Here is a 57,361-nt window from a genome sequence, read left to right on the forward strand (position 1 = left end):
GGCCCAGCGCAGGTTCTGGTCGCCGGCTACCGGGGCGAGCAGGTCGCTGGCGAGACCGGTGAGGAACGGGCCGAGCCCGAGGCCGATCATGTTGAGCACGAAGAACAGCACCGCGGAAGTCAGCGCGCGCATGCGCGGGGGCACGAGGGCGTGGGAGATCGCGATGCTCGGGCCGAGGTAGAGCGAGTTCACCACCGAGACCACGGCGAGGACGGACAACACCGCCTTCGTGTTCTCGCCGAGCACCACGTAGAAATAGGGGAAGAACGCCAGCGTGCCGCCGAGGATCGGGACCCACACGTACCAGCGGCGGTCGCCGACGGCGAGGCGGTCGCCGAGGTAGCCGCCGAGAAAGGTACCGATCGCGCCCGACAGGCCCGCCACCAGTGACAGCACGAGGCCGACGTCGCCCACGCTCATGCCGTGGTTGCGGATCAGCAGCGAGGGCAGGAAATTGCCGTTGCCATAGGCCACGTAGGAGGTGAGCGCGCAGCCCATTGCCACGTACCAGAAGGAGGGCCGCGCACGGAGCAGGCGCAGCGTTTCGCCGATGCCGGGCCGGTGGTCGTTGCTGCCGGCGGCGTCCCAGCGGCCCCGGGGCGGTTCCCTGACGGTCAGGACGAGGACCAGGGCGAAGAGAATCCCCGGGACGCCCACGACCATGAAAGCTGCCCGCCAGCCGAAGGTCTCGGCGAGCATGCCGCCGAAGGCATAGCCGAGCAGAATCCCCACGTAGATGCCCGAGGAGTAGAAGGAGAGCGCCGTGCCGCGGTGCTCCGGCGGGTAGTAGTCGCTGATCATCGAGTGCGCCGGCGGGCTGCCGCCGGCCTCGCCGAGGCCGACCCCGACCCGGGCCAGCAGCAGCTGGCCGTAGTTCTGCACGAGGCCGGAGAGGGCGGTCATGGCGCTCCAGACCGTGAGCGCTGCCGCAACGATATTGCGGCGGTTGCCGCGGTCCGCGAGGTAGGCGATGGGAATGCCGGCGGTTACGTAGATGACGGCGAAGGTGAAGCCCGAGAGCAGCCCGAGTTGCGCGTCCGAGAGGCCCATGTCGGCCTTGATCGGCTCCTGCAGGATCACCAGGATCTGCCGGTCGATGAAATTGAAGGCGTAGACGACGGTCAGCATCACCAGCACGAAGCGCTTGTAACCGGGGCTGAAGCTGTCGTCGCGGACGTTCTTGTTCTCGGTCGTCACAGCGGCACCGCTGAAGCAAGGTGGCGCAGACTGTGCCACAGCCGCCGGGCTATTGGTATTTCTGGCTTCACGCACGCCCTTTGGCTAGACTGCCCGGCCAATGCGCGCAGGGCCGGGGCAATGGCGGAACTGACACACCTGGACAAGAACGGCGAGGCCCACATGGTGGATGTGGGCGACAAGCCCGTCACCCGCCGGGAGGCAATCGCCGGGAGCGAGGTGGTCATGGCGCCGGCGACGCTCGAACTCCTGCGCGCCGGCAACGCCGCCAAGGGCGACGTGTTCGCGGTGGCGCGGATTGCCGGCATCCAGGCAGCCAAGCGCACCGCGGAACTGATTCCGCTGTGCCATCCGCTGCCCCTGGATCGCATCGACGTCGAGCTCACGGCCTGCGATGAGCTGCCGGGGGTGCGCATTGTCGCCCGCTGCGCGGTGGCGGGGCGCACCGGGGTGGAGATGGAGGCCCTCACGGCGGCTTCCGTGGCGGCGCTCACCGTGTACGACATGCTCAAGGCCGTCGACCGGGACATGACCATCGCCGCGACGCGGCTGCTGGCGAAGCGCGGCGGCCGCTCCGGCGACTACACGCGCGACGGGTCGCCGGCGTGAGAGTGCTGTTCTTTGCCAGCGTGCGCGAACGTCTCGGCACGGCGGAATGCGAGTTCGACGGCGAGGCGCTGCCGGCGGATCTCGACGCGCTCCGCGAGGCGCTGGCGGCGCGCGGCGACGCCTTCCGGGAAGTGCTCGCGCAGCCCAACCTCGTCTGTGCCGTGAACCAGGCCGTGGTGCACGGCAACGCGGCGCTCGGTCCCGGCGACGAGGTCGCCTTCTTCCCCCCGGTGACCGGCGGCTGACCGCATGCACCGCTTCTGTCGTGTACAGCAGGCCGATTTCGACCCGGCGGCGCTGCAGGCAGCGCTCCTGGCCGGGAGCGGGGGCGGGGAGGCAGCGGGCGCGGTGGCGACCTTCACCGGCCTGGTGCGGCGCCCGCCGGGAGACGAGGCTTTCACGGGCCTCACCATCGAGCACTACCCGGGCATGACGGAGCGCGCCGTCGAGGCGATTCTCGACGACGCGGCGCAGCGCTGGTCGCTCCTCGCCATCGGGGTGGTCCACCGCATTGGCGAACTCGCCCCGGGTGCTAGAATCGTGTGGGTCGGCGCCGCCGCCGCTCACCGCGGCGATGCCTTCGCCGCCTGTGAATTCACCATGGACTACCTGAAAACCCGCGCGCCCTTCTGGAAAAAGGAACACTGGGCGGGCGAAGCGCGCTGGGTGGAGGCACGGCGCGGCGACCTCGATCGCGCGGCGCGCTGGGCCGGCGCGGCGGACACGACCACGGCAAGCAGGCAAGAGTAGCGAGTATGGCACTGGATCCCCGGGAACTGCGCAACACCCTTGGCAATTTCACCACAGGGGTGTGCCTGGTCACCGCGTTCGACGGTGAACGACAGCCGCAGGCGCTCACCGTAAACTCCTTTTCCTCCGTGTCCCTCGACCCGCCCCTGGTCCTGTGGAGCCTGCAGAACAACTCGGAAGTCTTCGACGTTTTCGCCACGCCGCAGCACTACGCCATCAACGTGCTCTCGGCAGAGCAGGAAGCGCTCTCGGTGCGCTACGCACAGCCCGGCGGCCACCTGCTCGACGCTGCGCACTTCACGGCCGGCGATAACGGCGCCCCGGTCATCAGCGGGGCCCTGGCCCACTTCGAGTGCGAGCTCGCGGCAACGCACGAAGGCGGCGACCACACGATCATCGTCGGGCGCGTGACCCGCTTTGCCGCGGACATCACGCGCGATCCCCTGGTGTTCTACCGCGGCGGTTACCGCGCCCTCGTGGTGTCCTGAGCCCATGAAGTTCTGCAGTGACTGCGGCGCGGCCGTCGACTTCCGCATTCCGCCGGGTGACGACCGGGAGCGCTTTGTCTGCACCGCCTGCGAGACGATTCACTACATCAACCCCCGGGTCATCGTCGGCTGCCTGCCGACCTGGGGCGAGCAGGTGCTGCTCTGCCGCCGCGCCATCGAGCCGCGCCGGGACTACTGGACCCTGCCGGCGGGGTTCATGGAGAACGGTGAAACGACGGAGGAGGGCGCCGCCAGGGAGACCTGGGAGGAGGCCCGGGCGCAGGTCAGGGATCTCGCGCTTTACCGCGTCTACGACGTGCCCTACATCAACCAGGTCTACCTGTTCTACCGCTGTACGCTGGTGGACGGCAGCCACGCGGCAGGCCCGGAGAGCACGGATACGCGATTGTTCCACCGCGACGAGGTGCCCTGGGACGAGCTCGCGTTCCCGAGCATCTACCGGGCGCTGCGCGCCTTCTTCGCGGACCGGGAAGCCGGCCGCGATTACCCCCTGGCCGTGGAAACCATCTACCGCCGCCGCGACGCCGGCGGGTGAGCCCCGGCGCAGGCGAGCAACGATGTCAGTTAACGAGGAGTCCACCATGGCATTTCCCAAGATCGGCAATCTGGCCCCGGCTTTCGCGCTGCCCGACCAGGACGGCAACAAGGTCAGCCTGAAGCAGTTTCGCGACGACAAGAACGTGGTTCTCTATTTCTACCCCAAGGCCATGACGCCCGGCTGCACGGTGCAGGCCTGCGGCCTGCGCGACAGCAGCAAGGCGCTCGCGAAGAAAGACACGGTTGTGCTCGGCGTGAGCCCGGACCCGGTGGCGCGCCTGGGCAAGTTCATCGACAAGGAGCAGCTGAACTTCACGCTGCTCTCCGACGAGGACCACGCCATCGCCGAGAAGTATGGCGCCTGGGGGTTGAAGAAGTTCATGGGCCGGGAGTTCATGGGCATCCTGCGCACCACGTTCATCATCGGCAAGGACGGCCGGCTGAAGCACGTGATGGACAAGGTCAAGACCAAGTCGCACCACGACGACGTGCTGGCCCTCATCGATGAACTCGGCCTGTAGCGGGCGATGGTCTCCATCGTCACGCTGAATGCGAACGGCATTCGTGCAGCGGCCCGCAAGGGCTTCTTCGAATGGCTCCAGCGCGAGCAGCCGGATATCGTCTGCATCCAGGAGACCAAGGCGCAGGAGCACCAGCTGGATGAGAGCCCGTTCTACCCGGCGGGCTATCACTGCTACTACAACGACGCCCGGCGCAAGGGCTACAGCGGCACCGCGCTCTACTCGCGGGTCCGGCCGCGCAGGGTCATCGACCGCCTGGGCTGGGACCCGGCGGACGACGAGGGGCGCTACCTGCAGGCCGACTACGAGGGGCTCTCCGTGGTGTCCCTCTACCTGCCCTCGGGGTCGAGCAGCGAAGCGGCCCTCGAGAAGAAGTACGCCTTCATGGACCGCTTCTACGACCACCTGCGCAGCCTGCGCCGGAAGCGCCGGGAGTTCGTCATCTGCGCCGACTGGAACATCTGTCACAAGGAAATCGACCTGCGCAACTGGAAGGCCAACCAGAAAAACTCGGGCTTCCTGCCGGAGGAACGGGCATGGCTGGACCGCGTCTACGCCGAGCTCGGCTACCTGGACAGCTTCCGCCTGGTCGAGCCGGGACCGGATCAGTACACCTGGTGGTCGAACCGGGGCCAGGCCTGGGCGAAGAACGTCGGCTGGCGCCTGGACTACCAGGTGATCACGCCCGGCCTCGCGGACCGCGTCAGCGCGGCATCCATCTACAAGGAGGAGCGCTTCTCGGACCATGCGCCGCAGACCATGGTCTTCGACCTCGAGCTGAACGCCTAGGGTTTTGGCCGGCGCCGTCGTTTGCCCGGGACGCCCAAACCCGTTACATTGCCGCGTCGGCATGCCACCCCCTTTTCCGAGCAACCAACGCAACCAGTGCAAGAAGGACCGTCATGATCCCGTTTATCGCAGCCGCCCACGCCCAGGGCGCCGAGCCGCCGCCCGGTGGCGGCCTGTTCCAGATCGTTTTTCTCGTCGGCCTGTTCGCGATCTTCTACTTCATTGCCATCCGGCCGCAGCGCAAGCGCCAGAAAGAGCACCAGGACCTGGTGGGCAGCCTGGCCAAGGGTGACGAAGTGGTCACCAGCGCCGGCATCCTCGGCCGCATCACCGCCCTCGACGACAACTACATGGTGCTCAACGTGGGCGAGAACACGACGCTGAAGTTCCAGCGCATCCACGTGCATGCCAAGCTGCCGAAAGGCACGCTGAAAGCCATCGGCGACTGAAAACCCCCGACCCGGCTGAACCCGACATGAGCCCGCCGTGCGCGACCTGATCATCACCGTCAATGGCTGGGCCTGGGGGCCGGTCATGCTCGTGCTGCTGCTGGGCACGGGCGTCTTCCTGACCCTCGGCCTGCGCTTCGCCACCCTGCGCCGCCTGCCCCGGGCCATCGGCCTGCTGCTGCGCGGCCGCACCGGCAGCGGCGATGGCGACATCTCGCCGTTCAGCGCGCTCATGACCTCCCTGTCGGCGACCATCGGCACCGGCAATATCGCCGGCGTGGCCACGGCGCTCGCCCTCGGCGGGCCGGGAGCGCTGTTCTGGATGTGGCTCACGGCGCTCTTCGGCATGGCCACGAAGTACGCCGAGGCGGTGTGCGCCGTGCGTTTCCGCGAGCAGGATGCGGACGGTAACTACAGCGGCGGGCCCATGTACTATATCCGCAACGGCCTCGGCCGCCGCTGGCATTTCCTCGCCTACGCCTTTGCCATCTTCGGCAGCCTGGCCGGCTTCGGCATTGCCAACACGGTGCAGTCCAATTCCATTGCCCAGGTCCTCAACGACAGCTACGCGGTACCGCCGCTGTTCACCGGCATCGTGCTAATGATCCTGGTGGGCGCCGTGGTCCTCGGGGGTATCCAGCGCATCGCCCAGGTGGCGAGCTACCTGGTGCCGCTCATGGCCTCGAGCTACCTGCTCATGAGCCTGCTGGTCATCCTGTTTCACGCCGATGCCGTGCCCGGCGCCGTGGCGGAGATCGTGCGCTCGGCCTTCACCGGCTCGGCGGCCACCGGCGGCTTCGCCGGCGCGACGGTCTGGGCGGCGCTGCGCTTCGGCGTGGCCCGGGGCATCTTCTCGAACGAGGCGGGCCTCGGCAGCGCGCCGATCGCCCACGCCGCGGCGCGCACCGATTCGCCGGTGGAACAGGGCATGATCGCCATGCTCGGCACGTTCATCGACACGCTGGTGGTCTGCACCATGACCGGCCTGGTGATCGTGATCATGGACGTGCTGCCCACCGGGGTCAGCGGCGCCAGCCTGACTTCCCTGGCCTTCGGCGGTGCCTTCCCCGGTGGCGAGATCATCGTCACCCTGGGCCTGTGCCTGTTCGGCTTTACCACCACCATCGGCTGGTCCTTCTACGGCGAGCGCTGCGTGGTCTTTCTCGTCGGCACCCGCGGCATCCTGCCCTTTCGCCTGCTCTGGGTGCTGGCCCTGCCGGTGGGCACCGTGGTGCAGCTCGACCTCATCTGGCTGCTCGCCGACACGCTGAACGCCTTCATGGCGATCCCCAACCTCATCGCGCTCCTGCTCCTCGGGCCGCTGGTCTTCCGCATCTCCCGCGAATACTTCGCCCGCGCGCACTGAGCGCGATCGACGGCGGTTTTGATCTCGCGCAACGCCGCCCGCCGCGCCCTGTGCAATCGTTGGCGAAGATAAGAACAGGGGAAACCGCCATGACCGAGCTGCAAACCTCTCCCGACGCCTGCGTGGACGCCGCGATCGCGGCCGTGGGCAAGGACATCCGCCTGGGTGCGCCGCTCGGCCTCGGCAAGCCCGTTCAGCTGCTCAATGCCTTCTACCGGCGCGCCGAAGCGGACCGCAGTCTCAAGCTGCACATCTACACCGCGTTGTCGCTGGAGGTCCCGGTGCCCAGGGACCCGGTGGAAAAGGAGCTGGCGGGGCCGATCATCGAGCGCCTCTTCGGCGACTACGAGGGGCTGGCGTACCTCGAGGCGCTGCGGGCGGGCAGGCTCCCGGACAACATCACGGTCAGCGAGCTCTACTTCAAGGCCGGTTCCATGAAAGGGCTGGCCAGTGCGCAGCAGCACTACATCTCCAGCAACTATACGCACATCGCCCGGGACCTCTGCGCCGCCGGCGTCAACGTGCTGGTCCAGCTCGTCGCCTCCCGGGGCTCGGGCGGCGCTCGTCGCCTCAGCCTTTCCTGCAACCCGGATACGGCCCTCGACCTGCTCGACTGCCTGCACCGCGAGCGGCCCGGCAGCTACCTGAGTATCGCCCAGGTGCACCCGGACCTGCCTTTCATGACCAATGATGCGGAAGTGCCCCCGGAGACCTTCGACCTGCTGCTGGAAGATCCCGCGCTCAACCGGCAGCTCTTCGCAGTGCCCAACCCGGCCATTCCGCTGGCCGACTACGCGACCGCGCTGCACGCGAGCAGCCTGGTGGTCGACGGCGGTACGCTGCAGATCGGCATCGGCGCGCTCGGCGACGCGCTGGCCCACGCCCTTCTGCTCCGGCACCGCCGCACCGCCGATTACCGCGCAGTGCTTCGCGCCCTCGGCGGCAACGCCGCCGGGGGACGCTTCGAGGACGGGCTGTACGTCTCCACGGAGATGTTCGTGAACGGGATGCTGCAGCTGATGGAGGCGGGTATCGTCAACCGTCGCGTCTACGACAACCTGGCGCTGCAGCAGGGCCTGAACGACGGGACGATCACCGACACGGTCGACGACTCGCTGTTCCGCTACGCGCGACAGCACGGCGTGCTGCCGAAAACGCTCGACGCGGCCTCGCTCGCCGAGGGCCAATACTGGGGCCTGCTGCCGGAGGGGCTGGGGCTGGCCGGCGCGACCCTCACCCTGGAGGGCGGGGAATTCGCCAATGATCTCGACGCCGGCACAACCCGCGAGCGGCTGCTGGAGGCGGTCGGCGGCGCCCGGCTGCGCCACGGTCACGTGATACACGGTGGCTTTTTCCTCGGGCCCCGGGACTTCTATGCAAAACTTTGCAACCTGGATGACGAGACGCGGGATGCCATCTGCATGACCAGCGTGCTGCGCACGAACCAGCTGCTGCAGAACTACCCGCTCTACTGCGCCCAGCGCCGGGATGCCCGCTTCATCAATACCGGGATGATGGTGAGCCTGAGCGGCGCGGTGACCTCCGATGCCCTCGAGGACGGCACCGTCATCAGCGGGGTCGGGGGCCAGTACAACTTCGTGGCCATGGCGCACGACCTGCCCGGTGCCCGCTCCATCCTCTGTATCCGGGCGACCCGGGGCAGCGGCAAGGGGCTCTCCTCGAACATCGTTCCGCACTACGGGCACACGACGATTCCCCGGCACCTGCGCGACATCATCGTCACCGAGTACGGCGTGGCCGACCTGCGCGGCCAGGAGGACGCGGAGGTGATCCGGCGGCTCATCGCCGTCGCCGACAGCCGCTTCCAGGACGAGCTGGCGCAGGCGGCCAAGGCCGCCGGCAAGCTGCCGGAGGACTATCGCGTTCCCGCGGCGCAGCGTCACAATCTCCCGGGGCGCCTGCAGGAGGCCCTCGCCGGCTACCGCCAGGGTGGGCTGCTGCCGGACTACCCCTTCGGCACGGAGATGACCGACGAGGAACTGGCCCTGGCAGCCAGCCTGCGCCGCATCAAGGTGCTCAGCGAAGAGCCGGCGCATTTCCTGGCTCGCACGGTGCGTGCACTGCTGCACCACCCGCAGCACGAGGAGGCGAAGCACTACCTCGAGCGCATCCACCTCGACCACCCGGAGACGAGCCGGGAGTTCATTCTGCAGCAGCTGCTGCTGCTGGACCTGGAAGAACGGGGACTGCTGCGGGCGGGCTGATACGGCCCCGCTGCCGCGGCAGGGTCGGGCGCTTCCCCGGGGCGGCGGCCGCGCGCTATGCTTGCGCCATGCCCGTTACCCTCGACAACAAGCTGGTCATTGCCATCTCCTCCCGCGCGCTCTTCGACCTCGGTGAGAGCCACCGGGTCTTCGAGGAGCAGGGCCTGGCTGCCTACTCCGAGTACCAGGTCGCCCGCGAGGAGGAGCCCCTGGCCCCCGGCGAGGCCTTTCCCCTGGTCGAGAAGCTCCTGCGCATCAACCAGCGCCTCGAGGGCGATGCCCGGGTCGAGGTGGTCCTGCTCTCGCGCAACAGCGCCGACACGGGGCTGCGGGTGTTCAACTCCATCCAGCACTACGAGCTCGCCATCAGCCGGGCGGCCTTCTGCGGAGGCGCCAGCCCCTGGCGCTACGTCAATGCCTTCGGCTGCCACCTGTTCCTGTCCACGGAGCCGGAGGACGTGCGCAACGCGCTGGAGTGCGGTGTCGCCGCTGCCACCCTGGTCTCGTCCAAGGGCGCCAAGGGCGCCGACGACCAGCTTCGCTTTGCCTTCGATGGCGACGCGGTGATCTTCTCCGACGAGGCCGAGCGCGTGTTCAAGCTCGAGGGGCTCGAGGCATTCACCGCCAGCGAGCGGGCATCGGCGCGCAAGCCCCTCGAGGGCGGGCCTTTCAAGCCCTTCCTCGCTGCGCTGCACGAGCTGCAGCAGGCCTTTCCCCCGGCGGAAGCGCCGATCCGCACTGCGCTGGTCACCGCCCGCTCCGCACCGGCCCACGAACGCGTGATCCACACCCTCCGGGCCTGGAACATCCGCATCGACGAGTCCATTTTCCTCGGCGGCCTGGACAAGGCGGATTTCCTCCGCGCCTACCAGGCCGACGTGTTCTTCGACGACCAGGAGACCTACTGCCGCTCGGCCGGCTCCCACGTGGCGACGGGCCATGTGCCCCACGGTGTCGCTAACGACCCCCGCTGAGCCTTATTACAGCTGGCACTGGAATGCCGTTACCTTGATGGCTATTCTTCATAAAGCAGCCCCTCGCCGGGGCGCGGGGCCATGCGCCACGAGGCACAGGGGGAGCATCGCGTGAAACTGCAGCAGCTGCGCTACATCTGGGAGGTCGCTCACCACGACCTCAACGTTTCCGCGACGGCGCAGAGCCTGTTCACGTCCCAGCCGGGTATCAGCAAGCAGATCCGCCTGCTCGAGGATGAGCTCGGGGTGGAGATCTTCGCGCGCAGCGGCAAGCACCTGACTCACGTCACGCCGGCCGGTGAGGTCATCCTCGAGACCGCCGGGGAGATCCTGCGCAAGGTCGAGAGCATCAAGCAGGTCGCGCAGGAATTCTGCGACGAGAAGAAGGGCGCGCTCTCCATCGCCACCACCCATACGCAGGCCCGCTACGTGCTGCCGCCCGTGATCCGCGGCTTTATCGAGCGCTACCCGGAGGTGTCCCTGCACATGCACCAGGGCACGCCGATGCAGATCGCCGAGCTCGCTTCCGACGGCACGGTGGATTTCGCCATCGCCACGGAGGCGATGGAGCTGTTCGGCGACCTGGTGATGCTGCCGTGCTACCGCTGGAACCGCAGCGTGATCGTGCCCCGGGACCACCCGCTCGCCCAGGGCGGCGAGCTGTCGCTCGCCGATGTCGCCGCGCACCCGCTGGTGACCTACGTGTTCGGCTTCACCGGCCGTTCTCGCCTCGACGAGGCCTTCTCCGCCGCGGGGCTCACGCCCCGGGTCGTGTTCACCGCCGCGGATGCCGACGTAATCAAGACCTATGTCCGCCTCGGCCTCGGTATCGGCATTATCGCCAGCATGGCCCACGACCCGAACAACGACCGTGACCTCGTTGCCCTCGACGCCGGTCACCTGTTCGCGCCCAGCGTGACCCGCATCGCCTGCCGCAAGGGCACTTTCCTGCGCGGCTACATGTACGACTTCATCGAAGACTTCGCCCCGCACCTTACCCGGGAACTGGTGCAGGAGGCCTTCGCTGCGCGCAGTCGCGGCGAGGTCGAGACGCTCTTCGACCACGTGGACCTGCCGACCTACTGAGCCCTCAGGGTAGCGTTGACTCCAGCGTGCGCAGGTAACCGCCGACCTTGTCGTAGATCTCGCGGTGTTCCGCGTCGCAGGCCGAGTCGGCGACCACGCCGCCCCCACCCCAGCAGTGCAGCTCGCCGTCCTCCGCCAGCAGGCTGCGGATGAGAATGCTGCTGTCCATGCGGGCCGCGTCGTCGAGGTAGAACAGGGTGCCGCAGTAGGCCTGCCGGGGCGCGGGCTCGAGGGCGTGAATGATCTGCATGGCGCGGCGCTTGGGCGCGCCGGTGATGGAGCCACCCGGCAGGCTGTCGCGAAGCAGGGCCACCGGACTGTGACCGGGCGCGAGCTCACCGCGGACGGTGCTTACCAGGTGGTGCACGGCGGGAAAACTGCGCAGGGCGAACAGCTCCTCGACACGGATGCTGCCGGGTCGACAGTTGCGCCCGAGGTCGTTGCGCAGCAGGTCGACGATCATGAGGTTCTCCGCCCGGTCCTTGGTCGATGCCGCGAGTTCCTCCGCGATGGCCCGGTCGGTGGCGGCGTCCGCGGCCCGGGGGCGGGTCCCCTTGATCGGCTCCGTGGTGACCACGCCGCCGCTGACCGCGAGGAAGCGCTCCGGGGAGCGGGAGAGCAGGGCGCGGCCGTCGCCCAGCGGCAGGTAGGCACCGAAGGGCGCACTGCCGGTGCGTCGCAGCATGGCATAGGCATCGAGGGGGTCCCCGCGGAAGGGCGCCGTGAAGCGCAGCGCGAGGTTGACCTGGTAGCAGTCGCCGGCGCGGATCCACGCCTGTACCTGCTCGAAGGCCTCGCGGTAGCCGGCTTCGTCACGGTCAGGCGTGAACGGGCGCTCCAGCGCGAAGGCGGCCGGCGAGTCGGCGGCCTGCGCGTGCAGCCGCAAGCACAGGTCCCGGCGCAGGGCCGGAGCCACCCCCGGTCGCGCGACCAGCCAGGCTTTGCGGCGGGCGCGATCCTGCAGCACGGCCCAGGGGTACTCGTGAACGAGGGCGGCGGGGGTTCCCGCGGGGCCGGAGCGCCCGGCGAGCCCGTGCAGGGGCAGGGCGGCATCGTAACCGACGACACCGACCAGGCCGCCGGCAAAGGGCAGGCCGGTGCGAACGTCGTCCACCGCGGGTCGATCGGCGTGCAGGGCTTCGAGGGCGGTGAAGAAACCGGCGACGGCCGCGGCATCGGGCGCCGCGGGCAGGCGCAGGCTGCGGTCTGCAAGCGGCGCCGCGGCGACCAGGTCCAGGCCCCTTTCCCCGCCGCTGTCCAGGAGCACCGGGTCCGGGAGGTCGGCGAGGCGACGGTAGTGCGCGAGCGGGTCATCGCGGTAGGGCACCGTCTCAACGGTCCCGCGAGATGTACTCACCGTCAGCATGGCCGGGATTGACCCGGGGGCTGGACTGGCACTCTGGTTTTCTTCATAAGCTGTTGTTTTCCATTGACTTAACAGCCCCCGGGGGCTATCGTCTTTGCCCCGAAATCCGGGTGTCCCCGCGCCGTGCTGCGTGCCTACTGGCGGCGCGGCGTTCCCCGCGGGCGCCTGCCAGCAACAATAACCCCGAAGCCACGGTGGACCACGCCATGAGTGAAGACAAGCAGACGCCCTACGCCAGCCTCGAAAACCCGTTCGCAGCAACCGTGGAACGGACCTTCGAGGTACCGGGGCAGATCGCCTCGGAGCCAGGGCCCTACGAGGACGCACTGCGCGCGGGGGCGGCGCTGCAGGCCCGCCCCTACGAGGCCGCCGGTGTGCGCAACGTGCAGCGGCAGCACCTGAAAAAGCGGATGACGGTGTGGGAGCGGATCAAGTTTCTCGCCGACGAGCCGCCGACGGTGTTATACCAGAACTGGGGGCCGAACCTCGATGGCGCCTCGCTGGTCACTGCCCTGATCCGTGTCGGCGGTCGCGACGTCGCCATCTACGGTCACGATTTCACCGTCCGTGCCGGTTCCATGGACGCCACCAACGGCAAGAAGCTGGCCCGCCTGTTCGAGCTCGCGGCGAAGCGCCGCATTCCCCTCGTCGGCCTCAACGACTCGGCCGGCGCCTACATACCCGCGGGTGTCGGCGGCCTCGACGGCTACGCCGATGCCTTCACCGCCCTGCGCAAGATCAGCGGCGTGGTGCCGAGCATCATGTGCATGTTCGGCTTCAACGCCGGCGGCGGTTCCTACCTGCCGCGGCAGGGCAGCTTCCTCATCCAGCCCAACGATACCTTCTTCGGGCTGACCGGTCCCGGCGTGGTGAAGTCCGTGCTCGGCGAGGACGTGACCCCGGACGAGCTCGGCGGGCCCGGCGTGCACAGCCAGAGCGGCGTCACGGACTTCGTGGTGCCCGACGAGGTGGCCGCCCTGCGCAAGGTGCGCGAACTGCTCAAGTACCTGCCCGGCTGCAACAGCGAGTTCGCCCCGCACCAGCCGTCGTCGGACCCGGTCAGCCGCAAGACCTGGGACATCGACATCCTGCTCAAGAAGGCCTTCAATTCCTCCACGGGTTTCAACACGCCGATCGACATCAGCGTGCTCATCCAGCAGCTCTGCGATCACGGTGACTTCCTCGAACTGCAGGCAGAGCGTGCCCGCAACACCATCACCGCGCTGGGCCGCATGGGCGGCAATGTCATCGGCTTCGTTGCCAACAACTCCGCGGTGGCCTCGGGGCAGATCGACATCGACGCCGCCTACAAGAACGCGCGCTTCATCCGCTTCTGCAATCTCTACAACATCCCCATCATCTTCCTGGAAGACACCACGGGTTTCCTCCCGGGCAAGGACCAGGAGAGCCGCGGCATCGTCCAGGCCGGGCGCGCCATGCTCGATGCCATCGTCGACCTGCGCACACCGCGCTTCCTCGTGCTCGTGCGCAACGCCTTCGGCGGGGCCTATGCCTCCTACAACAACTACCCCACGGGGGCCGATTTCGTGGTCGCGCTGCCGACGACGCGCGTGGCCGTCATGGGGCCGGCGGGCGTCGAGTACGTGTACAAGGACGAGCTGCGCAAGATCCGCGGCGCCGTCGCGGAACGGCTGGCCGCGGAGACCCGTGCGCAGGAGGCCGCCGGGCTGAGCCCGGCCGAAGCGAAGGATGCTGCCCGGGGGCTCGTCGACGCCTGGGTCAAGGCCGAGGAGGCGGAACTCGCCAGGCGCTACGAGCGCGAGCTGATGAATCCGAACGAGGCGCTGAGCCTCGGTTCCATCTCCCAGATCGTCATGCCCTCGGAGCTGCGCCAGGCCCTGGCGGAACACATGGACTTCTGTCTCCGTCACTACACGCCCGCGCCGCTTGACTCCGTGCAGCGCGAATTCCACTGATCCTGCGCCCCGGCAACGATAAGGAAATCCCGTGTCCAACGAACATTACCTGCACAACCCGCTGATCCACGCCGACCGTCGCCTCGGCCGCCACCGCTCACCCTGGGTGCGCCAGTTCGACTGCACGCACATTGCGCCGCTGATCATCTGCCGCGGCCCGATCCGCAAGGAAGCCATGGACGTGTTCCGGGAAATGGGCATCACCTATTTCGGTATCCTGCTCTCGGAGAAGGACTCGATCACCTACCAGAACGCCCTCGCCCCGGAGCTGCGCGCGATGACGGACCCGGACCGCATCCACCGCGTGCCCGACTACACCGGTGCCAACAAGGAGGAGCGGGGCCAGCGTATCCGGCAGATCATCAACATCGCCCGGGAAAACGGTTACAACGCCATCTTTGCCGGCTACGGCTTCATGGCCGAGGACGAGACCATGGTGTCGGCCATGGAGGCGGCCGGACTCAACTTCATCGGGCCCTGTGCGCGCACCGTGCACGACGCCGGCCTGAAGGACGAGGCCAAGCGCACGGCGCTGAAAGCGGGCGTTTCCGTGACGCCCGGGGTCGACAACGCGACAGCGCTTACCCTGCTCAAGAAGCACCCGGACGCGGCGGCGCTCAAGGCACTCGCGGCGCAGGAAGGCCTGGCGGTCGATGCGTCGCTGTTCGAGGACCGGGACCTGGCGCCCGAGGACCTGGCAGACCACGTGCTCGCGGCCTCCTACAACAAGGGCGTCGACCTGTACACGGTCGACGAGCTGTGCGAGACGCTGACGGAAGTGGTCGAGAAGATGGCCACAGACTTCCCGGAGAACCGCGTCCGCCTGAAGGCGATCAGCGGCGGCGGTGGCAAGGGGCAGCGCATCCTCGCTATCGGCGAGGCGGCGCGCACGCCGGAGCTGGCCCGGGAGATCCTCAACGAGGTGAAAACCACGGGGGTCGGCGACAACAAGAACATCCTCGTCGAGCTCAACATCGAGACCACCCGGCACCAGGAAATCCAGGTGCTCGGCAACGGCAACTGGTGCATCACCCTCGGCGGCCGCGACTGCTCGCTGCAGATGCACGAGCAGAAGCTGCTCGAGGTCTCCGTGACCGACGAGAGCCTGCGCACGGCCCTGGCGAAGGCCGAGGCCGACGGCAACCTGGAGGAGGCGCGGATCCTCGAGCAGGAGATCCGTACCCTCGAGGAAATGGAAGACGAGGCCGCGCGCTTCGGCAAGGCCGTCGGCCTCGACTCCGTTTCCACCTTCGAGTGCATCGTCGACCGCGACAAGCATTTCTTCATGGAAATGAACACCCGCATCCAGGTGGAGCACCGGGTGACAGAGCTCTGCTACGCGCTCCGCTTCACCAATCCCGAAGACGCGACGGACTCCTTCGTCGTCGAGTCCCTGGTCGAGGCGATGGTGCTGCTCGCCGCGCACGGCCCCAACCTGCCCGAGCCGACCCGCGAAGTGCGCCATAACGACAGCGTCGAGGCGCGGCTGAACGCGACCAACCAGGCGCTCAAGCCGGCGGCGGGCGGCATCATCGAGTACTGGTCGGACCCCATCGAGGGCGAGATCCGGGACGACCAGGGGATCAGCCTGCACAACCCGGACACTGACACCTTCATGAAGTACACGCTGGCCGGTGCCTACGATTCGAACATCGCGCTCCTCCTCACGGTGGGTGAGACCCGCCTCGAGGCCTACCAGCGCATGGCCGAGACCATCCGCCAGGCGCAGATGCGCGGCAAGGACCTTGCCACGAACCTCGAGTTCCACTATGGCCTGGTCAACTGGTTCATCGGCAACAACATCAACGCGCGGCCGACCACGCGCTTCATCGTCCCGTACCTCACGGCGGTCGGCGAGCTGAAGGCGCGCGCCAACGACATCGACCTGCACCACGCCTGGGACGGCCTGCGCCGGCACCTGCTGGCGGGCCACGAGGGCGACGCCGGCAAGGCCCTCGGCTCGGCCCTCGACCGCAAGCAGACCCTGCTGCTGCGTCCCCTCGAGCTGCTGCTCGCGCAGCCGCACATGCTCGCCGGCTGGCTCAGCGTACAGCGCGACAGCTACACCGTGGTCGACGGGCACATCAGCTGGAACGGCAACCCCCTCGTGCTCCTCGACGAGACCTATCACTACCTCGACATGGACTACGACCCGGAGGCGCCCGCCGCCTCGGTGATCTGGGACCACGACCACGAGATCCTGCAGGCGGGGCTCGCCTTCTACCGGGAGCTGCACGCGGTGACCGGCGACGAGGACTGGCTGGCGCTGCAGTCGCGGCTCCGGGAGGACCGTGCGCCGGCCGGGGTCGAGGAAGCGCAGTGGGCCGCCGCGCGCGCTGCGCACCGCGGTTTCCAGGCCGGCATGGAACTGCTCGCGGTGCTGCCCAGCCTGGCGGAAGCCTCCGGCTTCTTCGAGCTCTCGGTGAACGCGGACCTGAGCATCCACATCCCGGAGCGACTCCTCGATACAGAGCACCAGGCGGCCATGGCCAAGGTGCTGGTACCGCCGCCGCGCGCCAAGGCCGACGAGATCCTCGCCGAGAGCGGTGGTATGTTCTACAGCCGCGAGACGCCGGCCCACGAGCCCTACGTCCGCGCCGGCGACCACTTCGATGCCGGCGACCCGCTCTATATCATCGAGGTGATGAAGATGTTCAACAAGGTCTACGCGCCCTTCGCCGGGACCGTGGACGAGGTGCTGGTGGAGGACGACGGCCTGATCATCAGCAAGGGACAGCCGCTGTACAAGATCACGCCCGACGAGAAGATCGTCATCGAGTCCCCGGAGGAGGTCGCCGCCCGCCGTCGTGCCGCCACCGACGAATTCCTGGCCCAGCTTGTCTGAGGAGACCCCATGATCACAGCCCTGGACCACATCGCCATCGCCGTGCCGGACCTGGAAGCGGCCATCAAGCGCTTCCTGGAGGATTTCGGCCTGCCCTTCGAGGGCACCGAAGACGTCGAGGCCGCAAAGACGGCCACGGCCTTCTTCCCGCTACCGGAGACCAGCATCGAGCTCGTGCACCCGCTGCGCGGCGAGGGCCCGATCGCGAAGTACCTCGAGAAACGCGGCGGCGGCATCCACCACCTCTGCTTCCGCACCGACGACATCCACGCCGATGTCGCCCGGCTGCGGGAAAAGGGCTACCAGTTCCTGGCCGACGAACCCGCCCCCGGGGCGCACGGCTGCCTGACCATTTTCATCCACCCGAAGAGCTGTGACGGTGTGCTCATCGAGCTCAACCAGCCGGGCGCGGAGCACTGACATGAGCAAGAAGATCTACGACCGCGAGAAAGCGACGCCCGAGGCCTGGCGCGAGCTGGCCGCGAAGCAGATGAAGGGCCGGGACCCGTCGGAGCTGACCTGGCACACGCCCGAGGGTATCGACGTCAAGGCGCTGTACACGGCGGCGGACCTCGAGGGCCTCGAGTACACCGATACCATGCCGGGCATGGCACCGTACCTGCGCGGCCCGCAGGCCACCATGTACGCCGGGCGGCCGTGGACGATCCGCCAGTACGCCGGTTTCAGCACAGCGGAGGAGTCCAACGCCTTTTACCGCAAGGCGCTCGCCGCCGGCGGCCAGGGCATCTCCGTGGCCTTCGACCTCGCCACGCACCGCGGCTACGACTCGGACCACCCGCGGGTCACCGGGGACGTGGGCAAGGCGGGCGTCGCGGTGGATTCGGTCGAGGACATGAAGATTCTCTTCGACGGCATTCCGCTGGACCAGGTGTCCGTCTCCATGACCATGAACGGCGCCGTACTCCCGGTCCTCGCCGGCTACATCGTCGCCGCCGAGGAACAGGGCGTCGCCCAGGAGCAGCTGGCGGGAACCATCCAGAACGACATCCTCAAGGAGTTCATGGTCCGCAACACCTACATCTACCCGCCGGCCCCGAGCATGAAGATCATCGGCGACATCATCGCCCACTGCTCGCGGCACATGCCGCGCTTCAACACGATCTCCATCTCCGGGTACCACATCCAGGAGGCCGGCGCGGATGCGGCCCTCGAGCTCGCCTACACGCTGGCCGACGGCAAGGAATACATCCGCACCGCGCTGGCGGCCGGCCTGCACATCGACGAGTTCGCGCCGCGGCTGTCCTTCTTCTGGGGCATCGGCATGAACTTCTACCTGGAGATCGCCAAGCTGCGCGCGGCGCGGCTGCTCTGGGCCCGGATCGTCTCCGAGTTCGACCCCCAGAACCCGAAGAGCTCCATGCTGCGCACGCACAGCCAGACCAGCGGCTGGTCGCTGACGGAGCAGGACCCGTACAACAACGTCGTGCGCACGACCATCGAGGCCATGGCCGCGGTGTTCGGCGGCACCCAGTCGCTGCACACGAACGCCCTCGACGAAGCCATCGCGCTGCCCTCCGAGTTCGCCGCGCGCATCGCCCGCAACACGCAGCTGATCATCCAGGAAGAGACCCATATCACCAGCGTGGTCGACCCCTGGGGCGGCAGCTACTTCATGGAGAAGCTCACCCAGGACATGGCCGACCGGGCCTGGGAGCTCATCGAGGAAGTGGAGGAGGCCGGCGGCATGGCCAAGGCCATCGAGAGCGGCATGCCCAAGCTGCGCATCGAGGAGGCCGCCGCGCGCAAGCAGGCCCGCATCGATCGCGGCGACGATGTCATCGTCGGCGTCAACAAGTACCGCTCCGGCTACGACGACGCCGTGGAGGTGCTGGAGATCGAGACCGAGGCCGTGCGCAAGGCACAGCTCACCCGGCTGGAGAAGATCCGCGGCGAGCGCGACGAGCAGGCCGTCGAGGAGATCCTCGAACAGCTCTACCAGGCCGCCGTCTCCGGCGAGGGCAACCTCCTGGAACTGTCCATCGAAGCCACCCGCCGCCGCGCCACCGTCGGCGAGATCTCCTTCGCCCTCGAGCGCGAGTTCGGCCGCTTCAACGCCCACGCCCAGACGGTGTCCGGCGTCTACGGCTCGGCCTTCAAGGAGGACGGCGACTGGCAGGCCATCGCCGGCGACATCGAGGCCTTCGTCGAGCGCCACGGCCGCCGTCCGCGCATGCTCGTCTGCAAGATGGGCCAGGACGGCCACGACCGCGGCGCCAAGGTGGTGGCTACGGCCTTTGCCGACGTCGGCTTCGATATCGACCTCTCGCCCATGTTCTCCACGCCGGACGAGGTCGCCCGCCAGGCGATCGAGAACGACGTGCACGTGGTCGGGGCGTCGTCCCTGGCCGCCGGGCACAAGACCCTCGTGCCCGCCCTCATCGAGGAACTGCGCAAGCAGGGCGCGGACGACATCGTGGTCATCGCCGGCGGTGTCATCCCGCGCGGCGACTACGACGTCCTGCGCGAGGCCGGCGTGAAGTGCATCTTCGGCCCCGGTACGCCCATCCCCAGCGCGGCCCGGGAAGTACTCACGGCCATCAACGAGGCCGTCGGCGACTGAATGGCCGCCGTTGATGTCGATGCGCTGAAGCGCGGCGACCGCCGGGCGCTTGCCAAGGCCATCACCATGGTAGAAAGCCGGCTCCCCGCGCACCGGGATGCCGCGCAGGCGCTGCTCGAGGACGCGCTGCCGGCGACGGGACACAGTGTCCGCGTCGGCATCACCGGGGTGCCGGGGGTCGGCAAGTCGACCTTCATCGAGGCCTTCGGCCTGCATCTCATCGATCAGGGCAAGCGCGTCGCCGTCCTCGCCGTGGACCCGAGTTCACCGCTCGGCGGCGGCTCGATCCTCGGCGACAAGACGCGGATGGAGGAGCTCTCCCGCCGCGACGAGGCCTTCATCCGCCCGTCGCCCTCCGAGGGCACCCTGGGCGGCGTCGCCCAGAAGACCCGCGAGACCATGCTCCTGTGCGAGGCCGCCGGCTACGACGTGATCCTGGTGGAGACCGTGGGTGTCGGCCAGTCCGAGTACCAGGTGGCGGCCATGGTCGATTTCTTCATGGTGCTCATGCTCCCGGGCGGCGGCGACGAGCTGCAGGGAATCAAGAAGGGGATCCTCGAGCTCGCCGACGCCCTGGTGATCAACAAGGCCGACGGCGCCAGCGAGGAACTCGCGCGCCAGTCCCGGCAGCACTACCTGAGCGCCATGGGCCTGCTGCGCCACACCAGCTTCTGGACGCCGCGGGTGATGACCTGCTCCGCCCTGAAGCGGCTGCAGATCGATGCGGTCTGGGGCATGGTGGTGGACTACTACCTTGAGGCGAAGAAGCTCGGCGCCTTCGACGCCCGCCGCGCGCGGCAGTACCGGGACTGGATGCACCAGCTCGTGCGCGAGATGCTGCTCGCGCGGCTGCAGTCGCAGCCGGCGCTCAAGGACCTGCTGCCCCGGCTCGAGGCCGACGTCGAGGCACAGCGCACCACTCCCTACAACGCCGCGCGCCAGATCGTCGATCTCGTCTAGCCCCGGGCGCGCGGTCCCGGTGCCGGCTGCCGGCCGGGGCACTAGATGTGCAGGGCCCGCAGCTCCGCCGTCTCCTGGCCGTGGCGCCACAGCGTATCGAAACGATCCAGTTCCTGGGCCACCCGGGGCCGGTCGTCCGGGTGATAGGTGCCGCCGCTCAGGGGGTCGGCGGGCAGCGCGAGGAGACCGTCCCGGTCGCGGAGCACGCAGCTGTCGCCGGGCCACTGCGGGTGCTCCGGCAGTTCGCGCAGGAACAGCTTGCTCGGCAAACGCCGGGCGAGGGCGAGGAGGCCGCTGCCCCGCGCGGTCAGGGCGCGCCCGTCGGCGACGAGGATGCGCACCTCCGCTTCGCGGGTCTGGCGGCAGAGGGCGGTGAGCGCCTCGGTCACGCCGGGCGGTTCGAACAGGGAGGGGTCCAGGGAGGGGCTGAGGATCGCCAGCTGGCGCCGGGCGCTGCGCGCCAGCGACAGGAACAGCGTCGCAAAGGGCTCCGGCTGGTAGACCGGCGCCACCGGCACGGGGCAGTCCAGGAAGTCGATCTCGCGGGCCATGGCCACGTGGGGGATGCCGGCCTCCTCGAAACGCACGCCCTCGGCGCTGAAGCCCTCGGCGGCATAGAAGCCCTCGGCCTGGGTCTGCGCGTGCAGGTAGACCCGGCGCAGCCCCCGCTGCCTTGCCTCGTCGACCAGTGCAGCCAGGATTGCCGCACCGACGCCGCGGCCGCGCCAGCCGGGCAGCACGGCCATGCGGCCGATCTTGCCGTCGGCGAGGAGGCGCCCGCAGGCGATGGCCTGCTCGCCGTCGCGGGCGATGACGTGCACCGCGTCGCGGTCGCGGCCGTCCCACTCGATCTCCGCCGGCACCTGCTGCTCCTGCACGAAGACCGTTTCCCGCAACTTTTTCAGCGTCTCCTCGTCCTGCGCCCAGCGGGCGCGGGACAGCGTCGGCTCAATAGACATCGATGGCCCCCCAGTCCAGGCAGTGCGCCAACAGGCGCTCGCCGTCGGTACTCTCGCGCAGCGCCCGAAGCGCCGCGCCGGCGATCGGCTCACCTGCCGCCAGTTGTATCACGCTGTCGCGCAGGCTGCCCGCGACGGCAAGTCGCGCCCCATTGGTGAATACCAGCAGCCCCGCTCCATCCGCCTGCCAGGCGATGCGCGCACCGGGGCGTGCGCAGGCGGCGCCGTCCGCGGCGGCCAGGCGGTCCCGCGCTGCGTCGATCTCTTCGGGGCCCGCCGGTTCAGCGCGCGGGTTGTCCGTCACCAGCTCGCCGAACCAGTCGTTGCCCTCGAGCTGGTCGAGGGCGGCCTGCAGCTGCAGCCGGGCGCGCTCGAGGTCCCGCGGGCGGATTTCACCGGCGCGACGGGCCGGCTTCAGGTGCCGGTCCTGGTAGAAGAGCTCGTCGTCGAGGCTCTCGAGCAGCCGGTCCGCCCAGCGCGACACCATGTCGTTCAGGCGCGGGGCCCGCAGGCCCAGGGAATACGTCGTGCACGCGCCCTCGGCGATACCCCAGTGGGCGATGCGCGGGGGCAGGTAGAGCATGTCGCCGCACTCGAGCAGGTACTCCTCGCGCGCCTCGAAAGCGGCGAGGAGGCGCAGCGTGGGGTGGGGCAGGAGCTCACAGTCCTGCTCGCAGTAGTCGCCGATGCGCCAGCGTCGGCGCCCGCTGCCCTGGAGCAGAAAAACGTCGTAGTTGTCGTAGTGCGGACCGACGCTGCCGCCATCGTCAGCCCAGGACACCATCACGTCCTCGATGCGCCAGCGGGGGATCGGGGCGAGGATATCCAGCAGCGCGCCGACCCCCGGCGCCCAGCGGTCGACGCCCTGCACGAGCAGCGTCCAGGGATGGTCGCGGTCGTAGTCCTCGGGCGCGAAGGGGCCGTCGGCCTGCAGCCAGCCGTCCGGCCGCTGCTCGACGATGCGCGCCTCGGCCTCCGGCTCCATGGCGAGGCCGGCGAGGTCGTCGCCGTCCAGCGGCGGCTTGAAGCCGGGGAGGGCGCCGCGGAAGAGCCGCGGCCGCTGCTGCCAGTCGTGGGCGAGGAAGGCGTCCCAGTCGATGGCGAGCGGCTCGGCGGCCACGGCGTCAGTCCAGGGCGCGGGCCTGGTAGGCCGCGTTGCCCGTGTAGGCCGCGGGCGTCAGGGCGCGCAGCTCGGCCCGGGCCACTTCCGGCAGCTCGAGGCCGTCGATGAAGGCGGCGAGGCGCTCGGCGTTGATCGCCTGCCCCCGGGTCAGGTCCTTGAGCTTCTCGTAGGGCTGCTCGATACCGTGGCGGCGCATGACCGTCTGCACGGCCTCCGCGAGCACTTCCCAGGCCCCGTCGAGGTCCGCGGCGAGACGCGCCTCGTCCACCTGCAGCTTGCCCAGGCCCTTGTCGAGGCTGGCGTAGGCGATCAGGCTGTAGCCGGCGGCCACGCCCATGTTGCGCAGCACCGTGGAATCGGTGAGATCGCGCTGCCAGCGGCTCACCGGCAGCTTGCTGCCGAGATGGTCGAAGAGGGCGTTGGCGAGGCCCAGGTTGCCCTCGGCATTCTCGAAGTCGATCGGGTTCACCTTGTGCGGCATGGTGGAGGAGCCCACCTCGCCGGCCACGGTGCGCTGGCGGAAGTAGCCGAGGGAGATGTAGCCCCAGGCATCCCGGCTTAAGTCGACAAGGATCGTGTTGATGCGTCCCAGGGCGTCGAACAGCTCGGCCATGTAGTCGTGGGGCTCGATCTGCGTGGTGTAGGGATTGAAGCCGAGGCCCAGGGACTCGACGAAGCTGCGCGCATTCGCGGGCCAGTCGACGTCGGGGTAGGCAGCGAGGTGCGCATTGTAGTTGCCGACGGCGCCGTTGATCTTGCCGAGGTATTCGCAGCGGTCGAGGGCCGCGAACTGCCGGCGCAGGCGGGCGACGACGTTGGCGAACTCCTTGCCGACGGTCGTCGGGCTCGCGGTCTGGCCGTGGGTGCGCGAGAGCATGGGCAGCTCGGCGTGCTCCCGGGCGAAGGCGGCGAGGCTCGCCTCGACCCTCGCCAGCGCCGGGCGCAGCACGCCCTGGATGCCGTCGCGGAGCATGAGTGCGTGGCAGAGATTGTTGATGTCCTCGGAGGTGCAGGCGAAGTGCACGAACTCGCTGACCGCGGCCAGCTCCGGCGCGTCGGCGATACGCTCCTTGAGGAAGTACTCGACGGCCTTGACGTCGTGGTTGGTCGTCGCCTCGATCGCCTTGACGCGGGCGGCGGCCTCGGGGCCGAAGTCAGCCAGCAGCTGCTCCAGCCGCGCGTTCGCGGCCTCTGACAGGGCGGGGACCTCGGGAATGCGGGGGTGGGAGGCGAGCTGCTGCAGCCAGCGCACTTCGACCAGGACGCGGCGCTTGATCAAGCCGTATTCGCTGAAGATATCGCGGAGGGCGCGGGTCTTGTCGCCGTAGCGACCATCGATGGGCGAGACCGCGGTTAAGGCCGAGAGCTCCATGGATGCCTCCCCGGAAAAAGCCGGGATGTTACACCACCCCAAGTTCCCGGGACAGCGCCTGGCAGGTGGCGAGGAGCCGGCGACGCTCCAGGACGAGGCGCCAGCGGCGGCCGCCGAGCTGGCGCCAGAGGTAGGCGGAGCGCACCCCGGCGAGCAGGAGCGCACGCACCGTGTCGGCCGTGCGCGGATCCTGCAGGTGCTGGGCGCTGCCCGTGACCTTGATGCGGAAACGGAGGGTGCTCAGTGTATCCTGGTAGATGCCCGCGAGGCTGTGGCAGACCGGGCCGACGTGGCTGCTGAAATGCTCCGCCTTGAAGCTCGCGTGCTCGAGGCGGGAGCGGACCACGGCCATGCGCTCCGGGTCCGCCGCAAAACGGCGCTCGAGGTAGAGAAGGGCGAAGAGATAGCGCACCACCTCCCGGTGCTCCGGCGCCTGCCGGTTGGCGAGGATCGCCGCCAGGGTGTCGAGGCCGAGCTTGACCCCGGGTAGGCCATCGTAGACGGCCGCGGTATCCGGCGGGTCGAACTGGAACAGGCTGTGCACCGATGCCGCGAGGAAGCGGTCCGGGTAGCTGCCGGTACGGGCGGCCTGGCCGACCAGCCGGGCCGCCTGGGCGACGCCGGCCAGGGCGATGGCCTGTTCCTTCAACGCTGCCGCCACGAGGTCAGGCCGCGCGCTCGATGATGGCCCCGCCGAGACAGCGGTCGCCCTGGTAGAACACCGCCGACTGGCCGGGCGTGACCGCGCGCTGCGGCGTGTCGAAGACGACGCGCAGGCCGTCCCCGTCCGCGTGGACCGTGCAGTCCTGGTCCGCCTGGCGGTAGCGGATCTTCGCAGCACAGCGCAGCGGAAGGGGCGGCGCCTCGCCGCTGACCCAGGTCGGCGCGCCGGTCCCCAGCGTCTCCTTGTAGAGCGCGGGGTGGTCATTGCCCTGGGCGACCAGGAGCGTATTCGCCGCCAGGTTCTTGCCCACCACGTACCAGGGCGCTTCTTCGCGCCCGGCGCGCCCGCCGATCCCCAGGCCCTGGCGCTGGCCGATGGTGTGATACATCAGTCCCTGGTGGCGGCCCAGCTGCTCGCCGTCCAGGCTGACGATGTCGCCGGGCTGGGCGGGAAGGTACTGGCGGAGAAAATCACTGAAGCGGCGCTCGCCGATGAAACAGATGCCGGTGGAGTCCTTCTTGTCGTGGGTCACGAAGCCCGCACCCGCGGCCAGGTCCCGGACCCGCGGCTTCGGCAGGTCGCCGAGGGGGAAGAGGGTGCGGCCGAGTTCCTCGTGGCCGACGGCGTGAAGGAAATAGCTCTGGTCCTTGTTCCCGTCCAGGCCCTTGAGCAGCGTGGCTCGGCCCGCCTCGTCGCTGCCCCGGCGGGCGTAGTGCCCGGTGGCAATGCAGTCTGCACCCAGGTGCAGCGCGTAGTCGAGGAAGGCGCGGAACTTGATCTCGCGATTGCAGAGGATGTCCGGGTTCGGCGTGCGGCCGGCGCGGTACTCGGCGAGGAAGTGCTCGAAGACGTTGTCCCAGTACTCCGCCGCGAAGTTGGCGCCGTGCAGGGTGATGCCGAGACGATCCGCCACGGCCTGGGCGTCGGCGTAATCGGCCTTCGCCGTGCAGTACTCCGTGCCGTCGTCCTCGTCCCAGTTCTTCATGAACAGGCCCTCGACCCGGTAGCCGGCCTCGAGCAGGAGGAGGGCGCTGACCGACGAGTCGACGCCGCCGGACATGCCGACGATAACGGTCTTGGAAGCGTTGGCGGTCACGGCGTCAGTGCTGTCACGGTGTTGCGGAAGGCCAGTCAAGGGTCGAAGAGCAGTTCCAGGGAGTGGATGGCGCCGGCGCGGTGGCGCTCTACGACGGCGAGTACCAGCGGGCTGCGCATTCTAGCAGAACGCTCGAGGATTTCCTCGTAGCGGAACCAGTGCACCGCGTCGATGTCTTCGTCGATGGCGGCGCCGGGCAGCGGCGACAGCGGCCGCGCCAGGAAGGTCGTACGCAGGAAGTCGGGGCTGCCCGCCGGCGGCGTGTAGAGCGATACGCCGATGAGGCCGGTGAGTTCGACCTGCCACGCGGTCTCTTCGCGGACTTCCCGCAGCGCGGCCTCGGCCAGCCCCTCGCCCCGCTCCAGGTGCCCCGCCGGCTGGTTGAAGACCCGCTCCCCGCTCGCCTTGTCCCGCTCCTCTACCAGCAGGTAGCGACTGCCGTCGAAGACCACGGTGGCGACCGTGGCCCGCGGCGCCCAGCGACTCACCGTCGGCCCCGCGCCGGCACGGCCGGTAGGTGCACCCGCGTCCGCCGCCAGGCACCGGGGGCGAGGTCGCCGAGGGTCCAGTCGGCGATCGCGGTGCGCACGAGGCGCAGCGTGGGCAGGCCGACGGCAGCCGTCATGCGCCGCACCTGCCGGTTGCGGCCCTCGCGCAGCGACAGCTCCAGCCAGCAGTCCGGCACCGACCGGCGCTCGCGCACCGGGGGCACCCGCGGCCACAACGTCGGCGGGCTGAGGCGGCGGACCCTGCAGGGCAGGGCGGGGCCGTCCTTGAGCGGCGGCCCCGCGCGCAGCGCGGCAAGCTGGGCGTCCGTGGCCTCGCCCTCGACCTGCGCGAGGTAGGTCTTCCAGTGCCGGTGGCGGGGGTTGGCGATGCGCTGCTGCAGCGCCCCGTCGTCGGTGAGCAGGAGGAGCCCCTCGGAGTCGTAGTCGAGGCGGCCGGCGGCGCGGAAACCGGGGGCGTCGAGGAAGTCCGCGAGCGTGCGGCGGCCCTCGCTGTCGCTGAACTGGCTGAGCACCCGGAAGGGCTTGTTGAACAGGATGATCTCGGCCACGGAAGTCTCCCGGACAGTGCCGCGGAGGCGGCCTTGCCAAGCCCCGCGGGGCGGAGTCGCCGGGGCAAATCTGGTACACTGTGTGCCGCTTGAGCGGGGCCCCACAAGGGCGCGACACCGCTTGCCATCCAACCACACAGTACTGGAGACATTCAATGGGCTATCAGCACATCCAGGTGCCCGAGACGGGTGAACGCATCACGGTCAATGACGACCACAGCCTCAGCGTCCCGGACAACCCGATCATCCCCTACATCGAGGGTGACGGCATCGGCGTGGATATCAGCCCGGTCATGATCAAGGTGGTCGATGCTGCCGTTGAGAAGGCCTACGGCGGCAACAAGAAGATCTCCTGGATGGAGATCTACACCGGCGAGAAGGCCGCCGAACTCTACGAGGGCGACTGGTTCCCCGGTGAGACCCTGGAGGCGATCAAGACCTACTCCGTGGCGATCAAGGGCCCGCTGACCACTCCCGTGGGCGGTGGCTTCCGCTCCCTGAACGTGGCCCTGCGCCAGGAGCTCGACCTCTACACCTGCCTGCGCCCGGTACGCTGGTTCGAGGGCGTACCCTCGCCGGTCAAGAACCCCGGCGACTGCAACATGGTCATCTTCCGCGAGAACTCCGAGGACATCTACGCCGGCATCGAGTACCAGGCGGATACGGACGAGGCGAAGAAGGTCATCGACTTCATCATCAACGAGATGGGCGCGACCAAGATCCGCTTTCCCGAGAACTGCGGCATCGGCATCAAGCCCGTCTCCGAGGAGGGCACGAAGCGCCTGGTGCGCAAGGCCATCCACTACGCCATCGACCAGGACCTGCCGTCCGTGACCCTGGTACACAAGGGCAACATCATGAAGTTCACCGAGGGCGCCTTCCGCGACTGGGGCTACCAGCTGGCCCAGGAAGAGTTCGGCGGCGAGCTTCTCGACGGCGGCCCCTGGGTCGAGATCAAGAACCCGAACAACGGCAAGCAGATCGTCATCAAGGACGTGATCGCCGACGCCATGCTGCAGCAGATCCTGACGCGGCCGAAGGACTACAGCGTGGTCGCCACGCTGAACCTCAACGGCGACTACCTCTCCGACGCCCTGGCGGCCCAGGTCGGCGGCATCGGTATCGCCCCGGGCGCCAACCTGTCGGATACCGTGGCCCTGTTCGAGGCGACCCACGGCACCGCGCCGAAGTACGCGGGCCAGGACAAGGTCAACCCGGGCTCGCTGATCCTTTCCGCCGAAATGATGCTGCGCCACCTCGGCTGGAACGAGGCGGCCGACCTCATCATCAACGGCATGAACGGCGCCATCCAGGCCGGCACGGTGACCTACGACTTCGAGCGCCTCATGGAAGGTGCCACCCTGGTCAGCTGCTCCGGCTTCGGCGACGCGCTCATCGAGCACATGTGAGGGCATCGCCCCGCGCCAGAGGCCCGCTTAAGCGGGCCTTTTTTTTGGCCCCGCACTCGCCCGGCGAGGCGGGTCCTGAAGGGTGCCCGGGGAAACGTGAAATCGGAGGTGGCTCGGGGCCCCCGGCCGCCTCCGCGCCGGAGAGCCGGGACCTGCTTTTTTTACTTGCGAAGTCCCGTCGGGCCGCGCTGGGATTCAAGGAGATTTGTCTTATAATGCAGGCGTTGGCATTGAATCCAAGGGAGCCGAAGAGCAGTATCGTGAGCATGATGCGCAGCCGTTTCCCCGTGCGCCTGTCCGCGCAGGAAGACGACGCCGATGGCGGTCTCGCGCTGGAGAATGCGCGGCCCGAGCTCAAGAAGCCCCCGCTGTACAAGGTCGTCCTCCTCAACGACGACTATACGCCCATGGAGTTCGTGGTCGAAGTCCTGGAGCTGTTCTTCCTCATGAACCGCGAGCAGGCGACCCAGGTCATGCTCACGGTGCACACCCAGGGCAAGGGCGTCTGCGGCGTCTACACCCGGGATATCGCCGAGACCAAGGCGGCGCAGGTTAACCAGTACGCACGGGAGCACCAGCATCCGCTCCTGTGCGAAATCGAGGCATCGGAGGGTTGAACCCCGGGGAGCACTGGCCATGCTGAGCAAGGATCTTGAGCAGACCCTCAACGACGCGTTCCGGGCGGCGAGGGCACGCCGGCACGAGTTCATGACCGTGGAGCACCTGCTCCTCGCGCTCCTCGACAACAACGACGCCATCCGGGTCCTCAAGGCCTGCGGCGCCGAGATCAGCAACCTGCGCGGCGACCTCGTCGAGTTCATCGATTCGACCACGCCGCTGATCCCGGAGGACGACGCAGAGCGCGAGACCCAGCCTACCCTGGGCTTCCAGCGGGTCCTGCAGCGCGCCGTGTTCCACGTGCAGTCCTCGGGAAAGAGCGAGGTGACGGGCGCCAATGTCCTGGTCGCGATTTTCTCCGAGCAGGAAAGCCAGGCCGTCTACTTCCTCAAAACCCAGAGCGTCACCCGCCTCGACGTGGTCAACTACATCACCCACGGTATCTCCAAGGTGTCCGACGAGGAGGGCGATGACGAGCAGATCCCCGGCGCCACTGCCGAGGCCGGCGCCGAAGAGGCCGAGGCCAACCCCCTCGATACCTACGCCACCAACCTGAACGCCGAGGCCGAGGCCGGCCGCATCGACCCGCTCATCGGCCGCATCGCGGAGGTGGAGCGGGTGGTCCAGGTGCTGGCGCGCCGGCGCAAGAACAACCCGCTGCTGGTCGGCGAATCGGGCGTGGGCAAGACGGCCATCGCCGAGGGCCTCGCCAAGATGATCGTCGACGGCGAGGTGCCCGAACTGCTCAAGGACGGCTGCGTCTACGCGCTGGACCTGGGGGCGCTGCTTGCCGGCACCAAGTACCGGGGCGACTTCGAGAAACGCTTCAAGGGGCTGCTCGCCGAGCTCAAGCGCCGCGAGGGCGCGATCCTGTTCATCGACGAGATCCACACCATCATCGGCGCCGGGGCCGCTTCCGGCGGCGTCATGGACGCGAGCAACCTGCTCAAGCCGCTGCTCACCTCCGGCAAGCTGCGCTGCATCGGCTCCACCACCTTCAGCGAGTACCGCGGCATCTTCGACAAGGACCGCGCCCTGTCCCGCCGCTTCCAGAAGGTGGACGTGCTCGAGCCGAGCCCCGATGACGCCTACAAGATTCTCAAGGGCCTCAAGTCCCGCTTCGAGGAGCACCACGGCCTGCGCTACACCGACAAGGCGCTGCGCGTGGCCACGGATCTCTCCGCCCGCTACATCACCGACCGCTTCCTGCCCGACAAGGCCATCGACGTGATCGACGAGGCCGGCGCCTACCAGCAGCTGCAGCCGCCGTCGAAGCGCAAGAAGGTCGTCGGCAAGACCGATGTCGAGGCGGTGGTGGCAAAGATAGCCCGGATCCCCCCGAAGACCGTCAGCAGCAACGACAAGGAAGTGCTGCAGAAGCTCGAGGCCAACCTGCGCATGGTCGTCTTCGGGCAGGACAAGGCGGTCACCGCACTGTCCACCTCCATCAAGATGGCGCGGGCCGGGCTGCGCGGCGGCGACAAGCCGATCGGCTCATTCCTCCTCGCCGGGCCCACCGGCGTGGGCAAGACCGAGGTGACCCGGCAGCTGGCCAAGATCCTCGGCCTCGAGCTGATCCGCTTCGACATGTCGGAGTACATGGAGCGGCACACCGTGTCCCGGCTCATCGGCGCACCGCCGGGCTACGTGGGCTTCGACCAGGGCGGGCTGCTCACCGAGGCGGTCACCAAGCACCCGCACGCCGTGGTGCTCCTCGACGAGATCGAGAAGGCCCACCCGGAGGTGTTCAACCTCCTGCTGCAGGTGATGGACCACGGCACGCTCACGGACAACAACGGCCGCAAGGCGGACTTCCGCAACGTGATCCTGGTTATGACCACCAACGCCGGCGCCGAGAACGTCAGCCGGCGCACCATCGGTTTCACCACCCAGGACCACAGCACCGACGCCCTCGAGGCGATCAACAAGCTGTTCACGCCGGAGTTCCGCAACCGCCTCGACAGCATCGTGCAGTTCGAGCCGCTGGGGGAGGACGTCATTCTCACCGTGGTCGACAAGTTCCTCTCGGAACTGCAGGGGCAGCTGGACGAGAAGCGGGTACTGCTCGACGTCGACGAGGATGCGCGCCTGTGGCTGGTGGAGAAGGGCTACGACCGGAACATGGGCGCCCGGCCCATGGAGCGGGTCATCCAGGAACACATCAAGAAACCGCTGGCAGACCTGGTGCTCTTCGGGCCCCTGGCCACGGGCGGCACCGCCTACGTGCGCCTGAACAGGGCCGGGGACGCGCTGGAAGTGCGGGTGGAGGAAGAGGAGGCTGCGCTCGCCGAGGAGGGCTGAGCGCGCGCCTCAGCGCTCGCGGTAGGTGATCCGGCCCTTGGTGAGGTCGTAGGGCGTCAGCTCGACGCGGACCTTGTCACCGGTGAGGATACGGATGTAGTTCTTGCGCATCTTGCCGGAGATGTGCGCGGTCACGACGTGGCCGTTCTCCAGCTTGACGCGAAAGGTGGTGTTGGGAAGGGTGTCGATGACTTCCCCTTCCATCTCGATCTGGTCTTCCTTTGCCATATGACCCCGGGGTCCTGAAACGACGAGCGCGCATTTTGCCGGAAAGCTCGCCGGGATGCCACCGGCCCGAAGCAGGTCGCGGGTGCATGAAGGAACGCTGGGGAAGGGCGGGGCAGCCGCGCTCAGAACAGCTCGTCTTCATCGCCCGGGTCCACTGCCTGCCAGCGGTTTTCCCGGTAGAGTTCCAGGGGCCGGTACTCGGCCTTGTAGGCCATCTTGCGGCAGTTACGGATCCAGTAGCCCAGGTAGACGTGCGGCAGGTCGCGGGCGCGGGCGGTCTCGATCTGCCAGAGGATGGCGTAGCGCCCGAGGCCCCGGTCGGCGGCCTCGGGATCAAAGAAGGTGTAGATCGCCGACAGGCCGTCGAGCATCTCGTCCACCACGGCCACGGCGAGGAGCCGGTCGTTCTCCCGGAACTGGTAGTAGCGCGTGCAGTCCCAGGCGTTGCTGAGGAAGGACTCGTACTGTTCCCGGTCCGGCGGGAACATGTCGCCGTCGGCGTGACGCTCGCGGATGTAGCGCTCGTACAGACCGTAGCACTCGTCGTCGCGGATATGCCCGGCTTCGCGCACCGAGAGGTCGCTGTTGCGACGCCAGCTGCGGCGCTGGCTGCGGTTCGGCTGGAACTGCGCGACCGGAATCCGTGCCGGAATACAGGCATTGCAGTGCGCGCAGTGGGGCCGGTAGATGTGGTTGCCGGAGCGGCGGAAACCGAGCAGCGAGAGGTTGGTATAGAGCACCTGGTCGACCGGCTGGCGCGGGTCGATGAACAGGGTGGTCGCCTCCTCCTGCTCCAGGTAGCTGCAGCGGTGAGGGTAGGTGGTGTAGACCTTGAGATCTCGCAGTGAGGACGTCACGCCAATGCTCCCGTCTCTGCCGGCAGGCGCCAGGCGCCCGGTTCCATCTCGTCATCCACAGTTTGGGCAAGCATCGCCTCGAAGTCCACCCGGGGGATGGGGCGGGCTCCCAGGGAAAGGAGGTGATCTGTCTCGACCTGGCAGTCGATGATCCGGCCGCCGCCGGCCTCGAGGAGGTGGGCGAGACCGGCGAGGGCGACCTTGGAGGCATCGGGAGCGCGGCTGAACATGCTCTCACCGAAGAAGGCCCCGCCGATGCACACGCCGTAAAGGCCGCCGGCGAGCCGGCCTTCCCGGTCCCAGGCCTCGACGCTGTGGGCATGACCGGCGTCGTGGAGCGCAGCGTAGGCCGCCACCATGCGCGGCGAGATCCAGGTCCCGTCCTGGCCGGGGCGCGGGGCGGCACAGGCCTCCATCACTTCGCGGAAGCAGGCGTCCACGGTGAGCCGGAAGCGCTGCCGGCGCAGCGTGCGGCGCAGGCTGCGGGCGCAGTGGAACTCCGCCGGAAACAAGACCAGGCGCGGATCCGGCGTCCACCAGAGCACGGGCTGCGGCTCCTCGAACCAGGGAAAAATGCCGCGACGATAGGCCGCCAGGAGCCGCTCGGGGCCGAGGTCCTCGCTGACGGCGAGGAGACCGCTCGGGTAGTCGAGGGCCTCGCTGCTGGGCGGGAAGGGGTCGTCCGGCGCCAGGAACTGCAGCAGCGGCACGGGAGCTAGCCGTCTTTCAGCGCGTCCAGGTACTTCTCGGCGTCGAGGGCGGCCATGCAGCCGAAGCCCGCGGAGGTGATGGCCTGCCGGTAGACATGGTCGGCGACGTCGCCGGCGGCGAACACCCCCGGCACGCTGGTCGCCGTGGCGTTGCCGTCGGTGCCGCTGGTGACGGTGAGGTAGCCCTCGCGCATGGCCACCTGGCCGGCGAAGATATCGGTGTTCGGCTTGTGGCCGATGGCGATGAATACGCCGGACAGCGGCACCTCCTTGAGCGCGTCGTCCATGGTGCAGCGCAGGCGCATGCCGGTCACGCCGCTGTCGTCTCCGAGCACCTCGTCGAGCACGTGGTTCCACAGGATGCGGACCTTGCCCTCGCGTTCGCGGGCGAACAGCCGATCCTGCAGGACTTTTTCTGCCCGCAACGCGTCGCGGCGGTGCACCAGGACGACTTCCTCGGCGATGTTGGCGAGGTAGAGGGCCTCCTCGACCGCCGTGTTGCCGCCGCCGATGACCGCGACGCGCTGGTTGCGGTAGAAGAACCCGTCGCAGGTGGCGCAGGCGCTAACGCCCTTGCCCATGAAAGCCTGTTCGCTCGGCAGTCCGAGATACTGGGCGGAGGCGCCGGTGGCGATGACCAGCGCGTCGCAGCTGTAGCGGCCGCTGCCCTCGAGGAGGAAGGGGCGCCGGGACAGGTCCACCGCCTCGATGTGGTCGAAGATCACCCGCGTATCGAAGCGCTCCGCGTGTTCCAGCATCTGTTGCATCAGCGCCGGGCCCTGCAGGTCCGCGGGCCCGCCGGGCCAGTTCTCCACCTCCGTGGTCGTGGTCAGCTGGCCGCCCTGCTGCATACCCGTGATCAGTACCGGCCGGAGGTTGGCGCGGGCCGCGTAGACCGCGGCCGTGTAGCCGGCGGGGCCGGAGCCGAGGATGATCAGGGGGTGGTGCTGGGGTTCGCTCATGGACCGGTCCTGTTTGCGTTTGGCGGGAGTCGAAAAGGGCGCTAATGGTAAAGTATCGCGACGGTGCCGGCAAAGGCTGCTCACTTTTTGCAAAGCAATCGAGCTTTGCCCTATAACTTTCTGATTTGATTGGTTAAACTATCCGCTTTACCGCCCTCCGGGGCGGCGGCTCGAGGACGGCGCGTGGCGCGAACGGCGAAAACAACGGAGAGCCCCTGGGGCCCGCGCTGGCGCGAGGGCGCCTTCATCGGTATCAGCGCGGCCTGTCTCTACCTCCTGCTCGCGCTCGTGACCTACTCGACCGGGGATCCCGGCTGGTCGGCCACCGGCAGCGGCGGTGCGGTGCGCAACCTCGGCGGGCCCACGGGCGCCTGGCTGGCGGACGTATTCCTCTCCCTGGTCGGCTGGGCCGCCTACCTGTTCCCGGTGATGCTCGGCTACCGCGCGCTGGTGATCTTCCTCGAGCGGCACCAGCCCGGTCCCTTCGACTGGACCCACGTCAGTATCCGCCTGCTCGGCTTCGTGCTGGTGATGGTCGCGGGGACGGCGCTCGCCGCCCTCAACGACAGCGGCCAGTCCGCGCTGCCGCAGGGGGCGGGCGGCATTCTCGGGCAGGCGATCGGCAGCGCCTTTTCCGGCGCCTTCAGCGCCGTGGGCAGCCGCCTCATTCTCGTTGCCGTCTTCCTGTTCGGGGTGACGATCTTCACGGACCTGTCCTGGCTGCGGCTCATGGACCGTCTCGGCGCCGCAGCGCTGGGCGGGCTGGAGCAGTTGCGGAGCTGGTGCGTGGCCCGCATCGACAGCCTGCGCGACCGGCGCGCACGGGAGCGCCATCTCGAAGCACGCAAGGCCGTGATCACGCAGCACGTCGAGAAGGAGAAGAAACGCAAGCCGCCGAAGATCAAGCCGCTGGAGACGAAGGTGGAGACCAGCGAACGCGTCGAGCGCGAGAAGCAGAAACCGCTCTTCGATGCGCCGGTCACCGGCGAGCTGCCGCCGCTGGAACTGCTCGATGCCGAGATCAAGGATCCCAGCAAGGGCTTTTCCGCCGAGGCGCTGGAGAAGCTCTCCAAGCTCCTGGAACTGAAGCTGGCGGACTTCGGCGTCTCGGCGGAGGTGACCGCCGTCTACCCCGGGCCGGTCATCACGCGCTTCGAGCTGCAGCCGGCACCGGGGGTGAAGGTGTCGCGCATCTCCAACCTGGCCAAGGATCTCGCGCGCTCCCTTGCCGTGATCTCCGTGCGCGTGGTCGAGGTCATCCCCGGCAAGAGCGTGGTCGGCATCGAGATCCCGAACGAGGACCGGGAGGTCGTCAACTTCCGCCAGGTGCTGTCGTCCCGCGCCTTCGACCAGTCCAAGTCCGCGCTGACCCTGGCCCTGGGCAACGACATTTCCGGCCAGCCCGTGGTTGCCGACCTGGCCAAGATGCCGCACCTGCTGGTCGCGGGCACCACCGGGTCGGGCAAGTCCGTGGGCGTGAACGCCATGCTCCTGTCGCTGCTGTACAAGGCGACCCCCGAGGAGGTGCGCCTGATCCTCGTCGATCCGAAGATGCTCGAGTTGTCGGTCTACGACGGTATCCCGCACCTGCTCACGCCGGTGATCACCGACATGAAGGATGCGGCCAACGGGCTGCGCTGGTGCGTGGCGGAGATGGAGTGGCGCTACAAGCTCATGGCGGCGCTCGGCGTGCGCAACATCGCCGGGTTCAACCGCAAGCTCGACGAGGCGCGCAAGGCCGGCACCCCGATCGTCGACCCGCTGTGGACGCCGGACCCGATCTTTGCGGAGACCGACGAGGAACAGCAGGCGCCGGCGCTGGAGCGGCTGCCCTTCATCGTCGTGGTGATCGACGAGTTTGCCGACATGATGATGATCGTCGGCAAGAAGGTCGAGGAGCTCATCGCGCGCATTGCGCAGAAGGCGCGCGCGGCGGGGATTCACCTCATCCTGGCCACCCAGCGCCCTTCGGTGGACGTGATCACCGGCCTGATCAAGGCCAATATCCCCACCCGCATCGCCTTCCAGGTCAGCTCCAAGGTCGACTCGCGGACCATCCTCGACCAGGGTGGTGCCGAGCAGCTCCTGGGCTATGGCGACATGCTCTACCTGCCGCCCGGGTCGGGCCTGCCGAACCGGGTCCACGGCGCTTTCTGCTCCGACGACGAGGTGCACCGGGTGGTCTTCGACTGGAAGCGCCGGGGGGCGCCGGCCTACATCGAGGGGCTCCTGGACGAGGGCAGCGGCGTTGCCGTCACCCCGGGGGAGCTGCAGTCGGAGGATGGGGACGACGAGGACGATGCGCTCTACGACGAGGCCGTGCACTACGTCACGCAGAGTCGCCGGGCTTCTATTTCCAGCGTCCAGCGCAAGCTGCGCATCGGCTACAACCGCGCCGCCCGGCTGATCGAGGCCATGGAGGCGGCGGGCGTGGTGTCTGAGATGGGCAGCAACGGTCAGCGCGAGGTGCTCGCGCCACCCCCGGTCGGGGACTGATCCTTGCTCCTGCGGATCCTGGTCCTTGCCTGCCTGCTGGCCCTTGCGCCCGGCGCCGGTGCGGCGGATGCCGCCGGGGCCCTCGCGGGCCGGCTGGCGCCGCTGGCGCAGTTGAGCGGGGCCTTCGAGCAGTCGGTCGAGAACGGTGGTGCGGCGACCCCCGCCCGCAGTGCCGGCCGCTTCAGCCTGCGCCGGCCGGACCAGTTCCGCTGGGAGATCACCGAGCCGGACAGCCAGCTGCTGATCGCCAGTGACGGAGTGCTCTGGCACTACGACCGCGACCTGGCGACGGCGACGCGCCGCCGCTTTGACGACGGTGCCGCTGCGCCGCTGCTGCTCCTGGCCGCCGACGCGCCGGCGCTCGCCGAGGCCTTCGATGTCGAGGCGCTGGGGCCGGACCGCTACCGGGTCGTGCCGCGCGCGTCGGACGCGGGTTTTCGCGAGGCCGAGCTCGGCTTCGCGGGCGCGTTGCCCGTCAGCATGCGGATCATCGACCGGCTCGGGCAGGCCATCACCATCCGCTTCCTCGGCCTGGACGAGTCCCCGCTGCCCGAGGGGACCTTCGACTTCACGCCCCCGGACGGTGTGGACGTGTACCGGGAAAACGACTGAGCCATGGCGGCCGGCGGCAGCGACGACCTCTTCGCCGGCACCGCGGACGGTGCCTACGAACCCCTGGCGGCACGGCTGCGCCCGGCGAGCCTCGATGCCTTCGTGGGCCAGCGCCACCTCCTGGGCCCCGGCAAGCCGCTGACGACCGCGCTCGCCCGCGGCCAGCTTCACTCCATGCTGTTCTGGGGGCCGCCGGGGGTCGGCAAGACGACCCTCGCGCGCCTCGCCGCCGCGGCAGCCGATGCGCAGTTCCTCCAGCTTTCCGCCGTCCTCTCCGGCGTCAAGGATATCCGCGGCGCGGTCGACGCGGCCCTCGCCGCCCGCGCCCGCGGCCGCGATACGGTGCTCTTCGTCGACGAGGTGCACCGCTTCAACAAGGCCCAGCAGGACGCCTTCCTGCCCTACGTGGAGGACGGCACGCTGATCTTCATCGGGGCCACCACGGAGAACCCGGCCTTCGAACTCAACAGCGCGCTGCTGTCCCGGGCGCGGGTGTACAAGCTGCGGGGGCTGGCGCGCGAGGAGCTGGAGACGCTGCTCGAGCGCGGCCTGGCGGCCCTGCCGCACCCTCCGGCGGCAGCCCCGGGCGCTCTCGCGCGCATCGCCGTCCAGGCCGATGGGGACGGGCGGCGGGCGTTGAACCTGCTGGAACTGGCGGTCGACCTGGCCGCCGGCGACGACGGCACGGCGCTGCCCCTCGACGACGCGCTTCTCGACGAGGTGCTGCAGCAATCGCTGCGCCGTTTCGACAAGGGTGGCGACGCGTTCTACGACCAGATCAGCGCCCTGCACAAGGCCGTGCGCGGCAGTGCGCCCGACGCTGCCCTTTACTGGCTCTGCCGCATGCTCGACGGGGGCTGCGACCCGCTCTACCTGGCCCGGCGGGTCGTGCGCATGGCCAGCGAGGATATCGGCAACGCCGACCCGCGGGCCCTCGGTCTTGCGCTGGACGCGTGGCAGGTGCTGGAGCGGCTCGGCAGCCCCGAGGGCGAGCTGGCGCTCGCGCAGGCCGTCGTCTACCTCGCCGTCGCGCCCAAGAGCAACGCCGTCTACAGTGCCTTCAAGGCGGCCGCTGCGGCTGTCGAGAGCGGCGGCAGCGAGGAAGTGCCGAACCACCTGCGCAATGCGCCGACAGCGCTCGCGAAGGCCGAGGGCCACGGCGCGGATTACCGCTACGCCCACGATGAGCCGGGCGGCTACGCGGCCGGGGAGAACTACTTTCCCCCGGCCTTGAGGGACGCGCGCTTCTACCACCCCGTGGATCGCGGCCTGGAGCAGCGCATCGCCGAACGGCTCGAGCGTTTCCGGGCGCTCGACGCCGCCAGCAGCAGGCAGCGCTACCCGGACGACTAGCCGGGCACGCCTGTCGGTGCGCCGCCAAAGGCCGTACAATCCCGCCGCAGGACGGCAAGGGCATTCTGCGCCATGAAATACCTGCTCTTCGTGGCCCTCGGCGGCGCCGGCGGCGCCGTGGCCCGCTACCTGCTGGGGAGCCTCGTGCACAGCCTCTGGGCCAGCGCCTGGCCCGTGGGAACCTTCCTGGTCAACCTCGCGGGCTCCGCAGGCATCGGCGCCGTGTTCGTGCTGCTGGAGCGCGGCAGCCTGCACCCGGACTGGCGCAGTGTGCTCATGGTGGGTTTTCTCGGCGCCTTCACCACGTTTTCGACTTTCTCCCTCGAGACGGTGGAGCTGTGGCAGCAGGGTGAGCCCGCCCTCGCGCTGGCCTACGTGCTGGCCAGCGTGATCGGCTGCGTACTCGCCGCCGCCGGCACCATGTACCTGCTGCGGCCCCTCGCCTGAGCCGCGGCGACCGGAACGAACACAGGACAGAGAGAACATGCTGGACGTTCGCGAACTCAGAAAAGACCCCGAGGGCGTCGCCGAGGCACTCGCCCGCCGGGGCTACCACTTCGACGTCGAGACCTTCCGTGCGCTCGACGGTCGCCGCCGGGCGGCGGATATCGAGAGCCAGGAGCTCCTCGCCGAGCGCAAGGCCGCAAGCAAGGAAATCGGCAAGCTCGTGGGCGGGGGAATGTCCGTCGACGAGGCCAAGGCGAAGGTGAACGAGCGCCTTGCGCTCATCGGCGAGCGCCTGCACAGTGCCACGGAGGCGGCCCGGGAGGCCCAGGGGGAGCTCGAGACGTGGCTCGCCGGCGTGCCCAACCTGCCCGACCCGACCGTGCCCGAGGGGGCAAGCGAGGATGAGAACGTCGAGGTCTCGCGCTGGGGCGAGCCCCCGGCCTTCGCTTTCGAGGCCCGGGATCACGTCGACCTGGGAGAGGGCCTGGGCCTCCTCGACACGGAAGCGGCCACGAAGATCACCGGCTCCCGTTTCGTCGTCATGCACGGCGAACTGGCCCGCGTGCATCGCGCGCTCGGGCAGTTCATGCTCGATCTGCACACGCGGGAGCATGGCTACCGGGAGCTCTACGTACCCTATATCGTTAACGCGGACTCGCTGCGCGGAACCGGGCAGCTGCCGAAGTTCGCCGAGGACCTGTTCCGCCTCGAAGGTGACCACGAGTACTACCTGATCCCGACGGCAGAGGTCCCGGTGACCAACCTCGGCCGCGACCGCATTTTCGAGGACGCCGAGCTGGGAGAGGGCGGTCTCGCCTTTACCAGCCATACGCCCTGCTTCCGCAGCGAGGCGGGCAGCTACGGCCGCGACACCCGCGGCATGATCCGCCAGCACCAGTTCGAGAAAGTCGAGCTTGTCCGCTTCGTGCGCCCCGGCGACGCCGATGCGGCGCTGGAGCTGCTCACCGGTCACGCCGAAACCGTGCTCCAGCGCCTGGGGCTGCCGTACCGGAAGGTGCTGCTCTGCGGCGGCGACATGGGTTTCGCCGCGCGCAAGACCTACGACCTCGAGGTGTGGCTGCCGGGGCAGTCCGCCTACCGGGAGATCTCGTCCTGCAGCAACTTCGGTGACTTCCAGGCCCGGCGCATGCAGGCGCGCTGGCGCAACCCGGAAAGCGGCAAGCCGGAGCTGCTGCACACGCTCAATGGTTCCGGGCTCGCCGTGGGGCGCACGCTGGTGGCGATCCTCGAGAACGGCCAGCAGGCCGACGGCAGCGTTCGGCTGCCCGAGGCGTTGCACCCGTACCTCGGCGGCCGGGCTGTGCTGGGCGCCTGACCATGCACGCCCTGCCGGTCTTCCTGCGCCTGGAAAGCCGGCCCGTGCTGCTGGTGGGCGGCGGCACCGTGGCCCTGCGCAAGGCGCGCTTTCTCTGCCGGGCGCGCGCGCGGGTCACCGTGGTGGCGCCGGCAATCGACCCGGCGCTGGCGACGCTGCTCGAGCAGCACGGCGGGGAATGGCTGCGCCGGCGCTACCGCCGCGGCGATCTCGCCGGCCGCGACCTGGTGATCGCCGCCACCGCGGACGAGACCGTCAACGCGGCCGTGGCCGACGAAGCGGCGGCGCGGCGCCTCCCGGTCAACGTGGTGGATACGCCGGCCCTGTGCTCTTTCACGTTCCCCGCCATCGTCGACCGGGACCCGCTGCTGGTGGCGATCGGCACCGGCGGCGCCAGCCCGGTGCTCGCCCGCGCCGTGCGCCGTCGCCTGGAGACCCAGCTGCCGGCGGGCTTCGGTCGCCTCGCACGCTTCCTCGGCGACTGCCGCGATCGCGTGCGCGCGGCGGTCAGCGACGAGAGCGCCCGCCGCCGGCTCCTCGAACAGCTGGCCGAGGGACCCATTGCGGAGCAGGTGCTCGCGGGCGACGAGGCGGGCGCCGCGGCGGCCGTCGATGCGCTCCTGGCGCGGGGCGAGGCGCCGCGGGGCGAGGTGTTCCTCATCGGCGCCGGTCCCGGCGACCCGGACCTGCTCACCTTCCGGGCCCTGCGGCTCCTGCAGCGCGGCGACGTGATCCTGTACGACCGGCTGGTGGGCAAGGGCATCCTGGAGCTGGCGCGCCGCGACGCCGAGCTTCTCTACGTGGGCAAGCGCCGCGCCGAACACACCGTCCCGCAGGACGAGATCAACCGCACCCTCGTCGAGCTGGCGCGCCAGGGCAAATGCGTGGTGCGCCTGAAAGGCGGCGACCCGTTCGTCTTCGGCCGCGGCGGCGAAGAGATGGACGAGCTGGCCCGCGCCGGCATTCCGTTCCAGATCGTGCCCGGCATCACGGCGGCCAACGCCGCCGCCTGTTACGCGGGGATTCCGCTGACGCATCGGGACTATGCCCAGTCGGTGCGCTTCGTCACCGGGCACACGAAGGACGGCGAGCTCCGCCATCGCTGGGAGGAGTTCCAGTCGCCGACCGAGACCCTGGTCTTCTACATGGGGCTCGTCGGCCTGCCGATCATCTGCGAGCAGCTCGTGGCCCATGGCCGCGATCCGGCCACGCCGGTCGCGCTGGTGGAGAAGGCAACCAGCCCGGAGCAGCGCGTGATCACGGGCACCCTGGGCACCATGATGAGCGTGGTGGAAGCAGAAAAACCGGAGCCGCCGACGCTGATCATCGTCGGCGACGTGGTCCGCCTGGCGGCGGAACTCGGCTGGTACAGCCCCGTGGAGGGGCGGGTGGTGCGCTGACCCGGCGCAGCAGCCAGCGCAGCGCCGCCCCGGGCGCTATTCCTCCTCGGGGCTGTGGATGGCGTAGGCCTGCTTGCGCATGAGCAGGGCGTCGACCAGGATGTTTCCCGCCTCGCTCAGCAGTACGTCGGCCTCGTCCTCTTCCTCCTCGCCGTCCGGGGCCGCCTCGTCCTCCCCGACTTCGTCTTCCACGGCTTCGTCATCGAAGGAGGCGAGCGGCTCCTCGCCCAGCGCCTGCCGGCGCTTGTTCTCGATGGCCAGCGCACGGGCCTCGCGGGCCTCGCGCTCGGCGCGCCGGGTCTCCTCGTTCAACGAGACGACCTGGATGTCGTCGTTCTCGTCGGCGAGGGCGACCCGGTCGACGAGGAAGTTGAAGTCCGGGTCCGAGGCGCTGCGCTCCTGGAACAGGGCGGAGAGCTCGGGGATCAGCGGGTCCAGGTCGCCGTAGCGGCGGTGGCGCACGGGGTTGATCTGGTCCCAGGACAGGGCGTGCTCTAGAGAGCTTTCGCCGATATCTTCCGGGTCGTAGAGCGAGGGAAAGGTGATGTCCGGGACGACGCCGCGGTGCTGCGTGCTGTCGCCCGAGATGCGGTAGAACTTGCTCTCGGTGATCTTGAGCTGTCCCTCGGTGAGCGGGACCAGGGTCTGTACCGTTCCCTTGCCGAAGGAGCGGTCACCGACGATGATGCCGCGCTCGTAGTCCTGGATCGCGCCGGCGAAGATCTCGCTGGCGGAGGCGCTGAGCCGGTTGATGAGAACCACCAGGGGGCCGTCGTAGTAGGCCGTGCGCATGCGCTTGCCGTCGCGCCAGACCCGCCGCGAGGAGTGACGGATCTGCACCGTCGGCCCGTACTCGATGAACAGGCCCGTCAGCTCGTTGGCCTCCTGCAGGGAGCCGCCGCCGTTGTTGCGCAGGTCGACCACGATACCTTCAACGCCCTCACTCTCGAGCTCATCGAGGAGCCGGCGCACGTCGCGGGTGGTGCTCTTGTAGTCGTCGTCGCCGCGACGCATGGCCTCGAAATCGATGTAGAACGCAGGGATGTCGATGACCCCGACCTTGATCGTGCTGTCGTCGCCGGCCGGCACCTCGAGCACGCGGCTGTGCGCCGACTGCTCTTCGAGCTTCACCGTGTTGCGGACGATCTGTATCTCCTTGTGCACCTCCGTCGAAGCCGCGTCCGCGGGGATCACGTTCAGGCGCACGGTGGTGCCCTTCGGCCCGCGGATCAGGTCGACCACCTCGTCGAGGCGCCAGCCGATCACGTCGACCATGGGCCCGCTGTCACCCTGGCCCACGCCGATGATGCGGTCCGCGGGCTTGAGTTCGCCCTGCTTGTCGGCAGGCCCCGCAGCGACCAGCCGCGAGACCTTGGTGTACTCGTCCTCGAGCTGCAGCACGGCGCCGATGCCCTCGAGGGACAGGCTCATGTTGATGTCGAAGTTTTCCTTGCGCCGGGGGGAGAAATAGTTGGTGTGCGGGTCGTAGAGTTCCGTGAGGGCGTTGGCGTAGAGCTGGAACACGTCCTGGGCGTTGTACTGGCGGACGCGGGTGAGCTGGGTGCGGTAGCGCTTGAGCAGCGTATCGACGATATCGTCCTCGTCCTTGTCGGCGAGGCGCAGGCTCAGGGCCTGGTTTTTCAGGTGCTTGCGCCAGCGCTCGTCCAGGGCCGCGTCGTCGCCGGCCCAGTCCCGGAGCTCCGGGTCCACCGCGTAGGTCTCGTCGCGGCTGAAGTCCATCGCCGCATACAGCGCCGGCAGCGTTTCCACGACCTGCTCGAGGCGGGTCGTCAGCCGGTCCTCGAAGCGGTTGAAGATCTCGAAGCCCGCGTCCAGGCGACCGCGCGGCAGGGCCTCGTCCATGACATAGCGGTACTGCTCGAAGGACTCGATGTCGGCCCGGGTGAAGAACATCTTCCCGCCATCGAGGCTCTCGATGTAGTTATCGAGGTGCGACGAGGAAAGTTCGTCGTCGTACTCGAGCTTCGCGTAATGGCGCTCCTCGAGCTGCTCGACGAGCTCAGCCGCGGTCTCGGACTGCGAATCCGTGTACCAGATCTTCGCCGCGACGGGGGCGGTGGCGAGAAGGGTGGCGAGGGCCAGCCCTGTGCGGAGCCAGGGACGATTCGCTGACATGCGGCTACCTGTTATCCGGACTTTGATCGAAGTGTAGCGGGATGCCCCGGGAGGGAAAAGCCTCCCGGGACGCCTTTCGAGGCCCAGCCGCCACGGCTCATGCGCCGGGCACGACGAGGTCGAAGGTGGCGTTGACGCGGCTTTCGAAGACGAGGTCGCCGGTGACGTAGGTTTCGGCGCCGGGGGCTGCGTCGGCACTGCGCAGCATCATCTCGCTGGCCATGGGCCGCGGCTGCGGCCCCTGGAAGGCATCGAGGGAGCGCACGGGGCCGACCGCGATACCCAGGCTGTCGGCGAGGGCCTCAGCGTTGGCGCGGGCATCCAGGGCGGCGGCGGCCAGCGCCTCCCGGCGCAGCCGGGACGCCTCACTGTGGCCGAGCACCGGCGGCGAGACCTCGTTGGCGCCCGCGTCGGCCGCCCCCTCGATGAGCACGCCAAGCGAGCCCAGCTGTGTGAGCCGGACGTCGATACGCCGCTGCACCAGGTAGCCCTTCAGCACCTGCTGCTCCTTCGCCTTGTCCCAGCGATACTCGGGGCGCAGCGTCAGCCCCGGGGCGCTGATGTCGCCGGCCGGGATGCCGAGGCTCTCCAGGTGGGCGAGGACTGCGGCCGTGCGCGCGTTGACGTCTTCCCGGGCCGTTGCCAGGTCCGGGGAGCGCGCCTGCACGCCGAGGCCGATACGGGCCTCGTCGGGCGCCGCGCTGACCCGGCCCTCACCGTGCACCGAGAGCGCCCTCGGCGGCGGGCCGTCGCCGGCCGTGGCGGTGACGGAAACGAGCGGCAGGAGCAGGGCGCCGGCCAGGGCCAGCAGGGCAGGGGTGCGCATGGGAGAAGCCTCCGGGTGGGTTCTCATTCATTGACCGGCAGGGGCAGCGAGGGTTCCTCGCCGGTGAATACCAGCACCGGGGCCTGCGGTGCCCACAGCCGCCGGACCCGGTTTGACTGGGCTTCGGCGACATCGAAAAGGAGCGTATTGCGCAGCGTCAGCGGCGCGGCGCGGCGCTCCACGGGCAGGGTGAAATAGAGCCAGGTCTCGTCGTAGGAAACCTCCAGCCCGAGGAAGGCCGGTCGTCCACTGGTACCGCCGGCAGCAGTGACCTGGAAGTGGCGCTCGAGGTAGGCCTCGATAAGCGCCGCAGGCGGGGCCTCGGGGTCGAGCAGCACGCGTGTCCCCGCGTCCCGCGACAGGGCGCTTTCCAGGTCCTCGGGGATGATACGCAGGGCAACCTGGAGCCCATCACCGGCCTCGTTCCAGGACAGCTCGGCATAGCTGGCGTGGAACGGGTGCGCTGCCGCTCCGCCGGCGAGGCCCAGGGCGAAGGCGAGAGCCAGCGCAAGCGCGTGGGCGAGGAGGCGGGCGCGGCGGCCCTGCCTCAGCGGATGGGCTGCGACCATGCGTCCTCGTCATCCCGGCGCATCGGGTTCGGCTCCTCGCTCTCCTTGAACAGCTGGAAGCGGCTGGGCACGACCTTGCGGGGCCAGGCGTTGTTCGCGACATTTGTGTCCGCGGTGCTGCGGTAGGGGTCGAACTCGATGGCCGTGATTTCCCGGTCCGTGATGAAGAGTTTCTTCACCCGGGTCGCATTGCGCCGCCAGATTTCCGCCGGCACCGTGACTTCCTCGACCGCGCCGTCGCCGTAGCTGATGCGCAGCGGCAGCGGCGTGACCAGGCCACCGACATTGTCGAAGGTAACCACGTAGAAGCGTTCCGCGGTATCGAGCAGGGCGCGTTCCCGCTTTGTGAGCTGATCCAGGGCCTTTTCATACTGCGCGTAGTCCCAGGGTGTCACCCGGTACTCGTCGCTCTCGTTGTAGAAGTCCCGGAGCCCCGGCTCGCGATCGAGGAGCCGCTCGCTCCCCGCATTGCGCTGGTCGCTGAGCGAGGGCTCCTCGCCCTCGGCCTGCGCCCGCTCCCAGGCCTTCTCGCGCTCCGGGTCCAGGCTGTCCACGCGGTAGAGAGCGACCTCGCCCAGGGCGACGTCCACGTGGCCCGTGCCGTAGAACCAGCCGCGCCAGAACCAGTCGAGGTCCATGGCGGAGGCATCCTCCATGGTGCGGAAAAAGTCCGCGGGGGTCGGCCGGCGGAACCGCCAGCGCTGGGCGTACTGGCGGAACGCGTGGTCGAACAGCTCCCGGCCCATGATGCTTTCGCGCAGGATGTTGAGCGCCGTGGCCGGCTTGCCGTAGGCGTTGTTGCCGAACTGGTGGATGGATTCGGAGTTGGTCATGATCGGCACCTGCGTGGCGCTCGCCATGTACTCGGTCATCTTCTCGGGTTCGCCGCGGCGGGACGGATAGCCCTCCTCCCAGGCCTGTTCCGTAAGGAACTGCAGGAAGGTGTTCAGGCCCTCGTCCATCCAGGTCCACTGGCGCTCGTCCGAGTTCACCACCATGGGGAAATAGTTGTGCCCGACCTCGTGGATGATGACCGAGATCAGGCCGTACTTGCTGCGCTCCCAGGTCTTGTCCTCGGATTTCTGTGTGACGTCCCAGTAGGTCCCGTCGGCATAGGGGCGCGGCTTGTTGAAGCTGATCATCGGGTACTCCATGCCACCCACGGGGCCGTTCACGGAAATGGCCACGGGGTAGGGGTACTCGAAGGTGTAGCGGGAATAGACGTCGATCGTGTGCGCGATCGCCGCCGTGGAATACTGGCTCCAGAGCGGCTCGGCCTCGTTCGGATAGAACGACATGGCCAGCACGTCGCGCTCACCGGACCGGGCGCGGCGCGCGTCCCAGATAAACTTGCGCGAGCTGGCGAAGGCGAAGTCGCGCACGTTTTCCGCGCGGAAGCGCCAGGTGCGTGTGCCGCTGGCGGCCTCGCGGGCGTTCGCCGCCGCCTCCTCCGGGGTCACCACGAAGACCAGCTCGTCGCTGTCGCGGGCGGCCTCGAAGCGTTCCCGCTGCGCGGACGTCAGCACGTCATCGGTGTTCTGCAGCTCGCCGGTGGCGGCGACCACGTGGTCTGCCGGCACGGTGATGGCGACAGCGTAGTCACCGAGCTCGAGGGTGAACTCGCCGCGGCCGAGGAACTGCTTGTGCTGCCAGCCCGCGTAGTCCGTGTACGCGGCCATGCGCGGGTACCACTGGGCGATCTCGTAGAGGTAGTTGCCGTCCTCGGGAAAATACTCGTAGCCGCCCCGGGCGCTGACCACGGTGGCGTCGATAATGTTGTGCGACCAGGCTACGGAGAAGCTGAGGCTTTCGCCGGCCGCTAGCGGTTCGGCGAGATCGATGCGCATCATGGTGCGGTTGACCGTGTGCGGAAGGGGCTTGCCGTCGGCCCCGGTGACCGCCTCGATGGTCACGCCGCCCTCGAAGCGGCGGCGCTCGAGGAGCGAGGCGAGGGCACCGTAGGAGAGCTGGGCGAAGTCCGGCGCGGTCTTGGTGAGCATGTCGTCGGAGTCGCGGCGGAAGCGGTTCTGGTCCAGCTGCAGCCAGAGGTAGGGCAGGTCGTGCGGGCTGTTGTTGTGGTAGGTGATCGTCTCGCGTCCTTCGATGCGCTGCTCCTCGTCGTCGAGGGTGACGGCGATGTCGTAGTCTGCCCGCTGCTGCCAGTAGCCCGGGCCCGGGGCCCCGGTGGCCAGGCGCGTGTCCGTCGGCGTGTCCAGCAGGTAGTCGAGCTGGGCAAAGGCGTCGGCGCCGCTGCGAGCCGCGGGGTCGCCCGCGGCTCCCGCGCCGCCTGCGAGGGGCAGGAAGCACGCGAAGAGACACACGGTTTTTTTGGATAAAACTCGAAAAAACATAACGTTAGGGATTTTTCCTCGAGCAATGTTGAAGAAAGGAGAGTCGGCGATTATAGCGTCCGTAGCGCCGCCGCGATACGGTTGCCGGCGGTGAACAGCAAGGAACAGGAAGCGATGACCATGCCCTTCGACCTCACTCCCTCAGGCCAGGCCTGCGGCGCCACCGTCCGCGGTCTCGACCTGGCGCAACCGCTCGACGCGGCGACCGTGGCCGCCCTGCGCGCTGCCTGGCTCGAGCACGGTGTGCTCGCCTTCCCGGACCAGGCCATGGGTGACGATGACCTCGAGCGTTTCACCCGTTACTTCGGCCCCTTCGGCGACGATCCCTTCATCGAGCCGATCCCGGGGCGCGAGCATATCATCGCCGTCAGCCGGCGCGCGGACGAGCAGGCGCCGCTCTTTGCGGAGAACTGGCACACGGACTGGAGCTTCCAGGCCACGCCCCCCGCGGGCACCTGCCTCCTCGGCATCACCATCCCGCCAAGCGGGGGCGATACACTGTTCGCAGACCAGCGGGCCGCCTGGGCGAGCCTGCCGGACGCGCTCCGGGAACGGCTCAGGCCGCTGCGGGCAATCCACTCGGCGCGCGGCGGCTACGCCCCGGAAGGGGTCTACGGCGAGGCCGACCAGGCCGGCGACCGCAGCATGGCCATCCGCCCCTCCGCCGAGGCCCTCGCCACTCGGGTCCATCCCCTCGTGCGCGAACATCCGGAAACGGGGGTGGAACTCCTCTACGGCTGCCTGGGCTACGTCATCGGCTTCGAGGGCATGGCCGAGGACGAGGCTCTGGAACTGTTGCTGGAAATGCTCGACTGGCAGACCCGCGAGGCCGTGCAGTACCGGCACGAATGGCAGCCGGGCACGCTGCTCATGTGGGACAACCGCTCCGTGCTCCACCGGGCCACCGGCGGCTACGAGGGCCACGACCGGCTGCTTCACCGTACCACCATCGGCGCGTCCCGATGACTCGCGCGCGTGCTCTTGCCGCCGCGCTGCTCGTGGTCGCGGGCGGCACCGCGGCCGCGCTGCCTGACACCGGGGGCGCCGTGCGCAGGGGCTACGCGGACGCTCAGTCCGGGCAGGTGCACTATCGCTATACGGCGCCCGCGGCGACGGCGCGAGCAAGGGCACCGGTCGCGCTGTTCCACCTGTCGCCGAACTCGGGCCAGGTCTTCAGCGCCCTGCTGCCACTGCTGGGACGCGACCGGGTCGCGGTCGCCTTCGACACGCCGGGCTACGGGATGTCGGACCCGGTGCCCGACCCGCAAACGATCGGTGCCTATGCGGAGCGCCTCGCGTCGGCGATGAGCGCTCTCGGCCTCGACAGCGGGGTCGACCTGGTGGGCTACCACACCGGCGCCGCGATCGCCCTCGAGCTGGCGCAGCGCTACCCGGCGCAGGCCGGGCGCCTGGCGCTGGTCGCGGTGCCGGTGCTCACCGCGGAAGAGCGTGCGGCTGGGGCGGCGCTGCCGGCCATTCCCTTCGACGAGGCGGGCGAATGGGCGAAGCAGGAGTGGCAGCGCTCCTGGCGCTGGCGCGGGCCGGGCCAGGACCGCGAGTCCGTGCTGGCGACCTTTGCCGAGAAGCTGCGGCCCGGGGCCCGCGAACGGGGCGCGACCGCGGTGCTTGCCTATGACACGGCGGCCGCCCTGGAGCGCGTCACGGCGCCGTTGCTGCTGGTGCGACCGCGGGATGACCTTTGGACGGCGACCGGCCGCGCCCGCGCGCTGCGCCCGGATGCCCGGTGGGTCGAGCTACCGGGCTACGGCCACGGACTCTTCCATGCCGCCCCGCAGCGCATGGATGGCATCCTTCGCGACTTCCTCGACCCGGCGGACTAGCCGGCGGGCGGCGGGTCCGCGTCCGTGGCGATGACCTCGATCCCCGCCAGGCGTTCGGCGTAGGCCTTCTTTCGCGGCAGGTCCATCCCGCGCAGGATCTGGATGCGCTGCGCCTGCGGCGAGCCCGCGCCGTGCAGCGACTCGGTGAGGTAGCCCACCGCGTTGCGCCCCAGGGTCATGTTCTCGATCAGCCGCAGCATGCGCGTGCGCGTTTCGACGGGGATATCGCTGCGGCCGCGCAGGTACTTGGCGAGCAGGGGACCGGCCTCCTCGTGGTTGAAATCGGCCTCGGAGGGGAGGGTGACCATCAGGCCGCCCGCGAGGTCCTGGGCGAAGCGCGCGATCTCGTAGGGAAAGCGGGTGACGTTGTGCTTGCACACGTTGGACAGCATCTCGTCGTTGATCCAGGCCCCGGAGGCCAGCGGTTTCGCCTCGTGGGACGAGGCGATGCCGGAGGAGAAGATGGTCTCGTTGAGGTGAGTCATTTCCACCAGCTTGTCGCGGATATGGCTGGCCTTGTCCGCGCCGTTGTACTCGGCAATCGCCGCGGCCGCGCCGACCATGACGTCGCCCAGCCCCGTCTTGCAGACGTAGCTGGCGCGGTGATACGCCGTGAACCGCGAGACCATGGTCTGCGCGAACTCGTACTCGCCGTCCATGAGCACGTGCTCCCAGGGAATGAACACTTCGTCGAAGACCACGAGCGTTTCCTGGCCCCCGTAGCGCGCGTTGCCCTGGTCGATTTCGCCCTCTTCCAGGGCGCGCGTGTCGCAGGACTGGCGCCCGTAGATGTAGGTGAGACCGGGCGCATCGCCCGGAACGAGGCCGACCACGGCGTAGTCCCGGTCTGCCTCGGCCAGGTTCATGGTCGGCATGACGCAGATCCAGTGCGAGTTGAGTCCGCCGGTCATGTGGGCCTTGGCACCGGTGACGTACAGGCCGTGGGCCGTGCGCCGGGTGACGTGCAGGAACAGGTCCGGATCATCCTGCTCGTGGGGCCGGCGGGAGCGGTCGCCCTTGGGATCGGTCATGCCGGCACCGATGATGACGTTGTGGCGCTGGGCTTCGCGGAGGAAGGCGAGGTAGCGTTCGTGGTAGGCGGTGCCATGGGCCCGGTCGATGTCGTAGGTGATCGAGTGCAGGACGCTGATGGTGTCGAGACCCGCGCAGCGCTGGAAGCAGGTGCCCGTGATCTGACCGAGGCGCCGCTGCATGCGGTTCTTCAGTACCAAGTCCTCGGGGCAGGTGGGGATGTGCAGGAAGCGGTTCACCGGCGCGTCGATGAGCGGGGAGTGCACCGTTGCCAGCGCCGGTTCGTCCCGGGCGAGGTCGTAGGTGGCGGCGAGCGCGTTGATCGACGGGCGGATCACCGGGTGGTCCACCGGCTCCGCCACGCGCTCACCGAAGAGATAGACCGTCACGTCGCGGCCGCGAAGGCTCTCGACGTAGGCGTCGCCGCCGTCGATGGGCTGGAAGCGGGCCCAGCGCTCGGCAGCACTCTCCTCGCGGTCCGGGGGCAGGATGGCATTCATGGCGGTCTCCCTGTCTCGACGCGTCCTGTCGAGTGTAGCCGGTTTTGTCCGCTCTGCTGCCGCCCTTGTCCGCCGGGTACCCCTGTGCGACGCTTGCCGCACCGACCGCGCCGGACCGCCTGATGAAAAGAACAACACTGGCCGCCACGCTGGCGGGGCTCGCCCTCGGGGCGATTCTTGTGTGGACCTTCCGAACGGACCTCCTGCTCGCGCTCGTCGAGTTCCGCGCCGCCCGCGAGGTCGTGGGTCCGCCGCAGCCGGTGAACTGGCAGGCGGGCACGGTGCAGGCGCGCGACGGCCGGCCGAACATCGTCTTCATCCTCCTCGATGATCTCGGCATCAATGACCTGTCCACCTTCGGCGGCGGGGTTGCCGACGGGCGGGTTCGCACACCGGCCATCGACCGGCTCGCGGCCGAGGGGGCACTGTTCAGCCAGGCCTATGCCGGCACGGCCAGCTGCGCACCCTCCCGCGCAATGCTCCTGACGGGCCGCTACCCCACGCGAACCGGCTTCGAGTTCACGCCAACGCCGGACGGGATGGGAAGGGCGGTGAGCCTCATCGCCAACAGCGCCGACAGCGGAATGCCGCCGGTGCGCTACGACGCGGAGGCCGCCGCGCGCCAGCCGCCTTACGAGGCCATGGGGCTGCCGGCTTCCGAGGTCACCCTGGCCGAGGTCCTGAAGAACCGCGGGTATTACACGGCGCACATCGGCAAGTGGCACCTCGGCCGCGGCGAGGGCTCCCGGCCCACGGACCAGGGCTTCGATGACAGCCTGCTCATGGCGAGCGGCCTGTTCCTGCCCGAGGATCACGGCGACGTGGTCAATGCCTACCTGCCGTTCGATCCCATCGACCGCTTCCTCTGGGCGCGGATGCGCTTCGCGGCAAGCTTCAACAATGGCAAGTGGTTCGAGCCCGGCGGCTACCTTACCGATTACTGGACCAACGAGGCGCTCAGCGTCATCCGCGGGCACCGGGACCAGCCGTTTTTCCTCTACCTGGCGCACTGGGGTGTGCACACGCCCCTGCAGGCGACCCGGGCCGACTACGAGGCGGTCGGTGAGATCGTGCCCCATCGCCTGCGGGTGTATGCGGCCATGGTCCGCGCCCTCGATCGCAGCGTCGCGCGCATTCTCGCCACCCTGGAAGAAGAAGGGCTGGCCGAGGACACGCTGGTCCTTCTCTCCAGCGACAACGGCGGTGCTGGCTACGTCGGGCTCGCCGGCATCAACGCGCCGTACCGCGGCTGGAAGCTGACGCTCTACGAGGGCGGGCTGCGCGTGCCGCTGTTCCTGCGCTGGCCCGGCACGATCCCGGCGGGCACGAGGGTGGACGCGCCCGTCGCGCACATCGACGTCATGCCGACCCTGGCCGCCGCGGCCGGTGCAAGCCTGCCGGCAGACCGCCCGATCGACGGCGGAAACCTGCTGCCGCTGGCGACAGGGGCAAGCCGCGAACCGGTACACGAGGCGCTGTTCTGGCACAGTGCCGGCTATGCGGCCGTGCGCCGCGGCGACTGGAAGCTGCAGCGCAGCGAGGCACCGCCGTTCCGGCGCCTCTACGATCTCGCCGCTGACCCCACGGAGCAGGTCGACGTCGCCGCCGCAAACGCGCCGGTGGTGAGGGAGCTGGAGGCGCTGCTCGATGCGCACCTCGCGGACCGCCGCGCGCCCCTCTACCCGCACACCATCGAAGCCCCGGTGGCGGTCGACAAGACCCTGGCGGACCCGGTAACGCCGGCGGACACGATCATCTACTGGCCGAACTGACTTATGCGCTTACAACGTCGACTCCTGCTCGCAGCCTGCTTCCTGCTCCTGGTCACGGTCGTCCTGGCCGGCGTGCTGCGCCGACCGATCGGCGAGGAACTGTTCGAACGCGCGGCCGCCGCCCGCATTGCCGCCGCGGCGGCGGATGCCGCGCCGGTGGACAGCCTCCGTGTCTACCTCTGCGGCAGCGGCTCACCGATGCCCGACGCGGCCCGGGCGGGACCCTGCGTCGGCATCCTCGCGGGACCACACCGGCTGGTCATCGATGCGGGCTCCGGCGGGCCGCGCAAGCTGGCGGCCATGGGCTTCCCGACGGGCGGACTGGAACAGGTGTTCCTCACCCACCTGCACTCGGACCACATCGACAGCCTCGGCGAACTCGTGCTGGTCGACTGGGTCGGCGGCGAGGGCAGGGCGGCGCCACTCCCCGTCGCCGGCCCGCCGGGGGTCGAGGACGTCGTGGCAGGGCTAAACCGCGCCTACGCCCACGACCGCGGCTATCGAATCGCCCACCACGGCGAAGTCATTGCGGACCCCGCCGGCTACGGTGCCGAGGCCCGGGTCATTCCGCCGCCGCCGGGCGATGCCGGCGCCGTGCCCGTGTACGAGCGGGACGAGCTCACGGTGAGCGTTTTCCTCGTCGACCACGCGCCGGTAGCCCCCGCCTACGGCTACCGCGTGACCTGGCGCGACCGAGCGGCGGTTATCAGTGGCGATACGGTCTACAGCGACAACCTGGTCGAGGCCGCCCGCGGCGCGGACCTGCTCCTGCACGAGGCACTGTCTCCCGCGATGGTGAGAGCGCTGCGCGATGCGTTGAGCCAGGAAGGGGCTGCCAACACGGCCCGGATCATGGAGGACATTCTCGACTACCATGCCTCGCCGGTGGATGCCGCCCGCGCCGCCGCGGCCGCCGGTGTGCAGGCGCTCGTGCTGTATCACCTGGTGCCGCCGTTGCCCGGGGCCTACCTGAAAAGCGCCTTCCTCGGTGATGCGCCTCACCATTTCGACGGGCCGCTGCGGGTCGGCGTGGACGGTTTGCGGGTCACCCTGCCGGCCGGCAGCGCTGCGATCGAGTTCGACGAACTACTGTGAGCGGCGCCGCAACACGAAGACGACAAGGGCCGCCATGAAGAAGAGCCCGACGCCCACGGCGAGTTTCGGCCCGTAAACCGCCCCCAGGCGCGCGGTGGCATTGCGCTCGAGCTGCTCCGTGGAGCGGTAGCCCCCGGGCATGGGCTGAACGCCGACCCGCGCCGCGTAGCGATCGTAGGCCGCCGCCAGCTCGTCGCGCAGTGCCGGGCGCGCCGCCGCGAGGTCCCGGGTCTCGCCCGGATCGGCTTCCAGGTCGAAGAGCCGCCAGTGTCCCTCGCCCCAGGGCGGCAGGTTGCGCACCAGCTTGTACTGCCCGCGGTAGAGCGCGGCATTACCTGCCACCTCGAGGCCCACGGCCTCGTCGGAACCATAGACGCTTGTCGCTTCACCGCGCAGCAGCGGCACGAGGCTGCGCCCGTCGAGCCCGTCCTGCAGGTCACCGCGCCCGGCCAGCTCGAGCAGGGTCGGGGCGATATCCGGCGCCACGGTGAACGCGTCGGACAGCTGCGGGCCGCCGGCGCCGGCGATGATGAGCGGCACGCGGACACCGCCTTCCGCGGCGGTGAACTTGTAGCGGTCCAGGGGCGAGGCCGCGGCCGAGGCCCAGCCCGGACCGATGAACGCATAGCTGCCCGGCCCGCCGATGTTGCCGGTGTCGAGCCGGTAGCCCCGCGCTGCCAGCCACAGCCGCATACGCCAGTCGTCGTCCGCGCGGCTCGGCGCCGGGCCGTTGTCCGAGACGATGACGAAGACCGTGTTGTCGGCAAGCCCGCGGCTCGTCAGGGCCGCAAGGAAACGGCCGAGCTCGTGGTCCATGGCCGTCATCATGCCGGCGTTCGCTGCCATGCGCGCGGCCCAGAGCGCCTGTTCTTCGGGGGCCAGGGCATCCCAGGGCGGGGCCGCGGGGGGCAGGGGCGCCAGCGGGGCCGGGGGCGGAAACAGGCCGCTCGCCCGGGCCCGCTGCGCGCGTTCTTCGCGCAGCGCCGCCCAGCCGTCCGCGTAGCGCGAGCGGTAGGGGTCGATGAAGGCGGCCGGTGCCTGCACGGGAATGTGGATCGCGAGGAACGCGAGGTAGGCAAAGAAGGGCTTTTCCTGCGGCGTCTCATCGAGGTACTCGACCATCCGGTCAACGATGAAGCGCGAGGAGTAGAAGTCCTCCGGCAGGGTCGCCGGCTCACCGTCCTCGAACCAGGGCGCACGGTCGTAGTAGGGCATGTAGGGTGCCTGCGACCAGTTGTCGGCCCCGGAGGCGTCGAGTGCGAAGGAGCGATCGAAGCCGTGGTCGACCGGCAGATCCCCCTCGCCGTGGCCCAGGTGCCACTTGCCCGTCATCAGCGTGCGATAGCCGGCATCGCGCAGCTGCGCGGCCACGGTCGTGACGCCGTCGGCGAGGCGCATGCCGTAGCCCGGCGCGTCGGCCTGTTCCGGCGGCAGGATCTCCGGAATAGTGGCGATTCCCGTGCGGTGGCTGTCCAGCCCCGTGAGCAGCATGGCGCGGGAGGGTGCGCAGAGCGGCGAGGTGCGGTAGTGGGTGAAGCGCGTGCCGCGGCGGGCGAGGGCATCGATGGTCGGCGTGGCGATCTCGCCACCGTAGGCGCTGAAGTCCATGAGACCGGCGTCGTCGACCACTACCAGGACGAGATTGGGTGCCGGGCCGGCATCGGCAGCGAAGCACGGAACCGGGCCCGCGAGGAGGATCAGAGCCAGCGCGAGTAGCGGGAACCCGCGTCGGGCGCGAAGGCTCATCGGGGCAGGGGAATGAACTCGTCGTCGCCGTCGATGCGGTCGAAGCCGCCCGCCGCCCAGCGCGCCTTGGCCTCCTCGATGCGCGCCGGGTCGCTGGCGACGAAATTCCACCAGAGGTGGCGTCTGCCCAGGCTTTCGCCGCCGAGAACCATCACCCGCGCGTCCTCGAGCGCGCGCAGGCCCGCGGGCCGGCCCGGGGTAAGCACCGCCAGCGTTCCCTCGCCGATCGTTTCGCCGCCGCATTCCACGGCGCCGGAAACGACGTAAAGCGCGCGCTCTGCCGGCGCATCGGTGAGCGGCAGTACGGCGCGCGCCTCGAGGGACACATCGAGGTACAGCGTTTCCGAGAACGTCGTGACCGGCGATTCGAGCTCGCCGAAGCGGCCCATGATCACCCGCACCCGGGACCCGTCCCCGGCCACGGCCGGCAGGCTGTCCGCCGGGTAGTGGGTAAAGGCCGGGGCGCGTTCCTCCTGCTCCGCCGGCAGCGCGATCCAGCTCTGGATCCCGTGGAGCCTCGAGGCGACATCGACATCGGCGCCCGGCCGTTCCGAGTGCACGATGCCGCTGCCGGCCACCATCAGGTTCACTGCTCCCGGCTGAATCGGCTGCGCGTAGCCCAGGCTGTCCCGGTGCATGATCTCGCCCTCGAAGAGGTAGGTAATCGTGGCGATACCGATATGCGGGTGAGGGCGGACGTTGATGCTGCTGCCCGGGGGGAAGTCCGCGGGCCCCATGTGGTCGAAGAACACGAAGGGCCCGATACTGCGGCGCTCGCTGGCCGGCAGGGCGCGGCGCACGGCGAACTCGCCCAGGTCCGTGGTCCTCGGGGTCACCCGCTGCTCGACGGCGCCCGCGCAGGGGCTGCAGGGGGCGGTATCGGCTGGGAAGTAGCTCATGGCCCGGCGCTCCTGGCTGCGGGGCCCGCCGGTGCCGTCCGCGGACGGCACCAGCGGGTCGGGTTCAGGCGGAGTAGCCGCCGTCGACCGGCACGGACTGGCCGCTGATGTAGCCGGCATTCTCGGAGGCGAGGAACACCACCGTATCGAACAGTTCCTCCGGCGCGCCCGGGCGGCCGAGGGCAACCTGCTTTGTCCACTGGTCGAGGATGCCGCCGGGGGGCGAATCGATCTCCTGGGACAGACCGATCGCAATGAGGCCCACCGCAACGCAGTTCGCGCGGATGTTGTTCGGCCCTTCCTCCCGGGCAATCGCCGTGCACAGGTGCTGCACGCCCGCCTTGGGAATGGAGGAGAGGCCATCGGTGGCGATGTAGCGGGGGATCGCGGCAGTGGTCAGCGCGGTGATGGACCCGCCGCCACCTTCGCGCAGGTGCGGGACCACGGCCTTGAGCACGTGGTAGAAGCCCTTTACGTCGGCGTCGAGGGTGTCGTAGAAGACCTGCGGCTCCGCGTCCATGATCGGCAGGATGTGCAGGAAAGGTCCGGTGGCGAAAACGACCGAGTGAATGCGGCCGAACTTCGCTTTCACCTCGCCGGCGAAGGCCTCGACGGCGGGGAGATCGAGAAGATCCACGCTGCCGATGTGACCCTGCTGGCCCGCGTCCTCGACCGCCTTGAGGTTTTCCTCGGCGGCGTCGCGGTTCTTGTGATAGGTGAAGGCCACGTCAGTCCCGCTCTGTGCCAGCAGGCGGACCACGCCGCCGCCGAGGCCGCCAGAGCCGCCGAAGACCAGTGCCGCGCCCTGCGGGAAACGATAAACGCTCATTGCATACTCCCTTGCTGAGTTATTGATCGGGGCCCGGGGAGCATACGCCAAAGGCCCCGGCAAA

Annotated in this window: 51 protein-coding genes (1 of these 51 only partly in view); 30 read left to right on the top strand and 21 right to left on the bottom strand. The window is 69.1% G+C overall.

Annotation, left to right across the window (positions count from 1 at the left end):
* A protein-coding gene (locus RKE50_RS06575; protein ID WP_350035319.1) for a spinster family MFS transporter crosses the window boundary here: on the bottom strand, positions 1 to 1,197 show its 5' portion. Its footprint begins 117 nt before the window's first position; only the first 1,197 of its 1,314 coding nucleotides appear in the window; its start codon is at positions 1,195 to 1,197; the stop codon falls past the left edge of the window.
* A gap of 120 nt (positions 1,198 to 1,317) precedes the next feature.
* Here RKE50_RS06575 and moaC point away from each other — a divergent pair, with 120 nt between their 5' ends.
* The 12 genes from moaC to cysB all read left to right on the top strand — a co-directional run bounded on the left by moaC (position 1,318) and on the right by cysB (position 11,012).
* On the top strand, positions 1,318 to 1,806 hold the full coding sequence (gene moaC / locus RKE50_RS06580; RefSeq protein WP_350035321.1) for a cyclic pyranopterin monophosphate synthase MoaC: 489 nt from the start codon (positions 1,318 to 1,320) through the stop codon (positions 1,804 to 1,806).
* A complete protein-coding gene (gene moaD / locus RKE50_RS06585; protein WP_350035323.1) occupies positions 1,803 to 2,051 on the top strand; it encodes a molybdopterin converting factor subunit 1 in 249 nt (82 codons plus the stop codon). Before moaC ends, moaD begins: the two co-directional genes overlap by 4 nt.
* A 4-nt stretch (positions 2,052 to 2,055) precedes the next feature.
* Positions 2,056 to 2,556: a molybdenum cofactor biosynthesis protein MoaE gene (locus RKE50_RS06590; RefSeq protein WP_350035325.1), complete on the top strand. Its 501-nt coding sequence runs from the start codon at positions 2,056 to 2,058 to the stop codon at positions 2,554 to 2,556.
* Positions 2,557 to 2,561: 5 nt separating this feature from the next.
* Positions 2,562 to 3,044, top strand: a complete 483-nt coding sequence (locus RKE50_RS06595) for a flavin reductase family protein (protein WP_350035326.1) — start codon at positions 2,562 to 2,564, stop codon at positions 3,042 to 3,044.
* A 4-nt stretch (positions 3,045 to 3,048) separates the two neighbouring features.
* Complete coding sequence (locus RKE50_RS06600; protein ID WP_350035328.1) at positions 3,049 to 3,600, top strand: NUDIX hydrolase; 552 nt, start codon at positions 3,049 to 3,051, stop codon at positions 3,598 to 3,600.
* A gap of 46 nt (positions 3,601 to 3,646) precedes the next feature.
* On the top strand, positions 3,647 to 4,123 hold the full coding sequence (bcp, locus tag RKE50_RS06605; RefSeq protein ID WP_350035329.1) for a thioredoxin-dependent thiol peroxidase: 477 nt from the start codon (positions 3,647 to 3,649) through the stop codon (positions 4,121 to 4,123).
* 6 nt (positions 4,124 to 4,129) lie between these two features.
* A complete protein-coding gene (locus tag RKE50_RS06610; RefSeq protein WP_350035330.1) occupies positions 4,130 to 4,912 on the top strand; it encodes an exodeoxyribonuclease III in 783 nt (260 codons plus the stop codon).
* Positions 4,913 to 5,025: 113 nt separating this feature from the next.
* A complete protein-coding gene (yajC, locus tag RKE50_RS06615; protein ID WP_350035332.1) occupies positions 5,026 to 5,361 on the top strand; it encodes a preprotein translocase subunit YajC in 336 nt (111 codons plus the stop codon).
* 37 nt (positions 5,362 to 5,398) lie between these two features.
* On the top strand, positions 5,399 to 6,727 hold the full coding sequence (locus RKE50_RS06620) for an alanine/glycine:cation symporter family protein (protein ID WP_350035334.1): 1,329 nt from the start codon (positions 5,399 to 5,401) through the stop codon (positions 6,725 to 6,727).
* An 89-nt stretch (positions 6,728 to 6,816) separates the two neighbouring features.
* Entirely contained in the window at positions 6,817 to 8,952 is a 2,136-nt protein-coding gene (locus RKE50_RS06625) for an acetyl-CoA hydrolase/transferase C-terminal domain-containing protein (RefSeq protein ID WP_350035336.1), read from the top strand.
* Between the two features lie 68 nt (positions 8,953 to 9,020).
* Entirely contained in the window at positions 9,021 to 9,926 is a 906-nt protein-coding gene (locus RKE50_RS06630; protein ID WP_350035338.1) for a 5'-nucleotidase, read from the top strand.
* A 111-nt stretch (positions 9,927 to 10,037) separates the two neighbouring features.
* Positions 10,038 to 11,012 carry an HTH-type transcriptional regulator CysB gene (gene cysB, locus RKE50_RS06635; RefSeq protein WP_350035340.1) on the top strand — a complete coding sequence of 325 codons (975 nt, stop codon included), beginning with the start codon at positions 10,038 to 10,040 and terminating at the stop codon, positions 11,010 to 11,012.
* A gap of 4 nt (positions 11,013 to 11,016) precedes the next feature.
* On the opposite strand, the gene RKE50_RS06640 is transcribed toward cysB, so the two are convergent.
* Positions 11,017 to 12,369, bottom strand: a complete 1,353-nt coding sequence (locus RKE50_RS06640; protein ID WP_350035342.1) for an anthranilate synthase component I family protein — start codon at positions 12,367 to 12,369, stop codon at positions 11,017 to 11,019.
* A 215-nt stretch (positions 12,370 to 12,584) separates the two neighbouring features.
* Here RKE50_RS06640 and RKE50_RS06645 point away from each other — a divergent pair, with 215 nt between their 5' ends.
* The 5 genes from RKE50_RS06645 to meaB are packed head-to-tail and all read left to right on the top strand — an operon-like array spanning position 12,585 to position 20,701.
* Positions 12,585 to 14,315 (top strand): acyl-CoA carboxylase subunit beta, encoded by a 1,731-nt coding sequence (locus RKE50_RS06645; protein ID WP_350035343.1) that lies wholly within the window; start codon positions 12,585 to 12,587, stop codon positions 14,313 to 14,315.
* A 31-nt stretch (positions 14,316 to 14,346) separates the two neighbouring features.
* The gene (locus tag RKE50_RS06650) at positions 14,347 to 17,160 is read left to right on the top strand and encodes an ATP-binding protein (RefSeq protein ID WP_350035345.1); all 2,814 of its coding nucleotides are present in this window, start codon (positions 14,347 to 14,349) and stop codon (positions 17,158 to 17,160) included.
* A 9-nt stretch (positions 17,161 to 17,169) separates the two neighbouring features.
* Positions 17,170 to 17,580, top strand: coding sequence for a methylmalonyl-CoA epimerase (mce, locus tag RKE50_RS06655; protein ID WP_350035347.1), 411 nt, complete (start codon positions 17,170 to 17,172; stop codon positions 17,578 to 17,580).
* Between the two features lies 1 nt (position 17,581).
* Positions 17,582 to 19,741 carry a methylmalonyl-CoA mutase gene (gene scpA / locus RKE50_RS06660; protein WP_350035349.1) on the top strand — a complete coding sequence of 720 codons (2,160 nt, stop codon included), beginning with the start codon at positions 17,582 to 17,584 and terminating at the stop codon, positions 19,739 to 19,741.
* Positions 19,742 to 20,701, top strand: a complete 960-nt coding sequence (meaB, locus tag RKE50_RS06665) for a methylmalonyl Co-A mutase-associated GTPase MeaB (protein ID WP_350035351.1) — start codon at positions 19,742 to 19,744, stop codon at positions 20,699 to 20,701.
* Positions 20,702 to 20,742: 41 nt separating this feature from the next.
* Here the strand turns inward: meaB and RKE50_RS06670 are convergent, their stop codons facing one another.
* Genes RKE50_RS06670 through RKE50_RS06700 form a run of 7 tightly spaced genes read right to left on the bottom strand, consistent with a single transcriptional unit; the run spans position 20,743 to position 26,972 of the window.
* Positions 20,743 to 21,660, bottom strand: coding sequence for a GNAT family N-acetyltransferase (locus tag RKE50_RS06670; RefSeq protein WP_350035353.1), 918 nt, complete (start codon positions 21,658 to 21,660; stop codon positions 20,743 to 20,745).
* Entirely contained in the window at positions 21,650 to 22,780 is a 1,131-nt protein-coding gene (locus tag RKE50_RS06675) for a cupin domain-containing protein (RefSeq protein WP_350035355.1), read from the bottom strand. The genes RKE50_RS06670 and RKE50_RS06675 overlap by 11 nt, the downstream gene beginning before the upstream one ends.
* 4 nt (positions 22,781 to 22,784) lie before the next feature.
* Positions 22,785 to 24,155 (bottom strand): adenylosuccinate lyase, encoded by a 1,371-nt coding sequence (gene purB, locus RKE50_RS06680; protein WP_350035357.1) that lies wholly within the window; start codon positions 24,153 to 24,155, stop codon positions 22,785 to 22,787.
* Between the two features lie 28 nt (positions 24,156 to 24,183).
* The gene (gene hflD / locus RKE50_RS06685; protein ID WP_350035359.1) at positions 24,184 to 24,816 is read right to left on the bottom strand and encodes a high frequency lysogenization protein HflD; all 633 of its coding nucleotides are present in this window, start codon (positions 24,814 to 24,816) and stop codon (positions 24,184 to 24,186) included.
* 4 nt (positions 24,817 to 24,820) lie between these two features.
* Positions 24,821 to 25,915, bottom strand: coding sequence for a tRNA 2-thiouridine(34) synthase MnmA (gene mnmA / locus RKE50_RS06690; RefSeq protein ID WP_350035360.1), 1,095 nt, complete (start codon positions 25,913 to 25,915; stop codon positions 24,821 to 24,823).
* A gap of 35 nt (positions 25,916 to 25,950) precedes the next feature.
* Positions 25,951 to 26,403, bottom strand: coding sequence for an NUDIX domain-containing protein (locus tag RKE50_RS06695; protein WP_350035361.1), 453 nt, complete (start codon positions 26,401 to 26,403; stop codon positions 25,951 to 25,953).
* A complete protein-coding gene (locus RKE50_RS06700; RefSeq protein ID WP_350035363.1) occupies positions 26,400 to 26,972 on the bottom strand; it encodes a pseudouridine synthase in 573 nt (190 codons plus the stop codon). The genes RKE50_RS06695 and RKE50_RS06700 overlap by 4 nt, the downstream gene beginning before the upstream one ends.
* A gap of 155 nt (positions 26,973 to 27,127) precedes the next feature.
* On the opposite strand from RKE50_RS06700, the gene icd reads away from it, so the two are divergent.
* From icd to clpA, 3 genes are all read left to right on the top strand, one after another.
* Entirely contained in the window at positions 27,128 to 28,381 is a 1,254-nt protein-coding gene (gene icd, locus RKE50_RS06705; protein WP_350035365.1) for an NADP-dependent isocitrate dehydrogenase, read from the top strand.
* Positions 28,382 to 28,647: 266 nt separating this feature from the next.
* Positions 28,648 to 28,998, top strand: a complete 351-nt coding sequence (gene clpS, locus RKE50_RS06710; protein WP_459428999.1) for an ATP-dependent Clp protease adapter ClpS — start codon at positions 28,648 to 28,650, stop codon at positions 28,996 to 28,998.
* 19 nt (positions 28,999 to 29,017) lie between these two features.
* The gene (gene clpA, locus RKE50_RS06715; protein WP_350035367.1) at positions 29,018 to 31,300 is read left to right on the top strand and encodes an ATP-dependent Clp protease ATP-binding subunit ClpA; all 2,283 of its coding nucleotides are present in this window, start codon (positions 29,018 to 29,020) and stop codon (positions 31,298 to 31,300) included.
* Between the two features lie 9 nt (positions 31,301 to 31,309).
* Here the strand turns inward: clpA and infA are convergent, their stop codons facing one another.
* The 4 genes from infA to trxB all read right to left on the bottom strand — a co-directional run bounded on the left by infA (position 31,310) and on the right by trxB (position 34,057).
* Positions 31,310 to 31,528, bottom strand: coding sequence for a translation initiation factor IF-1 (infA, locus tag RKE50_RS06720; RefSeq protein WP_035513460.1), 219 nt, complete (start codon positions 31,526 to 31,528; stop codon positions 31,310 to 31,312).
* 122 nt (positions 31,529 to 31,650) lie between these two features.
* Positions 31,651 to 32,385, bottom strand: a complete 735-nt coding sequence (locus RKE50_RS06725; RefSeq protein WP_350035369.1) for an arginyltransferase — start codon at positions 32,383 to 32,385, stop codon at positions 31,651 to 31,653.
* Entirely contained in the window at positions 32,382 to 33,095 is a 714-nt protein-coding gene (aat, locus tag RKE50_RS06730; RefSeq protein WP_350035371.1) for a leucyl/phenylalanyl-tRNA--protein transferase, read from the bottom strand. Before aat ends, RKE50_RS06725 begins: the two co-directional genes overlap by 4 nt.
* Before the next feature lie 5 nt (positions 33,096 to 33,100).
* Positions 33,101 to 34,057 (bottom strand): thioredoxin-disulfide reductase, encoded by a 957-nt coding sequence (trxB, locus tag RKE50_RS06735; protein WP_350035373.1) that lies wholly within the window; start codon positions 34,055 to 34,057, stop codon positions 33,101 to 33,103.
* A gap of 183 nt (positions 34,058 to 34,240) precedes the next feature.
* On the opposite strand from trxB, the gene RKE50_RS06740 reads away from it, so the two are divergent.
* The 6 genes from RKE50_RS06740 to cysG all read left to right on the top strand — a co-directional run bounded on the left by RKE50_RS06740 (position 34,241) and on the right by cysG (position 41,701).
* Complete coding sequence (locus RKE50_RS06740) at positions 34,241 to 36,553, top strand: DNA translocase FtsK (protein ID WP_350035375.1); 2,313 nt, start codon at positions 34,241 to 34,243, stop codon at positions 36,551 to 36,553.
* Between the two features lie 3 nt (positions 36,554 to 36,556).
* Entirely contained in the window at positions 36,557 to 37,165 is a 609-nt protein-coding gene (gene lolA / locus RKE50_RS06745) for an outer membrane lipoprotein periplasmic chaperone LolA (RefSeq protein ID WP_350035377.1), read from the top strand.
* A gap of 3 nt (positions 37,166 to 37,168) precedes the next feature.
* Positions 37,169 to 38,518 (top strand): replication-associated recombination protein A, encoded by a 1,350-nt coding sequence (locus RKE50_RS06750; RefSeq protein ID WP_350035378.1) that lies wholly within the window; start codon positions 37,169 to 37,171, stop codon positions 38,516 to 38,518.
* A 72-nt stretch (positions 38,519 to 38,590) separates the two neighbouring features.
* On the top strand, positions 38,591 to 38,965 hold the full coding sequence (gene crcB, locus RKE50_RS06755) for a fluoride efflux transporter CrcB (RefSeq protein ID WP_350035380.1): 375 nt from the start codon (positions 38,591 to 38,593) through the stop codon (positions 38,963 to 38,965).
* Positions 38,966 to 39,002: 37 nt separating this feature from the next.
* Positions 39,003 to 40,301, top strand: coding sequence for a serine--tRNA ligase (serS, locus tag RKE50_RS06760; protein WP_350035382.1), 1,299 nt, complete (start codon positions 39,003 to 39,005; stop codon positions 40,299 to 40,301).
* A gap of 2 nt (positions 40,302 to 40,303) precedes the next feature.
* Positions 40,304 to 41,701, top strand: coding sequence for a siroheme synthase CysG (cysG, locus tag RKE50_RS06765; protein ID WP_350035384.1), 1,398 nt, complete (start codon positions 40,304 to 40,306; stop codon positions 41,699 to 41,701).
* A gap of 36 nt (positions 41,702 to 41,737) precedes the next feature.
* Here cysG and RKE50_RS06770 read toward each other — a convergent pair whose 3' ends face one another.
* From RKE50_RS06770 to RKE50_RS06785, 4 genes are all read right to left on the bottom strand, one after another.
* On the bottom strand, positions 41,738 to 43,837 hold the full coding sequence (locus tag RKE50_RS06770) for a carboxy terminal-processing peptidase (RefSeq protein ID WP_350035386.1): 2,100 nt from the start codon (positions 43,835 to 43,837) through the stop codon (positions 41,738 to 41,740).
* 97 nt (positions 43,838 to 43,934) lie between these two features.
* On the bottom strand, positions 43,935 to 44,663 hold the full coding sequence (locus RKE50_RS06775; RefSeq protein WP_350035387.1) for an SIMPL domain-containing protein: 729 nt from the start codon (positions 44,661 to 44,663) through the stop codon (positions 43,935 to 43,937).
* A 23-nt stretch (positions 44,664 to 44,686) separates the two neighbouring features.
* Positions 44,687 to 45,232 carry a DUF6702 family protein gene (locus tag RKE50_RS06780; RefSeq protein WP_350035388.1) on the bottom strand — a complete coding sequence of 182 codons (546 nt, stop codon included), beginning with the start codon at positions 45,230 to 45,232 and terminating at the stop codon, positions 44,687 to 44,689.
* Positions 45,211 to 47,553, bottom strand: a complete 2,343-nt coding sequence (locus RKE50_RS06785) for a M1 family metallopeptidase (RefSeq protein ID WP_350035389.1) — start codon at positions 47,551 to 47,553, stop codon at positions 45,211 to 45,213. The genes RKE50_RS06780 and RKE50_RS06785 overlap by 22 nt, the downstream gene beginning before the upstream one ends.
* A 120-nt stretch (positions 47,554 to 47,673) precedes the next feature.
* Between RKE50_RS06785 and RKE50_RS06790 the strand changes: the two genes are divergently transcribed.
* Positions 47,674 to 48,549 (top strand): TauD/TfdA dioxygenase family protein, encoded by an 876-nt coding sequence (locus tag RKE50_RS06790; protein WP_350035390.1) that lies wholly within the window; start codon positions 47,674 to 47,676, stop codon positions 48,547 to 48,549.
* Positions 48,546 to 49,424: an alpha/beta fold hydrolase gene (locus tag RKE50_RS06795; RefSeq protein WP_350035392.1), complete on the top strand. Its 879-nt coding sequence runs from the start codon at positions 48,546 to 48,548 to the stop codon at positions 49,422 to 49,424. Before RKE50_RS06790 ends, RKE50_RS06795 begins: the two co-directional genes overlap by 4 nt.
* On the opposite strand, the gene RKE50_RS06800 is transcribed toward RKE50_RS06795, so the two are convergent.
* Entirely contained in the window at positions 49,421 to 50,956 is a 1,536-nt protein-coding gene (locus RKE50_RS06800) for a 4-hydroxyphenylacetate 3-hydroxylase family protein (protein WP_350035394.1), read from the bottom strand. The two genes, RKE50_RS06795 and RKE50_RS06800, sit on opposite strands and share 4 nt — an antisense overlap.
* 122 nt (positions 50,957 to 51,078) lie before the next feature.
* Here RKE50_RS06800 and RKE50_RS06805 point away from each other — a divergent pair, with 122 nt between their 5' ends.
* Entirely contained in the window at positions 51,079 to 52,728 is a 1,650-nt protein-coding gene (locus RKE50_RS06805) for a sulfatase-like hydrolase/transferase (RefSeq protein WP_350035395.1), read from the top strand.
* Positions 52,729 to 52,731: 3 nt separating this feature from the next.
* A complete protein-coding gene (locus RKE50_RS06810) occupies positions 52,732 to 53,823 on the top strand; it encodes an MBL fold metallo-hydrolase (protein ID WP_350035397.1) in 1,092 nt (363 codons plus the stop codon).
* On the opposite strand, the gene RKE50_RS06815 is transcribed toward RKE50_RS06810, so the two are convergent.
* The 3 genes from RKE50_RS06815 to RKE50_RS06825 all read right to left on the bottom strand — a co-directional run bounded on the left by RKE50_RS06815 (position 53,815) and on the right by RKE50_RS06825 (position 57,297).
* On the bottom strand, positions 53,815 to 55,569 hold the full coding sequence (locus RKE50_RS06815) for a sulfatase-like hydrolase/transferase (protein WP_350035398.1): 1,755 nt from the start codon (positions 55,567 to 55,569) through the stop codon (positions 53,815 to 53,817). The two genes, RKE50_RS06810 and RKE50_RS06815, sit on opposite strands and share 9 nt — an antisense overlap.
* A complete protein-coding gene (locus RKE50_RS06820) occupies positions 55,566 to 56,468 on the bottom strand; it encodes a pirin family protein (protein WP_350035399.1) in 903 nt (300 codons plus the stop codon). Before RKE50_RS06820 ends, RKE50_RS06815 begins: the two co-directional genes overlap by 4 nt.
* A 64-nt stretch (positions 56,469 to 56,532) precedes the next feature.
* Positions 56,533 to 57,297, bottom strand: coding sequence for an SDR family NAD(P)-dependent oxidoreductase (locus tag RKE50_RS06825; RefSeq protein ID WP_350035400.1), 765 nt, complete (start codon positions 57,295 to 57,297; stop codon positions 56,533 to 56,535).
* Positions 57,298 to 57,361 lie beyond the last annotated feature (64 nt).

It is taken from the genome of Pseudohaliea sp. (assembly GCF_040217025.1).
Lineage (GTDB): Bacteria > Pseudomonadota > Gammaproteobacteria > Pseudomonadales > Halieaceae > Pseudohaliea.

Bases quoted from the DNA above. Each gene is read 5' to 3' on its own strand.
- RKE50_RS06775 (WP_350035387.1), bottom strand. From the start codon at position 44,663: ATGCGCACCCCTGCCCTGCTGGCCCTGGCCGGCGCCCTGCTCCTGCCG.
- infA (WP_035513460.1), bottom strand. From the start codon at position 31,528: ATGGCAAAGGAAGACCAGATCGAGATGGAAGGGGAAGTCATCGACACC.
- RKE50_RS06625 (WP_350035336.1), top strand. From the start codon at position 6,817: ATGACCGAGCTGCAAACCTCTCCCGACGCCTGCGTGGACGCCGCGATC.
- icd (WP_350035365.1), top strand. From the start codon at position 27,128: ATGGGCTATCAGCACATCCAGGTGCCCGAGACGGGTGAACGCATCACG.
- bcp (WP_350035329.1), top strand. From the start codon at position 3,647: ATGGCATTTCCCAAGATCGGCAATCTGGCCCCGGCTTTCGCGCTGCCC.
- RKE50_RS06645 (WP_350035343.1), top strand. From the start codon at position 12,585: ATGAGTGAAGACAAGCAGACGCCCTACGCCAGCCTCGAAAACCCGTTC.
- purB (WP_350035357.1), bottom strand. From the start codon at position 24,155: ATGGAGCTCTCGGCCTTAACCGCGGTCTCGCCCATCGATGGTCGCTAC.
- trxB (WP_350035373.1), bottom strand. From the start codon at position 34,057: ATGAGCGAACCCCAGCACCACCCCCTGATCATCCTCGGCTCCGGCCCC.
- RKE50_RS06780 (WP_350035388.1), bottom strand. From the start codon at position 45,232: ATGGTCGCAGCCCATCCGCTGAGGCAGGGCCGCCGCGCCCGCCTCCTC.
- RKE50_RS06825 (WP_350035400.1), bottom strand. From the start codon at position 57,297: ATGAGCGTTTATCGTTTCCCGCAGGGCGCGGCACTGGTCTTCGGCGGC.
- RKE50_RS06750 (WP_350035378.1), top strand. From the start codon at position 37,169: ATGGCGGCCGGCGGCAGCGACGACCTCTTCGCCGGCACCGCGGACGGT.
- RKE50_RS06815 (WP_350035398.1), bottom strand. From the start codon at position 55,569: ATGAGCCTTCGCGCCCGACGCGGGTTCCCGCTACTCGCGCTGGCTCTG.
- RKE50_RS06805 (WP_350035395.1), top strand. From the start codon at position 51,079: ATGAAAAGAACAACACTGGCCGCCACGCTGGCGGGGCTCGCCCTCGGG.
- clpS (WP_459428999.1), top strand. From the start codon at position 28,648: ATGATGCGCAGCCGTTTCCCCGTGCGCCTGTCCGCGCAGGAAGACGAC.
- RKE50_RS06610 (WP_350035330.1), top strand. From the start codon at position 4,130: ATGGTCTCCATCGTCACGCTGAATGCGAACGGCATTCGTGCAGCGGCC.
- meaB (WP_350035351.1), top strand. From the start codon at position 19,742: ATGGCCGCCGTTGATGTCGATGCGCTGAAGCGCGGCGACCGCCGGGCG.
- RKE50_RS06820 (WP_350035399.1), bottom strand. From the start codon at position 56,468: ATGAGCTACTTCCCAGCCGATACCGCCCCCTGCAGCCCCTGCGCGGGC.
- RKE50_RS06600 (WP_350035328.1), top strand. From the start codon at position 3,049: ATGAAGTTCTGCAGTGACTGCGGCGCGGCCGTCGACTTCCGCATTCCG.
- clpA (WP_350035367.1), top strand. From the start codon at position 29,018: ATGCTGAGCAAGGATCTTGAGCAGACCCTCAACGACGCGTTCCGGGCG.
- RKE50_RS06630 (WP_350035338.1), top strand. From the start codon at position 9,021: ATGCCCGTTACCCTCGACAACAAGCTGGTCATTGCCATCTCCTCCCGC.
- cysG (WP_350035384.1), top strand. From the start codon at position 40,304: ATGCACGCCCTGCCGGTCTTCCTGCGCCTGGAAAGCCGGCCCGTGCTG.
- serS (WP_350035382.1), top strand. From the start codon at position 39,003: ATGCTGGACGTTCGCGAACTCAGAAAAGACCCCGAGGGCGTCGCCGAG.
- moaC (WP_350035321.1), top strand. From the start codon at position 1,318: ATGGCGGAACTGACACACCTGGACAAGAACGGCGAGGCCCACATGGTG.
- scpA (WP_350035349.1), top strand. From the start codon at position 17,582: ATGAGCAAGAAGATCTACGACCGCGAGAAAGCGACGCCCGAGGCCTGG.
- mce (WP_350035347.1), top strand. From the start codon at position 17,170: ATGATCACAGCCCTGGACCACATCGCCATCGCCGTGCCGGACCTGGAA.
- RKE50_RS06810 (WP_350035397.1), top strand. From the start codon at position 52,732: ATGCGCTTACAACGTCGACTCCTGCTCGCAGCCTGCTTCCTGCTCCTG.
- crcB (WP_350035380.1), top strand. From the start codon at position 38,591: ATGAAATACCTGCTCTTCGTGGCCCTCGGCGGCGCCGGCGGCGCCGTG.
- RKE50_RS06800 (WP_350035394.1), bottom strand. From the start codon at position 50,956: ATGAATGCCATCCTGCCCCCGGACCGCGAGGAGAGTGCTGCCGAGCGC.
- RKE50_RS06795 (WP_350035392.1), top strand. From the start codon at position 48,546: ATGACTCGCGCGCGTGCTCTTGCCGCCGCGCTGCTCGTGGTCGCGGGC.
- RKE50_RS06595 (WP_350035326.1), top strand. From the start codon at position 2,562: ATGGCACTGGATCCCCGGGAACTGCGCAACACCCTTGGCAATTTCACC.
- RKE50_RS06670 (WP_350035353.1), bottom strand. From the start codon at position 21,660: ATGTCTATTGAGCCGACGCTGTCCCGCGCCCGCTGGGCGCAGGACGAG.
- RKE50_RS06590 (WP_350035325.1), top strand. From the start codon at position 2,056: ATGCACCGCTTCTGTCGTGTACAGCAGGCCGATTTCGACCCGGCGGCG.
- yajC (WP_350035332.1), top strand. From the start codon at position 5,026: ATGATCCCGTTTATCGCAGCCGCCCACGCCCAGGGCGCCGAGCCGCCG.
- RKE50_RS06770 (WP_350035386.1), bottom strand. From the start codon at position 43,837: ATGTCAGCGAATCGTCCCTGGCTCCGCACAGGGCTGGCCCTCGCCACC.